The 49,319-nt window shown below is 61.0% G+C and carries 41 protein-coding genes and 6 pseudogenes; 30 read left to right on the top strand and 17 right to left on the bottom strand.

Going from position 1 to position 49,319, the window contains the following annotated elements:
• From ACX3P1_RS22970 to ACX3P1_RS22960, 3 genes are all read right to left on the bottom strand, one after another.
• A partial coding sequence (locus ACX3P1_RS22970; RefSeq protein WP_459081904.1) for an ABC transporter permease occupies positions 1-989 on the bottom strand: 989 nt, incomplete at its 3' end.
• A 349-nt stretch (positions 990-1,338) separates the two neighbouring features.
• Positions 1,339-3,324 carry an oxidoreductase gene (locus ACX3P1_RS22965; RefSeq protein ID WP_459081903.1) on the bottom strand — a complete coding sequence of 662 codons (1,986 nt, stop codon included), beginning with the start codon at positions 3,322-3,324 and terminating at the stop codon, positions 1,339-1,341.
• Between the two features lie 22 nt (positions 3,325-3,346).
• Positions 3,347-3,976: a TetR/AcrR family transcriptional regulator gene (locus tag ACX3P1_RS22960; RefSeq protein ID WP_459081902.1), complete on the bottom strand. Its 630-nt coding sequence runs from the start codon at positions 3,974-3,976 to the stop codon at positions 3,347-3,349.
• A gap of 145 nt (positions 3,977-4,121) precedes the next feature.
• On the opposite strand from ACX3P1_RS22960, the gene ACX3P1_RS22955 reads away from it, so the two are divergent.
• The 3 genes from ACX3P1_RS22955 (at position 4,122) to dddP (ending at position 9,397) form a co-directional block, all read left to right on the top strand.
• Positions 4,122-6,158 carry an oxidoreductase gene (locus ACX3P1_RS22955; protein ID WP_459081901.1) on the top strand — a complete coding sequence of 679 codons (2,037 nt, stop codon included), beginning with the start codon at positions 4,122-4,124 and terminating at the stop codon, positions 6,156-6,158.
• A gap of 89 nt (positions 6,159-6,247) precedes the next feature.
• Complete coding sequence (locus tag ACX3P1_RS22950; RefSeq protein WP_459081900.1) at positions 6,248-7,897, top strand: ABC transporter substrate-binding protein; 1,650 nt, start codon at positions 6,248-6,250, stop codon at positions 7,895-7,897.
• Positions 7,898-8,059: 162 nt separating this feature from the next.
• Positions 8,060-9,397, top strand: a complete 1,338-nt coding sequence (gene dddP / locus ACX3P1_RS22945) for a dimethylsulfonioproprionate lyase DddP (RefSeq protein ID WP_459081899.1) — start codon at positions 8,060-8,062, stop codon at positions 9,395-9,397.
• 24 nt (positions 9,398-9,421) lie between these two features.
• On the opposite strand, the gene ACX3P1_RS22940 is transcribed toward dddP, so the two are convergent.
• Positions 9,422-10,300, bottom strand: coding sequence for a LysR substrate-binding domain-containing protein (locus tag ACX3P1_RS22940; RefSeq protein ID WP_459081898.1), 879 nt, complete (start codon positions 10,298-10,300; stop codon positions 9,422-9,424).
• 152 nt (positions 10,301-10,452) lie between these two features.
• On the opposite strand from ACX3P1_RS22940, the gene ACX3P1_RS22935 reads away from it, so the two are divergent.
• Positions 10,453-11,679, top strand: a complete 1,227-nt coding sequence (locus tag ACX3P1_RS22935; RefSeq protein ID WP_459081897.1) for an aromatic ring-hydroxylating oxygenase subunit alpha — start codon at positions 10,453-10,455, stop codon at positions 11,677-11,679.
• A 6-nt stretch (positions 11,680-11,685) separates the two neighbouring features.
• Complete coding sequence (locus tag ACX3P1_RS22930; RefSeq protein ID WP_459081896.1) at positions 11,686-12,756, top strand: FAD-binding oxidoreductase; 1,071 nt, start codon at positions 11,686-11,688, stop codon at positions 12,754-12,756.
• Between the two features lie 397 nt (positions 12,757-13,153).
• Here the strand turns inward: ACX3P1_RS22930 and ACX3P1_RS22925 are convergent, their stop codons facing one another.
• Positions 13,154-14,059: a LysR substrate-binding domain-containing protein gene (locus ACX3P1_RS22925; protein ID WP_459081895.1), complete on the bottom strand. Its 906-nt coding sequence runs from the start codon at positions 14,057-14,059 to the stop codon at positions 13,154-13,156.
• A gap of 131 nt (positions 14,060-14,190) precedes the next feature.
• Between ACX3P1_RS22925 and ACX3P1_RS22920 the strand changes: the two genes are divergently transcribed.
• The 14 genes from ACX3P1_RS22920 to ACX3P1_RS22855 all read left to right on the top strand — a co-directional run bounded on the left by ACX3P1_RS22920 (position 14,191) and on the right by ACX3P1_RS22855 (position 27,851).
• Entirely contained in the window at positions 14,191-15,546 is a 1,356-nt protein-coding gene (locus ACX3P1_RS22920) for an NAD(P)/FAD-dependent oxidoreductase (protein WP_459081894.1), read from the top strand.
• Between the two features lie 22 nt (positions 15,547-15,568).
• Positions 15,569-16,444: a dihydrodipicolinate synthase family protein gene (locus ACX3P1_RS22915; RefSeq protein WP_459081893.1), complete on the top strand. Its 876-nt coding sequence runs from the start codon at positions 15,569-15,571 to the stop codon at positions 16,442-16,444.
• A gap of 89 nt (positions 16,445-16,533) precedes the next feature.
• Positions 16,534-17,247: an SDR family oxidoreductase gene (locus tag ACX3P1_RS22910; protein WP_459081892.1), complete on the top strand. Its 714-nt coding sequence runs from the start codon at positions 16,534-16,536 to the stop codon at positions 17,245-17,247.
• A 226-nt stretch (positions 17,248-17,473) separates the two neighbouring features.
• Entirely contained in the window at positions 17,474-18,187 is a 714-nt protein-coding gene (locus ACX3P1_RS22905; protein WP_459081891.1) for a GntR family transcriptional regulator, read from the top strand.
• On the top strand, positions 18,184-19,095 hold the full coding sequence (locus ACX3P1_RS22900) for a dihydrodipicolinate synthase family protein (RefSeq protein ID WP_459081890.1): 912 nt from the start codon (positions 18,184-18,186) through the stop codon (positions 19,093-19,095). The genes ACX3P1_RS22905 and ACX3P1_RS22900 overlap by 4 nt, the downstream gene beginning before the upstream one ends.
• Positions 19,088-20,605, top strand: coding sequence for an aldehyde dehydrogenase (locus ACX3P1_RS22895; protein ID WP_459081889.1), 1,518 nt, complete (start codon positions 19,088-19,090; stop codon positions 20,603-20,605). Before ACX3P1_RS22900 ends, ACX3P1_RS22895 begins: the two co-directional genes overlap by 8 nt.
• Complete coding sequence (locus tag ACX3P1_RS22890) at positions 20,602-21,948, top strand: NAD(P)/FAD-dependent oxidoreductase (protein ID WP_459081888.1); 1,347 nt, start codon at positions 20,602-20,604, stop codon at positions 21,946-21,948. The genes ACX3P1_RS22895 and ACX3P1_RS22890 overlap by 4 nt, the downstream gene beginning before the upstream one ends.
• 75 nt (positions 21,949-22,023) lie before the next feature.
• Positions 22,024-22,875: a glycine betaine ABC transporter substrate-binding protein gene (locus ACX3P1_RS22885; RefSeq protein ID WP_459081887.1), complete on the top strand. Its 852-nt coding sequence runs from the start codon at positions 22,024-22,026 to the stop codon at positions 22,873-22,875.
• A 91-nt stretch (positions 22,876-22,966) separates the two neighbouring features.
• On the top strand, positions 22,967-24,073 hold the full coding sequence (locus ACX3P1_RS22880) for a quaternary amine ABC transporter ATP-binding protein (RefSeq protein WP_459081906.1): 1,107 nt from the start codon (positions 22,967-22,969) through the stop codon (positions 24,071-24,073).
• A 12-nt stretch (positions 24,074-24,085) separates the two neighbouring features.
• Positions 24,086-24,934: an ABC transporter permease gene (locus ACX3P1_RS22875; protein WP_459081886.1), complete on the top strand. Its 849-nt coding sequence runs from the start codon at positions 24,086-24,088 to the stop codon at positions 24,932-24,934.
• Positions 24,931-25,782, top strand: coding sequence for an ABC transporter permease (locus ACX3P1_RS22870; RefSeq protein WP_459081885.1), 852 nt, complete (start codon positions 24,931-24,933; stop codon positions 25,780-25,782). The genes ACX3P1_RS22875 and ACX3P1_RS22870 overlap by 4 nt, the downstream gene beginning before the upstream one ends.
• Before the next feature lie 24 nt (positions 25,783-25,806).
• Positions 25,807-26,805 (top strand): 4-hydroxyproline epimerase, encoded by a 999-nt coding sequence (locus ACX3P1_RS22865; protein ID WP_459081884.1) that lies wholly within the window; start codon positions 25,807-25,809, stop codon positions 26,803-26,805.
• Between the two features lie 13 nt (positions 26,806-26,818).
• On the top strand, positions 26,819-27,604 hold the full coding sequence (locus ACX3P1_RS22860; protein ID WP_459081883.1) for a pyrroline-5-carboxylate reductase family protein: 786 nt from the start codon (positions 26,819-26,821) through the stop codon (positions 27,602-27,604).
• A 64-nt stretch (positions 27,605-27,668) separates the two neighbouring features.
• Positions 27,669-27,851 carry a GNAT family N-acetyltransferase gene (locus ACX3P1_RS22855; protein WP_459081882.1) on the top strand — a complete coding sequence of 61 codons (183 nt, stop codon included), beginning with the start codon at positions 27,669-27,671 and terminating at the stop codon, positions 27,849-27,851.
• Between the two features lie 220 nt (positions 27,852-28,071).
• Here the strand turns inward: ACX3P1_RS22855 and ACX3P1_RS22850 are convergent, their stop codons facing one another.
• The 6 genes and pseudogenes from ACX3P1_RS22850 to ACX3P1_RS22825 form a co-directional block, all read right to left on the bottom strand.
• Positions 28,072-30,507 (bottom strand): membrane-bound PQQ-dependent dehydrogenase, glucose/quinate/shikimate family, encoded by a 2,436-nt coding sequence (locus ACX3P1_RS22850; RefSeq protein WP_459081881.1) that lies wholly within the window; start codon positions 30,505-30,507, stop codon positions 28,072-28,074.
• Positions 30,508-30,520: 13 nt separating this feature from the next.
• Positions 30,521-30,835 carry a DoxX family protein gene (locus ACX3P1_RS22845; RefSeq protein ID WP_459081880.1) on the bottom strand — a complete coding sequence of 105 codons (315 nt, stop codon included), beginning with the start codon at positions 30,833-30,835 and terminating at the stop codon, positions 30,521-30,523.
• Between the two features lie 112 nt (positions 30,836-30,947).
• Positions 30,948-31,585: pseudogene (locus tag ACX3P1_RS22840) on the bottom strand (pirin family protein); the annotation flags it as partial.
• Positions 31,586-31,831: 246 nt separating this feature from the next.
• Complete coding sequence (locus ACX3P1_RS22835; protein ID WP_459081879.1) at positions 31,832-32,629, bottom strand: isochorismatase family protein; 798 nt, start codon at positions 32,627-32,629, stop codon at positions 31,832-31,834.
• 82 nt (positions 32,630-32,711) lie between these two features.
• Positions 32,712-33,323, bottom strand: a complete 612-nt coding sequence (locus ACX3P1_RS22830) for an alpha/beta hydrolase (RefSeq protein ID WP_459081878.1) — start codon at positions 33,321-33,323, stop codon at positions 32,712-32,714.
• 53 nt (positions 33,324-33,376) lie between these two features.
• Complete coding sequence (locus ACX3P1_RS22825) at positions 33,377-34,309, bottom strand: ring-cleaving dioxygenase (protein WP_459081877.1); 933 nt, start codon at positions 34,307-34,309, stop codon at positions 33,377-33,379.
• 112 nt (positions 34,310-34,421) lie between these two features.
• Here ACX3P1_RS22825 and ACX3P1_RS22820 point away from each other — a divergent pair, with 112 nt between their 5' ends.
• From ACX3P1_RS22820 to ACX3P1_RS22790, 7 genes and pseudogenes are all read left to right on the top strand, one after another.
• The gene (locus ACX3P1_RS22820; protein ID WP_459081876.1) at positions 34,422-35,321 is read left to right on the top strand and encodes a LysR family transcriptional regulator; all 900 of its coding nucleotides are present in this window, start codon (positions 34,422-34,424) and stop codon (positions 35,319-35,321) included.
• Between the two features lie 61 nt (positions 35,322-35,382).
• Positions 35,383-35,643: pseudogene (locus ACX3P1_RS22815) on the top strand (maleylacetate reductase); the annotation flags it as partial.
• A gap of 145 nt (positions 35,644-35,788) precedes the next feature.
• Positions 35,789-37,348 carry a VOC family protein gene (locus ACX3P1_RS22810; protein WP_459081874.1) on the top strand — a complete coding sequence of 520 codons (1,560 nt, stop codon included), beginning with the start codon at positions 35,789-35,791 and terminating at the stop codon, positions 37,346-37,348.
• On the top strand, positions 37,341-37,667 hold the full coding sequence (locus ACX3P1_RS22805; protein ID WP_459081873.1) for a GNAT family N-acetyltransferase: 327 nt from the start codon (positions 37,341-37,343) through the stop codon (positions 37,665-37,667). Before ACX3P1_RS22810 ends, ACX3P1_RS22805 begins: the two co-directional genes overlap by 8 nt.
• A 196-nt stretch (positions 37,668-37,863) precedes the next feature.
• Positions 37,864-39,519, top strand: coding sequence for an acetolactate synthase large subunit (locus ACX3P1_RS22800; protein WP_459081872.1), 1,656 nt, complete (start codon positions 37,864-37,866; stop codon positions 39,517-39,519).
• Between the two features lie 13 nt (positions 39,520-39,532).
• Positions 39,533-39,700: pseudogene (locus ACX3P1_RS22795) on the top strand (aldehyde dehydrogenase family protein); the annotation flags it as partial.
• A gap of 14 nt (positions 39,701-39,714) precedes the next feature.
• A pseudogene (locus ACX3P1_RS22790) lies at positions 39,715-39,987 on the top strand (transposase); the annotation flags it as partial.
• Between the two features lie 256 nt (positions 39,988-40,243).
• On the opposite strand, the gene ACX3P1_RS22785 reads toward ACX3P1_RS22790, so the two are convergent.
• The 3 genes from ACX3P1_RS22785 to ACX3P1_RS22775 form a co-directional block, all read right to left on the bottom strand.
• Entirely contained in the window at positions 40,244-41,092 is an 849-nt protein-coding gene (locus ACX3P1_RS22785) for a beta-keto acid cleavage family enzyme (RefSeq protein ID WP_459081871.1), read from the bottom strand.
• On the bottom strand, positions 41,089-42,081 hold the full coding sequence (locus tag ACX3P1_RS22780; RefSeq protein WP_459081870.1) for a DUF5996 family protein: 993 nt from the start codon (positions 42,079-42,081) through the stop codon (positions 41,089-41,091). Before ACX3P1_RS22780 ends, ACX3P1_RS22785 begins: the two co-directional genes overlap by 4 nt.
• A gap of 165 nt (positions 42,082-42,246) precedes the next feature.
• On the bottom strand, positions 42,247-43,593 hold the full coding sequence (locus ACX3P1_RS22775) for a PQQ-dependent sugar dehydrogenase (protein ID WP_459081869.1): 1,347 nt from the start codon (positions 43,591-43,593) through the stop codon (positions 42,247-42,249).
• 173 nt (positions 43,594-43,766) lie between these two features.
• On the opposite strand from ACX3P1_RS22775, the gene ACX3P1_RS22770 reads away from it, so the two are divergent.
• On the top strand, positions 43,767-44,342 hold the full coding sequence (locus tag ACX3P1_RS22770) for an NADPH-dependent FMN reductase (RefSeq protein ID WP_459081905.1): 576 nt from the start codon (positions 43,767-43,769) through the stop codon (positions 44,340-44,342).
• On the opposite strand, the gene ACX3P1_RS22765 is transcribed toward ACX3P1_RS22770, so the two are convergent.
• Positions 44,332-45,399 (bottom strand): maleylacetate reductase, encoded by a 1,068-nt coding sequence (locus ACX3P1_RS22765; RefSeq protein WP_459081868.1) that lies wholly within the window; start codon positions 45,397-45,399, stop codon positions 44,332-44,334. The two genes, ACX3P1_RS22770 and ACX3P1_RS22765, sit on opposite strands and share 11 nt — an antisense overlap.
• A 137-nt stretch (positions 45,400-45,536) precedes the next feature.
• Here ACX3P1_RS22765 and ACX3P1_RS22760 point away from each other — a divergent pair, with 137 nt between their 5' ends.
• The gene (locus tag ACX3P1_RS22760) at positions 45,537-45,731 is read left to right on the top strand and encodes a hypothetical protein (RefSeq protein WP_459081867.1); all 195 of its coding nucleotides are present in this window, start codon (positions 45,537-45,539) and stop codon (positions 45,729-45,731) included.
• 256 nt (positions 45,732-45,987) lie between these two features.
• Here ACX3P1_RS22760 and ACX3P1_RS22755 read toward each other — a convergent pair whose 3' ends face one another.
• Both ACX3P1_RS22755 and ACX3P1_RS22750 read right to left on the bottom strand, forming a co-directional pair.
• Positions 45,988-46,293, bottom strand: a complete 306-nt coding sequence (locus ACX3P1_RS22755; protein WP_459081866.1) for a helix-turn-helix domain-containing protein — start codon at positions 46,291-46,293, stop codon at positions 45,988-45,990.
• A gap of 29 nt (positions 46,294-46,322) precedes the next feature.
• Positions 46,323-47,060: pseudogene (locus ACX3P1_RS22750) on the bottom strand (endonuclease/exonuclease/phosphatase family protein); the annotation flags it as partial.
• A gap of 83 nt (positions 47,061-47,143) precedes the next feature.
• On the opposite strand from ACX3P1_RS22750, the gene ACX3P1_RS22745 reads away from it, so the two are divergent.
• Positions 47,144-48,652 (top strand): xanthine dehydrogenase family protein molybdopterin-binding subunit, encoded by a 1,509-nt coding sequence (locus tag ACX3P1_RS22745; protein ID WP_459081865.1) that lies wholly within the window; start codon positions 47,144-47,146, stop codon positions 48,650-48,652.
• Between the two features lie 138 nt (positions 48,653-48,790).
• Positions 48,791-49,000 (top strand): annotated as a pseudogene (locus tag ACX3P1_RS22740) (helix-turn-helix domain-containing protein); the annotation flags it as partial.
• Positions 49,001-49,319 lie beyond the last annotated feature (319 nt).

Genomic DNA, 49,319 nt, shown 5'->3' with positions numbered 1-49,319 from the left:
GAAATGAGCTGCGTGATCAAGACGATGAACACAGAGACCAGCGAACAGCCGAGCAGAAGCTCGATGTCGTTATTGCCGGCCGCCTCGACTAGAATGTAGCCGAACCCCTGGTAGCGGAACATGACCTCGACGATGACGACGCCGGTGAGCAGCCAGGGAAATTGCAGCATGATGACGGTGAAAGGCGCAATCAGCGCGTTGCGCAGCGCGTGCTTCATGACCACGCTTCTGAAACTCAGGCCTTTGAGCCGCGCGGTGCGGATATATTGCTGCGTCATCACCTCGACCATCGAAGCGCGCGTCATGCGCGCGATGTAGCCGATGCCGTAGATCGCCAGCGTTATCACCGGCAGCGTGAAATTGTAGAAGGTGATGCCGTCGAAGGTGGCACTGGCGGCAGAGCCGTTGAACCAGCCGAGCCACGTCGCGAAGATAACGGTGAAGATGACGCCGGAGACATATTCGGGCGTCGCCGTCGAGGCGATGGAGGCCACCGACAGCACCCGGTCGGTTCGCGAGCCCTCGCGCATTCCAGCCAGGATGCCGATCAACAGCGACACCGGCACCATCACCAGCAGCACGAAGAACATCAGGATGCCGGTCGCCTCGAGCGCCGGAAACAGCTTGGCGGAAACCGTGGTCCTGAACTTGGTCGAACAGCCGAAATCTCCTTGCAGCACGCCCGACAGCTTGGGCGTGAGCGATTCGTCGCAATAATTGAAACGCGGCTGCGCCTCACCCGTCTCGCTCCTGCCGGGCTGTTTCGGCCACACGCCCATCCACTGCGCATATTGCTTCAGGAACGGCTCGCGGTAGCCATTGCGAACCAGCCAACTGTCGACCTCTACCTGCGTGGCGCGACTGTTGGTCTGCGCCAGGGCAAGCTTCTTGAGGTTGGGTTCCAGATTGACGAGATAGAAGACGACAAGCGTCAGACAGATCATGGTGAAAACCATGGTCGCCATCCGCCGGGTTAGGAAAGCAGCCATGAATGCTCCCGCCGGCTAGTGGTATCGAGTATAATCCGGGCGGACTGCAAATGTGAATTCATGTGATCTCGATCACCTTCTGGAATAGCGTTTTTTGTCTGACATTCTGTTGCCCACCACATTTGGACAATGCCTGCTGGGACATTGTCCGAACTATATTGTTCCGCTTTGACAAGCGCGACGATAACTCTCTTGCGTCCCGCGCCGGTCTCGCCCCTGTGTCGATGCCCTTTGTTGTGGTCACGGCGCTGGTGCTCGGCTCGATCGCTTGCTTCGGCGATGCCCCGAAACCGTTTTGCGCGGTTCTATCGGACGAGAAGTAATAGCATCACCAATCTTTCAACCTCCGTCAAATCTCCAATCCTGCTTTCCTGCCTTCAAAAAAGGCGTAGGGCGCTTGGCGCGGGGCCGCACAATCGCCGATCAGGCGTGTCTCCAGTCCCCGTTCCGCAAGCCCCGGCGACAGCCAGTCGGCGGCAAAATTCGTGGTTGCCGTCACCAGCGCGTCGGCCTCGACGAAGCGGCGCTCAGCGGTGTTGTGGTCGAGAAGGACAGCACCGTTTCCGCGCCATTCGGCGATGCTGGACTCCACGATCCATTCCACACCGAGCTTGCGCAGCGCCTGGCGCATGGGAACGTCGGCGGCGGTTCTTTGCAGTTCCTTGCCCACGAACGGGTCCGGGGTGACGATCGTCACCTGGTGGCCCTCCTCGGCCAGCTTCCAGGCCGTGCCGCAACCGCGCCAGCCACCGCCTTCATCGAGGAGGAGAACGTGCGTACCGGGCCTCGCCTGCCGAGCCATGACGGCTTCGATCGTGAAGACATTGCCCTTCTCGATGCCCGGCATGGTTTCGAGCGTCGGCAGCGCCTTCTGGAAGCCGGTCTCGGGGGAGTAGGAGCCTGTCGCGACGACGACGACATTGGCTTCGGAAGGGTCGATGTCCTTGGCCTCGACGTAAGAATTGAGGCGAACCTCTACGCCAAGCTTTTCGAGCTGGCGTTCATACCAGGCCATGAGATCGAGGATTTGCGCGCGTCGCGGCTGCATACCCGCCAGCAGGAAATTGCCGCCGAGACGGCTCGATGCTTCGGCAAGCACAACCTTGTGGCCACGTTCCGCCGCGACCCGAGCGGCCTCCAGCCCGGCCGGCCCGGCACCCACGACAAACACCCTTTTTTTCACGGCAGCAGGGGTGAACCGATCGCCCCCCCACTCGAACTCGCGCCCGGCGGATGGATTGATGAGACAGCTGATCCAGTAATCGCGCGAGCGGCGGCCCCAGCACATCTGGTTGCACGAGATGCAGCCCCTTATGTCTTCCGCACGGCCTTCGTTGGCCTTTCTGGCAAGGTGCGGATCGGCGATCTGGCCGCGCACGATCGAGACCAGATCGGCCGAACCCTCGCCAAGCACCGTTTCCCCGTTCTCGGGTGTCCGGATATGGCTTTCGGCGGTGATAAGCGCGTTCTTGACAACGCCTTTCAGGACGGCGGCGAGATCGACGCCGAGTTTTTCCGGATAGAGGAAAGTCGGCATCAACTTGTAGAAATCGAGATAGCCGCCGGACCCGCAGGTCACATAATCCATGAGCCCCAGTTCGTCGTGCAGACCGATGATCTCGGCGAGTTCGTCGCGCTGAAGGGCCACCTTCACGTCCGGCTCGTCGCTGACGGCGAGCCCGATGATGAAGTCGGGTCCGCAAACCTCTCGTATGCGGGTCAGGATTTCCCGCGACATGCGGGTGCGGTTTTCAAGCGAGCCACCCCATTGGTCGTCGCGCCGATTGCACCATGGGGTCCAGAACTGATCAACCATGCCGAGATAGGCAGCCCACACCTCGACGCCGTCGAAGCCGGCCTCGCGGCAGCGCCGCGCGGCTTGTACGAAGCCATCGATCGTTTCCCATATTTCCGCATCCGTCATCGCATGCGAGCCGTCGCTGTCGTGATAACTGGGCAGGCCGGAGGGCGACCAGTGCGGATGGTAGGAATTGTCTGAATCGCCATGCGCTCCAATATGATAGAGCTGCTGAAGCGCGACAGCGCCGTTCCCCTTGATCGCTTCCGTCACGCGGCGAAAATGGGGGATCACGCTGTCGTCGCCGGGTCGAAAATTCCCGCGCGTCAGGACGGCCGCCGGGTGCACAGGCATCGGCTCGACGACGATCATCGCCGCCCCGCCAATGGCGCGTTCCGCATAGTAGGCAACATGCCGCTCAGTCGGCACGCCATTTTCCGCCATATTGGCGGTGTGGGCGCCGAAGACGATGCGGTTGCGCAATGTGTGGCCACGAAGCGTGATTGGAGAAAAGAGGTGGGGAAAGTGTGTCGACATCTCGATTTCCCATAAGGTCGTGTTACTGCGGCTTGTATCCGTGCCGGGCAAAGAAGCGGTCCAGCTCGCTCTTTTGCGGCATCTGACCTGTATAGATTGCGATGTATTCGGGGATGCGCTTCATGCGAGCGGCGATATCTTCGGCGGACTGCATGGAGATATAGCCGATTTGCACCAGGTAGGTCGTCCGGGCGTGGACGTCGGCGACGCTTTCCGTGTAGCCAAAGCGCACGAACATGCGGGTCAGGGCCTCGAGGCGCATCTGATCGGCTTCGCGAACCTCGACCAGGACTTCCGACGCCTGCAATGCCCAACTGCGGACGGCAAACTCAAATTGGGAATCGAATAGGTCCTTGTTCAGCCAGCAGTCAAACACGTTGAGCATCGCCTCCGCCAGGCTTTCAGCATAGGCTTGCGTCTGCCGGATCAGGTTACCCGTGTTCTTGTCGCGCCACCGCGCGACCAGAGCCGACAGCAGTTCCTCCCTGTCCTTGAAGAACCAGTAAAAGCTTGTCCGGGAAATGCCCAGCCGCTTGGCCAGAGGCTGAATCTTTACGGCCTCGACTCCGTGTTCCAGCAACGCATCGGAGGCGGCCTGGAGCCACACCTCTGGAGAACCGCGCCAGCCGCTATCGCTCAATATCTGCTCCACGTTTATTCTCCTAGCGAGCCGGATAGCCAAAAACAAGAAAAATGTTCATCAGCGTCAATTACAATGACGCTGATGTTTTCACAATTGACATGAGTGAACATCTTGACCTAGCTTGACCGGTACATATTCCAGACGGAGTCCGGCAGTGTCCAACGACCCTCTCCTTCAGCCTTATCAACTCAAGCATCTCAAGCTTCGAAACCGCATCATAGTGACTTCCCATGAGCCGGCCTACCCGGAAGATGGGATGCCAAAGGGACGCTACAGGGCCTATACTGTCGAACGGGCCAAGGGTGGCGTTGCGCTGACGATGACTGCAGGATCGGCGGCGGTGTCGCGCGACAGCCCGCCTGTTTTCAACAACCTCCTCGCCTACAAGGACGAGATCGTTCCCTGGATCCGGGAAATGACAGACGCGGTCCACGAGGAGGGCGCCGCGATCATGATCCAGCTGACCCATCTTGGCCGGCGCACGCGCTGGGACAAGGGCGACTGGCTTCCGGTCGTCGCCCCCTCCCACCACCGGGAGGCCGCGCACCGCGCCTTCCCGAAAAAGATCGAAGGCTGGGACATCGAGCGCATCATCAAGGATTTTGCGGACGCGGCCGAGCGCATGAAGGCCGGCGGCATGGACGGCCTCGAGGTCGAGGCCTACGGCCACCTCATCGACCAGTTCGTCTCGCCGCTGACCAACGAACTCGACGGCCCCTATGGCGGGCCGCTGGAAAACCGCATGCGCTTCTGCCTGGACGTGTTTGCGGCCATGCGCAAGCGCGTCGGCAACGACTTTATCCTGGGCGTGCGCTACACGGCGGACGAGCGCCTTGCGGGGGGCACCGGCAAGGCCGACGGCATCGAAATCTCGAAGCTCCTCAAGGATAGCGGGCTGATCGACTATCTGAACGTCATCCGCGGGCATATCGATACGGACCCTGGCCTGACCGACGTCATTCCGATCCAGGGCATGGCGAGCGCGCCGCATCTCGATTTCGCGGGCGAAATCCGCGCCGCCACCAATTTTCCGACCTTTCACGCCGCGAAAATCCAGGACGTCGCCACGGCCCGGCACGCGATCGCGGCGGGCAAGGTCGACATGGTCGGCATGACCCGCGCCCACATGACGGACCCGCACATCGTGCGCAAGATCATGGAAAAACGCGAGGACGATATCCGCCCCTGCGTCGGCGCCAACTATTGTCTCGACCGCATCTATCAGGGTGGCATGGCGTTTTGCATCCACAACGCCGCTACGGGGCGCGAAGAGACAATGCCGCACGTTGTGGCGAAGGCGAAAGAACGCAAGAAGGTCGTCGTCGTCGGGGCGGGGCCTGCCGGCCTGGAGGCGGCACGCGTCCTGGGCGAGCGCGGGCATGAGGTAGTCGTCTTCGAGGCGGCGAACAAGCCCGGCGGCCAGATACGCCTCACCGCCCAGAGCGAGCGCCGCCGCGAGATGATCGGCATCATCGATTGGCGCATGAACCAGTGCGGCAAGCTCGGCGTCAGCTTCCGCTTCGACACCTGGGCCGACGCCGACATGCTTGCCGCCGAGGACCCGGCCGTCGTGATCGTCGCGACCGGCGGCCTGCCACATACCGAGGTTTTGTCGAAGGGCAACGAACTGGTCGTCGCCTCCTGGGACATCCTATCCGGCGACGTTAAGCCGGGCACCAACGTGCTTATCTTCGACGACGCGGGCGACAATGCCGGCCTGCAGGCGGCCGAAGTCCTGGCCAACGCCGGCGCCAAGGTCGAGATCATGACGCCGGACCGTTCATTTGCGCCTGAAGTCATGGCGATGAACCTCGTCCCTTACATGCGCGCCCTCCAGAAGCTCGACGTGACCTTCACCGTGACCTGGCGTCTGGAGTGGGCGGAAAGGAGCCGCAACCAGATTATCGCCCATATCGGCAGCGACTATGGTGGCGTGGCCAGGGAACGTCTGGTCGACCAGATCGTCGTCAACCACGGCACCATTCCGCTGGACGACCTCTATTTCGAGCTGAAACCCCAGTCGCGTAACCATGGGGAGATATCGCACGATCAACTGATCGCCGGCGAGCCGCAGTCGGTCGTTCGCAATCCGGAAGGGAAATTCCAGTTGTTCCGGATCGGCGACGCCGTATCCGCCCGCAATACGCATGCCGCCATCTACGATGCGCTGCGGCTGGCAAAGGATATCTGACCACCCGACTTCGCACTTCAAATCGTACCGCTCCATTGGCGGGACAACAACCGGCTTCATCTGGCAGGACCATAAAAAGGGAGGAAGAAATGGGATTTTACAAAAGCAACGGCGACCGCGTTCCGCCGGTCATCGAGGAGATGGCCGAAGAAACCCGATGCGGGCGCATGGACCGACGCGAGTTTCTGGCGTTGGCGAGCGCACTCGGCGCTTCGACCGCGTTTGCCTACGGCATGATCGGCCTTGCCGCACCGACGCCGGCTCTCGCACAGGAGGCCAAGAAAGGCGGAACGTTGCGGGTAGCCATGCCGGTCAAGGCGCAGAAGGACCCGCGCACCTACGACTGGGTCGAACTGGCGAACATCTCGCGCACATGGCTGGAACCCCTTGTGCGTTACACCCGCGAGTTCACGTTCGAGCCGGTGCTGCTTGAAAGCTGGGAGGTCAATGACGACGTTACCGAATATGTCCTGCATGTGCGCAAGGGCGTGACCTGGAACAATGGCGATGCCTTCAACGCCGACGATGTCGCCTATAATATCGGCCGCTGGTGCGAGAAGGCGGTCGCGGGCAATTCCATGGCCGCCCGTGTCACCTCGCTGACAGACGAGGCGACGGGGAAGGCAAGGGACGGCGCCATCACCAAGGTGGACGACCATACGGTCAAGCTCAAGCTGAGCGAGCCGGACATTTCGCTCATCGCCAATTTCACCGATTATCCAGGGCTGGTCGTGCATCGCAGCTTCGACGCCGAAGGCGCCGATCCGGTGGCCAAGCCGATCGGCACCGGGCCGTTCGAACTCGTCTCCTATGACGTCGGCACGAAAGCCGTCGTCAAGCGGCGTGAGAACGGAAAATGGTGGGGTGGCGAGACGCCGCTCGACGGCGTCGAGTTCATCGACTACGGCACGGATTTTTCGGCCACGGTCAATGCTTTCGAATCCCATGAAATCGACATGAACCTCGAAACGCCGCCGGACTTCATCGATCTCCTCGGCGGGACGGATCTTGTGAGTTCAGAGGTCGCGACCGCGACCACGCTGGTTGCCCGTACCAACGTCACCCACAAGCCCTACGACGATCAGAAGGTGCGCAATGCGCTGCAGATGGCCGTCGACAACGATGTCGTGCTCCAACTCGGTTACAGCGGTCGCGGAACGGTCGGCGAAAACCACCATGTCAGCCCGATCCACCCTGAGTATTATCCGCTTCCGAAGAAGACGCGCAACGCGGAGGGCGCCAAGAAACTCATGACCGAAGCCGGGCAAGCCGATTTCGAGCACGAACTGATCACCGTCGACGACGACTGGCAGAAGAATACGGGCGATGCGCTGGCAGCCCAGCTCCGAGAGGCGGGGATCAAGGTCAAGCGCACGGTCCTGCCAGGCTCGTCCTTCTGGAACGACTGGACGAAGTTCCCCTACTCGATGACGATCTGGTACATGCGTCCGCTTGGCGTCCAGGTCTTGACACTGGCCTACATGACAGGCGGTGCCTGGAACGAAACCGGCTATTCGAACCCGGATTTCGACACCAAGCTGAAAGAGGCGCTGTCTCTTAACGACGTCGAGAAGCGACGCGAGATCATGAAGGACCTGGAACAGATCCTGCAGGATTCGGGCGTCATCATCCAGCCGTTCTGGCAAAAGGTCTTCAGTCACATGAGCAAGAACGTAAGGAACTATGGAGTGCACCCCACATTCCAGATGGACCTTCAGACCGTCTGGCTCGACGCCTGATACTTACCGGGTGAAACGCCTGCCGGTGTCCAGCGTCCGCGTTGGAAGCCGGCAGGCAACCTTGCTGCCGTAGCCGTTTACGGCCGGGCTTTCTCCGGCCGCCGAACCTCCGTTCCTCACGTCAATCGTCGCACCATCCAATCTCATGCCCAAGGGGTCGGAATGTCCACGTTCTCGATCACGAACAAGAAGATAGACCCCGCGCGACGCAGGCCCGGCTTCGCGCCGAAGCCGGATGGGAGCCCCGACGACAATGATCGGATCGAGATCGGCCCGACCGATCTGGCCTTCTCGGAATGGGCGGCGCTGGGCCTGACCCCGCCAAATCTGGAGCGGATGCGAAAGACTCGGCTTGACCGCATCGTCCAGCAATTGCGCCAACGCGACTGTGCCGGCGTGTTGTGCTTCGATCCGCTCAACATTCGCTACGCGACCGACTCTTCGAACATGCATGTCTGGATCATGCACAATCCGTCGCGAGCCGTATTCGTAGCGGCAGACGGCCATGTTGTTCTCTGGGACTTCGACCGTTGTGGCCATTTGTCGGCGCACCTGCCGCTTATCCATGAAATCCGAGACGGCGGCGCAGGTTTCTACTACTTCGTTGCCGGCGATCAGGAAGAGGCCATCGCGAAAGAATTCGCCGGCCAGATCGACGAGTTGCTGCGCAAGCACGGCGGTGGCAACCGCCGTCTCGCCGTCGACAAGATCGAAGTCCCCGGCTTGCGGGCGCTGGATGAAAGTGGGATCGAGGTCTGTAACGGCATGCAGCTTATGGAGCATGCCCGGGGGATAAAAGGGGTCGACGAGATCAACGCGATGCGCTGCTCGCTGGCTACCTGTGAGATCGCGGTTGCAAAAATGCGCGAGCGCTTGCGGCCCGGCATTGCTGAAACAGAGTTATGGTCTGTGCTGCACGCTGAAAACATCGCGCGCGGTGGCGAGTGGATCGAGACGCGGATTCTCAATTCCGGCCCGCGGACCAATCCCTGGATGCAGGAGGCCGGACCGCGCAAGATCGGCGCCGGAGAATTGGTGGCATTTGATACCGACCTGATAGGCCCCTATGGCATGTGCGCGGATTTCTCGCGCACCTGGTATTGTGGCGATGGCAGGCCCTCCGACGAACAGCGACGGCTCCATGCCGTCGCCTATGAGCATGTGATGACGAACATGGCCCTGCTCAGGCCGGGCGTCTCGTTTACGGAACTTTCGCAGCGCGGCCACAAGCTTCCAGCGGAATTCGTCGAACAACGCTACGGTGTCATGATGCACGGTATCGGGCTGTGTGATGAATATCCGGCCATCCTCTATCCCGAAGATTTTATACCTGGAGCGTTCGACTACGTGCTGGAACCGGGCATGACCTTATGCGTGGAAGCCTATGTCGGCGCGGTTGGCGGACGCGAAGGCGTCAAACTGGAGGAACAGGTGCTGATCACCGACAGCGGCTACGAAAATCTCTCCAACTGTCCTTTCGACCAGGCCTTGATGGCCTGAGCTTCTCCGGCGGGTGCTTCCCCCTCAAGAACTTTGGTCGAGCCAGTCTGCGAAAAGGCGCGCTTTCACAGAAGCCCGCGGATTGATCTTGAGATAGAACGGCACCGGCGAAGGAATGGCGTCAGGCACGAGCCTCCTTAGCCGCCCCGCTTGCAGGAGGCTTTGAATGAGCCCCTCCCATCCCAATACGGCCCCAACATCGTCTTGCGCCGCCTGGAGCGCGATCATGTAGTTGTTGACATGAAAGCCGCGGCCTTTGGGGGCAGGCTGCGAAAGCGCGGCGAACCAGTCGGTCCAGGTCGTCCAATCGGTTTCCTCGATGCTCGAATGGATCAAGGGCGCCCGCAGCAGGTCTTCCAGTCGGGTGATGCGGTGCTCAGCCGCGAAACTGTCCGTTCCCACCGCGACGATGCGGTCCTGAAAGAGCTCCCTGTATTCGATGCCGTCGTCTCGCGGATTGCCGTAGCGGATGTTCAGATCGCAGCGACCGACGCCGACCGGCACGTCGCTGACAATCTGGGAGACGGTGACGGAAGGATGGAGCTTCCAGAAAGCCGAGATCTTGGGTGTGAGCCACAGCGCGCTGACGGCGGTGGTGGTGCCGATGGTTAGGTCGACCGCTTCCGGCTGCCCGCGCAACTGGGCGACGGCTTCGGAAATCGTCTCGAAGCCCCGTTGGATGGCAAGGAACAGGAAGGCCCCTTTTTCCGTCAGTTCGACGCCACGAAACCGGCGCACGAACAGGCTGCACGCGAGGTCTGTCTCCAGCGCCTTGATCTGATGGCTGATCGCGGCGGGCGTTACGTTCATCTCCTGCGCGGCCTTCTTGAAGCTCAAATTGCGGGCGGCAGCCTCGAAGCTGATCAGCGCGGTCATGGAAGAGAAGTCATAGGGCCGGCGCATGTGGCCTCCTTCGGGGAGCTTATGGTCCCTTTGCCTGAGATTAATTGATCTAACTCAAGATGAAATTTAATGCCATTGTCAAAAGGATTGTGGGCGCTAGTGATGTTAAATCATCTGAACCATAGGTCTCGGAAGCTAGGAGGTCACCACCCATGATCAACATTCAGGAACTGCTCAATCGCCGCATTCCGGGCCATGCCCTCGAGCAACCTTTCTACGTGTCGCCAGACGTGCTCCAGCTTGACCTCGAGCAGATCTTCTACAAGGAATGGCTCTACGCTATCCCGGCTTGCCAGTTGACGAAGTCCGGCAGCTACGTCGCCATGCGCATCGGCGCCTACGAGATCATCCTCGTCAGGGGACGCGACGGGGAGATCAGGGCATTCCACAATACCTGCCGCCATCGCGGCTCCATGATCTGCAAGGCCCGTGAGGGCCAGGTGGCCAAGCTTGTCTGCCCTTATCACCAATGGACCTACGATCTGGACGGAAAGCTGATGTGGGCCAACAACATGGGCGCGGATTTCGATCCGACCAGTCACGGCCTCAAGCCGGTACACCTGCGAAATCTGAGCGGCCTGCTCTATGTCTGCGTGGCCCAGGAGCCACCTGAATTCGAGCCCTTCGCTCGGGATGCGGCTCCCTATCTCGACGTGCATGACCTGTCAGACGCCAAGGTGGCCTATACCTCGACAGTCGTGGAAAAGGGCAACTGGAAGCTGGTCTGGGAGAATAACCGCGAGTGCTACCATTGCAGCGCCAATCATCCGGCGCTCTGCCGGTCGTTTCCGCTGGACCCCGAGATCGCTGGCGTATCGGCCGATGGAACGATTTCCGCCAAGCTGCAGGGGCATTTCGACCGCTGCGCCGCTGCCGGCGCCCCGGCGCAATTCCTGGTTGGCGGCGACGGGCAATTCCGGCTGGCGCGCATGCCGCTGGAGGAGACGGCCGTCAGCTTTACGATGAATGGCAAGGCGGCGGTCGACAAGCCGCTTGGCCGTGTCCAACCGCCGGACGCCGGCTCCTTGCTCGTCTTCCACTATCCGAGCACATGGAACCACTTCTTGCCCGACCATTCGCTGACATTTCGTGTCATGCCGGTCGGCCCGACCGAAACCGAAGTCACCACCACCTGGCTGGTGCACAAGGATGCGGTCGAGGGTGTGGACTATGACCTCAAGCGCCTCACCGAAGTGTGGACCGCAACGAATGACGAGGACCGCGAAGTGGTCGAAGCGAACCAGAATGGCATCCGCTCTCCAGCTTACGCTCCCGGCCCCTATGCGCCCGAATGGGAGAGCGGCGTAATCCAGTTCGTCGACTGGTACGCCACCTGGATGGAACAGGCCGCCGAACCGCACCGCATAGCGGCGGAATAGCCGTCCATGGTCTCTTCTGTCGCGAGACCCAGGCTGGTGCTGTGGACGGACGCGGAGGAACTGGAGTGCGTCGACGTCTTGCCGGAGGCGCCCAACGTCGTCACCTTTTCCTTCCGCAGCCCGTCCGGCGCCCTGTTCGGCTTCGATCCCGGCCAGTTCCTGACACTGGAGCTACAGCTTCCGGACGGGCCGACCCATCGCACCTTTACGATATCGTCCTCCCCCTCGCGGCCGACTTCGCTGACGATCACGGTGAAGGCGCAGCCGGATTCGATCGGTACGCGCTGGATGTTCGACAATCTGCGGCCCGGCATGCAGTTGAAGGCGATCGGGCCGGCCGGCCGGTTCTCGATCGTTCACCATCCCGCAGATAAGTACCTGTTCATATCAGCCGGGTCGGGCATCACGCCGATGATGTCCATGACTACCTTTCTCTATGACTCCGGGCTGAATCCGGACATCGTCTTCGTCAATTGCGCCAGGCGGCCGTCGGAGATCGTCTTCCGGCAAAGTCTGGAACATATGACGACGCGGGTCACCGGCATCGACCTGAAATGGGTAGTGGAGGAGACTGATCCCTACCGGCCTTGGACGGGTTATAGGGGCATATTCAACCAGTTGATGCTCGGGCTCATGGCCCAGGATTATCTGGAAAGAGAGGTCTTCTGCTGCGGGCCAGAACCGTTCATGCAAGCCGTGAGGGGCGCTCTCTCGGGCCTTGGCTACGATATGGAACGCTACCATCAGGAAAGCTTCCAGGCGGAGCCACATGAAGCGGAGGCGGTTCCCGAAGACGTAGAGCCACAGGATCACAAGACCGCGGAAATACGCTTCGCGGTGTCGGATGTGGTGACGAAATGCAATGAGACCGATACGATTCTTGAAACTGCCCGGGCATCCGGCGTCCCGATATCTTCGGGCTGCAGCATGGGTATTTGCGGTACGTGCAAGGTGCGCAAACTCGACGGCCAGGTGCACATGGTGCACAACGGAGGCATCACCGACGAGGATGTTGCCGAAGGATACATCCTCGCCTGCTGCTCCAAACCGCTCGGAACCGTGACTTTAGAGCTTTAGAATCGTTGACAGGATCCGTAAATTCCACGCCTTTAGGTAGCTAGGACAGGGGGGCCGGCGTAGTTTGTGTAGATGGAAGTGTAGAAGCATGGCAGCCACACTGTGTGGAATTGCAAGCACCATCTCATTTGGGTGGCGAAACACCCCTTGATGTCTTGACAGCGGCAGCGCCGGTGGCTGAACGTAGTGCGACAGCTCCGGACTTCAACCTGAAGCATCCTTTCCTACGTGCGCGCCGACAAGCTTGAGGCGTTCGCTGGCTGCCGGGAAGCTGATCATTTACGCTGGCTGCCGGCGACGTTTCCGCCGCTGCGGTAAACTTAGCGCCGAGATCAACAAGATAAGGTGAGAAGCACCGTAACGCAGGAAAAACGAGGTAACAGGCCCCGCTCTGCTATCAACGCAAATCCATCGTCTGCGATAGGAACCAGTCAACCAATACAATCAGATTCTCATTTTTGATGCCGCGATCATTAGCTATCAGAAAGAAAGCGCTTCCTGTTGTCACCTCAATATCCAGCGGCTTGACCAGCAGTTTGTTGCGCAACAGTAGTTGCGCAGAGAAATTCCAGCCAAGTGCGATCCCTTCACCGGCCAAGGCGCCCTGCATGACCAACTGATAATCGTTGAGCACCATGTTCGGTGCGCCTTGAACCGAATTGCCACCTGCCGCAGCGAGCCACTCGCCCCAACTGATGCGCTTGCGAAATGCATCGACAGAATGTAGCAACTGGTGCGCCGAAAGGTCAGCCGGCGTCTGTAGCACGGGGTTTCCGGCAAGGTATGCGGGCGAGCACACCGGAAATACGACTTCGTTGCAAACGTACCAGCTGTTCGCTCGCTCAAAACCGCGCTCCCGGATCCAGATCGTCATGTCGACCTGCGAGTCCGGCTCGACATCCCGGTCGGTGGTGACGACCTTGATCCTGAGCCTGGGGTGGTCGTGCTGCAGGTGATAAAGTTGCGGCATCAGCCAATGGGCGGCAACCGATGTCGAGGCCGCGATGGTGAGATATTGCGTGCCGGTCGATGAGATGGACTTCAGACTGTCTTCCATCTTGAAGAAGCTTGCATGGACACTGTCATATAGCAGCCGGCCCGCCTCGGTCAGCTTGACGCCCCTGTTGTCTCTAACGAAAAGCGCCACCCCACAATGCTTTTCCAGCGCCTTGATCGAGTGCGACACACTCGGCTGCGTGACGTTCAGTTCGCCAGCCGCATTCTTGAAGTTCAGGTGCCTCGCAGCGGCTTCGAATACGAATAGCGAATGCGGGGAGGGCAGGAAGGATCGCAGGTTTGACATGAATTACATTGATATCAAGCGACTTCTTTCTCGTCTACAGGCAGGGCCTTCCGCGTGCTTAGCTATCGAATGAGTTGAGCGGGCTTCGATCGTCGAGGCGACGCGTCTTCCCTGAATCGAATGAGTTGAACGTGGCTTGGAACAGACCGAACTCGCTTCCGGAACGTATCGCGGTGCCGCCGCCGCATCGCGAGCCTACGCTCTCTGGCTGGTATCTCGCTTCAGGCACCGAACTGCCGCTGGTGCCGCAACGCGGCGAGACGATTTGCGATTGCCTCGTCATCGGCGCGGGCTGGATGGGGCTTCACGCTGCGCGGCGGTATGCTGAATTACAACCCGATGCATCGGTTGTCCTGGTCGATGCGGGCCGCATCGGCAACAATGCCTCGGGCCGATGCATGGGCTTTGCCATCGATCTTGCTCACAATCCGCGCAAGCAGGATTTCGTGGAAGACATTCAGGGAAATCGGGATGAACTTCTCACCAACCTGGACGGCAACGCCTACCTGAAATCCGCCGTCGAGGATCTGGGCGTGGAATGCGATTGGGACCCGCAGGGCAAATACCACAGCGCTGCAACGGATCACGGTGTCGCCGACCTGGTTCGCTTCTCGGAGGCGCTGGATCGCATGGGGCAGCGGTATCGCTGGGTGGAGCGCGAGGAAATCCAGGAAATAACCGGAAGCAGACATTACATCAGGGCGCTGCACCACCCCGGCACCATTTTGATCCAGCCTGCGAAGTATCTGAAAAATGCCGCCCGGCTGCTCCCTGGGAATGTGAGTGTTCATGAGAATACGCCGGTGGTGAGCGCCCGGTATGGCAAGCCGGTTCACGTTTTTGAAACGCAAACGGGTCTGATCCAGGCACGCAAGGTTATCATTTGCACTGCGGGCTACCTGACGAAGTTCGGTTTCTACGCAGGCAGCGCCATTCCAGTCTACACCTTTGCCAGCATGACCCGCCCGCTGACGGACACAGAACAGGCCAGGGCCGGGAGCCACGACGCTTACGGGCTTATTCCGGCGAACAGTTTCGGAACCACGGTCCGACGCACGTCCGACAACCGGCTCGTCCTCAGGAATGTCTACTCCTATGCAAGCGACTTCAAGACGACGCTGCATGACGTGGAGCGCGCCAGGAAGCAGCAGCAGCTCGCCTTCGATAGGCGCTGGCCCGAACTTTCGTCGATGGGCTTCGTCGCCAGTTGGGGTGGGTTGCTCACTCTGGCGCAGAACGGCGGGATGGTCTTCGGTCAGTTGGCGCAAGACGTCTTCGGCGCCGCTTTTTGCAACGGCACCGGAGTTTCAAGGGGCACCGCTTTCGGGAAGGCGGTCGCTGAACTGGCAACGGGCCTGACGTCGCCGGTTGGCGAAATCCTCAAACGGCGCGCTGCGCCGACGAGGGCATATCCGAAGATCATAACGTCTGCTGGAGTTCGCTTCGTGACCGGATGGCGGTTCAGGCAAGCGGGCAGAGAAGTCTAGAGCTCAGGAAGGGACAGGTAGAATGGCCGATTTGAAAGGCATCAACCTTGCGATGCAGACTCCGTTCGACAGCGACGGTTCGGTGAACTTCGCGGTTTTCGAAGAACTGATAGACAAATACGTAGATGCCGGTGTCCATGGCCTGGTGTTCGGCTCGGGTACCGGGCAGCACCCCTATCTCACGGAAAACGAGTGTAACCGCCTCTACGAGATCGGTGCAAAGCTCGTGAACGGTCGCTGCAACGTCGTTTGCCAGACGTCCGCCCTGAACGTCGATGAAGTCATCCGGCGATCGCGCCATGCCGAATCGGTCGGGGCCGACGCACTCATGATCCTTCCGCCGTATCTCGAGGGACCGGACGACGACGACGGCCTTCTCTCCTTCTACAAAGACATTGACGCTGAGGTCGGGATCGACATCATTGGGTACAACATTCCGCAGGCCACCGGCATCTCTGTCTCCATCGGGCTGCTGGGACGGTTAAACCAGCTCAAGAATTTCAATTACATCAAGGATAGCGCCGGGGACCTCACTATCCACCAGGAATATCTGCGGACGTCGGCTTCGGTCCTCAATGGATGTGACACCACAACGGTTTATGCCCTGATGGCGGGTGCGAACGGCGTCATCTGGGGAGGCGCGAATTATATGCCGCGCGAGGCGGTGGCGTTGTACGAGTTTGTGGCCACGAAGCAATATGCGCAGGCCCTGGAACTGTGGCAGCGGATGTTGCCTTCGCTCCTCTTCATCTGGACGACCCGTTACATCCCGTCGGTCATCAGGGCGTCCCAACTTCGTGGCTTTGGCACCGGCAATGTCCGCAAGCCACTGGCCAAACTGACCGAAGGTCAGGACCGGGCGCTTCAGCGCGCGCTTGAACCGCTGCTGCTTGCCTGACCGAGCTGTATCACATCTGAAGGGCGTGGCCTGACCGGATTTCGATCACTGCGATCGCGACACCGAAGCCTTTGAATGGGAGAACCAAATTGAACGGTCGACATTCTCAACCGGTTGGATTGATCACTGGCGGAGGCCGCGGGATGGGCGCCGCCATTGCACGAGAGCTTCATAGCCGCGGCTATCGCCTTGTCCTCATGTCGCCTTCCACAAGCGCCGAGAAACTGGCGGAAGCGTTGGGAGGCAAGGGCCTGCGCGGATCGACCGACAACCTTGCCGACCTTGAAGCGCTCGTGGACACGGCCCGTTCCGCCTACGGTCGTATCGATGCAGTCGTCAACCATACGGCCCATCCGCCGACCGGTTCGATCCTCGACTTGGAGGATGCCGTTTGGGAGGGAGGAAATCAGTCGATCCTTCTTTCCGTGCACCGCATGGCTCGTCTGGTGACGCCGGTCATGCTCGACCAGAAACGGGGAGCCTTCCTCAACATCACGACGCTGGCGACCTTTGAACCGGATGCGAACTATCCGATCTCCTGCGCGTATCGCGCCGCCGTCGCGGCTTACACGAAGATGTACTCAGATAAGTATGGGCCGCACGGCATACGCATGAACGCCCTGCTGCCCGGCTATATTGACAGCATGGATCATTCGCCCGACGTGGTACCGGCGATACCGTTGCGACGCATAGGTTCGGTAACGGAAATAGCGAAGACGGCTGCATTCCTGCTTTCGGAAGACGCCGGTTACATAACCGGGCAGAACTTGCGGGTAGATGGCGGGCTCACAAGGCACATGTGAGAGGGTCTGCCTGTATGGCGTGTTCAAAATCCCGGTTGGCAGGATGGACTACTTTCATCACTTTGCGCCGTCGTACTTCTGCATGAGTGGCGTACGTCGGTATCCGCCCCCGGAAACCTCGAACGTATTTCTGTGACGCCGTTAATTGTGTACTTTTGGAATACAATTTTCTTGACTCGCCCCTCAGGTGGCGCAATGGTGCGGCAACTGAGCCTTGAGGTTTGCAATGAAGATCCGCAAAAACAGTCTCTATGACGACCTGAAACGCCAGATCCTGACGATGGAACTCGATCCGGACGCCGATCTGGACGAAGTCAGCCTGAGCTTACGCTATGGCATCTCCCGCACGCCTGTTCGCGAAATCTTCCGCCGTCTGGCGGGAGAAGGATACGTCGACATCCGGGAGAATCGTGGTGCCCGGGTCGTTCCGATGAACCACTCGACTTTGCGCAACTTCTTCCAGGTTGCGCCGATGATCTATGCCGCTATCGGGCGGCTTGCGGTGCAGAACTTCAAGTCAAGGCAGCTTACCGACCTCAAGGACACGCAGGAACGCTTTCGCGCCGCGAACATCGCCAGCGACGTGCTCGTCATGGTCCTGGAGAACAACCGGTTCCACGAAATCATGGGCGAGATGTCGGGCAACGTTTATCTTCGCGCAAGCCTCAGCCGGCTGCTCATCGACCACGCCCGCATCGGCCACACCTTCTTCCATCCGAGCAACGAGGACATGAACAAACGCCTGAAGCTGTCGGTTGACCATCATGATTCCTTCATCGCCGCCATAGCCGCCCAGGATGAAGATGCCGTTGTCGATCTTGTGTTCGATCATTGGGAGCTATCCCGGGAAAACATGGAGATGTTCATCGCGCCGGCGCCATTGAAGGCAGACGCCCTTGTCGATGGTTCGCAGTTCGCCTCAACGGAGAAACCATCTTGAAATTCGAAGGCATCTACACGCCGGCGATCACGCCGCTCCAGCCCGATGGGCAGATCGATAGAGAAGCGTTCGCGGCAGTTCTTGAGTCGCTGATTGAAGCGAAAGTCCATGGCATCGTCGTCGGCGGTTCCACCGGCGAGTATTATGCCCATACCGCGCAGGAGCGGTTCGACCTGGCTTCCTATGCCAAGGAGGTCATCGGGACGCGGCTGCCGCTCATTCTCGGCACCGGGGCAACGCGCACGGAAGATGCCATCGAGTATGCCAAGGCGGCGAAGGCGATCCACGCGGATGCCATCCTGGTTACATCGCCGCCTTACGCCTTGCCTACCGAACGCGAGAACGCCGTTCATGCGCTGAGCATCGATCGCGCCGCCAACCTTCCGGTCATGCTTTACAATTATCCAGGGCGGATGGGCGTATCGATGGGCAGGGAATACCTCGCCCGGGTTGGCAAATCGAAAAACGTCGTTGCGATCAAGGAAAGCGCCGGGGAGATGGCCCGCGTCCATATGCTGGCGCGAGATTTTCCGCATATCGCTCTGTCCTGCGGGTGGGATGACCAGGCTCTGGAGTTTTTTGCCTGGGGCGCACGTAGCTGGGTTTGCGCCGGTTCGAACTTCATTCCGCGCGAACACGTGGCGCTCTACGAGGCCTGCGTCATCGAAAAGAACTTCGACAAGGGTCGCCGGATCATGTCGGCCATGTTGCCGCTGATGGACTTCCTCGAAGGCGGAAAATTCGTTCAGTCGATCAAGTTCGGCTGCGAACTGGCCGGGTTGAAAGCGGGTTCGGCCCGCGCGCCGCTGCGGGGGCTGAATGCCGACGAGAAACGCAGCCTGCAAACGATCGTCACGAATCTGAAGCGGACTGTCGCGCAGATCACCGCGGGAGCCAACAATGCATGATGTTCTGACTGCCGCTGAATATGCGGCGATTGCCGAAACGATGCCCTTTCCGTCGAACGCGTTCATCGACGGCGCGTTCCGGCCGTCGGCTTCCGGAAAGACCTTCAAGACCTCCAATCCGGCTACCGGCAAGGTACTGACGGAAGTCGCCGCCTGCGACGCTGCCGACGTCGACTATGCCGTCGAGAAGGCCAAGCAGGCCTTTGACGACGGTCGCTGGCGCTTGCAAGCACCCGGCGAGCGCAAGGCGGTTCTTTTGAAACTTGCCACGCTGCTCGAACGCAATCGCTACGAACTCGCCGTCCTCGAAAGTCTCGATAGTGGCAAACCGGTTGGCGAATGCCAGTCGGTCGACCTTCCCGATGCCATCCATACTATCCGTTGGCACGCCGAACTGATCGACAAGATCTACGACAACACCGCTCCTGTCGGAGCGGATGCGCTGACGATGGTGGTCCGTGAGGCGATCGGAGTCGTCGGGCTGGTGCTGCCGTGGAACTTCCCGCTCTTGATGCTGGCATGGAAGATCGGGCCGGCGCTGGCGGCCGGTTGCTCGGTCGTTGTGAAGCCGGCGCAGGAAACGTCGCTGACGACCTTGCGTGTTGCCGAATTGGCCCATGAAGCCGGCGTTCCGGCTGGTGTCTTCAACGTTGTGACGGGAAGCGGCAAGGACGCCGGCGAGCCGATCGGCATGCATATGGACGTGTCGATGGTTAGCTTCACCGGCTCTACGGCGACCGGCAGGCGCTTCCTGCGCTACGCTGCCGATTCCAATCTGAAGCGCATCGTTCTCGAGTGCGGCGGCAAGAACCCCGCCGTCGTGTTGAACGACGTCGAGGACCTTGACCTCGTTGCCGAGCAGATCGTCAACGGCGCCTTCTGGAACATGGGCGAGAACTGCTCGGCGACGTCGCGGCTGATCGTCCATGTCGATGTCAAGGACGAGTTGATGAAGCGCATCGGCGCCTACATGCGCGAATGGAAGATGGGCGACCCGCTCGATCCTGGCAACCGCGTCGGCTCTCTGGTCAGCAAGGCGCATTTCGAGAAGGTCAAATCCTATCTCGATCAGGTCAAAGCCGAGAAACTGACCGTTGCTTTCGGCGGTGGAACGGAAAAAGCCATCTTCGTCGAGCCGACGGTGATTGACGGTGTCGGTCGCGACAGCCGTCTTTTCCAGGAAGAGATATTCGGCCCGGTGCTTTCCGTCACCACGTTCAACAGCATTGCCGAGGCGACCGCGCTGGCCAACGACACCGTGTATGGGCTGACCGCGTCCGTCTATACCTCCAGCCTCAAGAACGCGATCCGACTTTCGCGCGAGATTCGCGCTGGCGTCGTCACGGTGAACTGCTTTGGCGAGGGCGACGCGACGACCCCCTTCGGCGGCTACAAGGAATCCGGTTTCGGCGGCCGCGACAAGTCGATCTGGGCCCATGACCAATACACCGAGCTCAAGACGATCTGGATCGACGTTTCGGATCGGTCGGTCGACGAGACGGTGAGATGATCGACCACGTCATCAAGCGTTTGCCGGTCGATACCGGAACCTCGGGCTGGCTTGCGATAAGCGACCGCACAATGCCCGTAAGGACGCTCGATAACGATGTTCATGCCGACTGGCTCATCGTTGGTGCAGGCTTCGCCGGCCTCTCGGCGGCCCGCCGGCTGGCCCAGCTACGGCCCGGCGACAAGATTGTGGTGGTCGATGCCCGGGAGTTAGCGCAAGGGCCGGCAGGACGCAATTCCGGCTTCATGATCGATGTGCCCCACAACCTCACATCGGGCGAATATTCTGTTGCCGACGAGGCTTCGACCAAGCTCGAGATCGAGCAGAACCGCCTCGCCATCTCCTTTGCGGCGCACGCCGCGGCCGAATACGGCATGTCTGGCGAGACGTTCGATCCTGCCGGCAAAATCAATGCGGCGGCGACTGAGCGCGGAATAAAGCTCAACGCCGATTACACCGCCTCGCTGAAGCGGATAGGGGAGGAGAGCAGATTGCTCGATGCCGCCGAAATGCGCGAAATCACTGGATCGACCTACTATCTGGGTGGCCTCTACACGCCGGGAGCGGTCATGATCCAGCCGGCGGATTACATCCGTGGCCTCGCGCGCGGGCTTCACTCCAAGATCGACCTTTTCGAGAATTCACCGGTCGTGGAACTGCGGCGGGACGGCAACAACTGGACGGCGCGCTCGCATCGCGGATCGGTGACGGCACCCAAAGTGATCCTCGGAGTAAACGGCCATATTCAGGAGTTCGGTCACTTTCTCGGTCGGCTGATGCATGTTTTCACCTACGCTTCGATGACGGCATTTTTCTCCCAGCTAGAGTTCGGCGCGCGGCCGGCCGGAAGGGAGCGATGGGGGCTGCTTCCGGCTGACCCGATGGGCGCTACGGTCAGGAAGATCACCACCGGCGGTCGATCCCGGATCGTAATCAGAACCCGTTATACCTACGATCCGAGCATCAAAGTCTCGCAGAAACGGGTCACCCAGATCGCAGCCGAGCAACGGCATTCTTTCAATGCGCGCTTCCCCGATCTTGCGAAACTGCCTTTCGAATTTAGTTGGGCTGGGCGTCTGTGCCTTAGCTGGAACCATGTGCCGGCCTTCGGCGAGGTTGAGGAAAACCTTTACTCCGCGTGCTGCGAGAACGGGCTGGGCACGGTCAAGAGCACCCTTGCAGGAATGATGGCTGCCGATCTGGCGACCGATACCGATTCCGGGCAGCTGGAAAAATATGTGGACCAGCCGGAACCGAAAAAATTGCCGCCCGAGCCGCTTGCGTGGCTTGGCGCCAATGCGGTGATCCGCTGGCACGAATTGCGGGCGGGTCGCGAAGGATAGCCTTTCGCCTCGCAATGACGAAGGTAGCTGAGTGCGGTCTTCGAAGAAAGTGGGAACTGAACGGAGGAGTATGAAATGAAAGTCTTATGGAAAGCGTTATGCGCCGTCGCGATGATCGGACTGGCCATGTTGCCGGCCCATGCCGAAGACAAGACCATCAGCATGGGCACTATGTCGTGGGAAGATCTTACGCCGATTACCGGCATCACGAAGAAAGTTCTGGAAGACGCCGGCTATACCGTCAAGGTCACCGAGTTTTCGGAGTGGGGCATTGCCTACGCCGCCCTCACCAAAGGTGACGTCCAGATCCTAGCCTCGCAGACCGACTACGTCGCTCAGGACTATTGGGACAAGAACAAGAATAAACTTGAGAAACTCTCGCCGGTGTCACACGGGCTTTTCCAGGCATTGGCTGTGCCGAAATACGTCGACATCGACTCGATGGATCAGCTCAATGAAAACGCCGACAAGTTCGGTGGGAAGATCGTGGGTATCGAGCCGGGGTCAGGTCTTATGCGTGACACTGCCAACGCCGTAAAGGCGTACGACCTCAAGCTGCAACTGGTCGAAGGCAGCAGCGCTGCCATGACAGCTGCCTTGAAGGCGGCAATCGACCGCAAGGATTGGGTCGTCGTCACTCTCTGGACTCCGTCGTGGATGGCTCAGAAATTCGACGTCAAGTTCCTGCAGGATCCCAAGGGCGTCTTTCCCCCGGCTCAGAGCTACTATTGGATTGGTCACAAGGGCTTTGCTGCCGAGCATCCACACGCGCGTGAGGTGATCGCAAGTGTGTTTGTACCGCTTGAGGTCAACACCGCAATCAACGGCGAGGTAAAGGATGGCAAGACCATGGATCAGGCTGTCAAGGATTGGACGGATAATAACGCCGATCTGCTGAAGCGCTGGGAAAATATCAAGAGCGAATAGTAGCGTCAAACGGCCGCCTGGCTTCTCAGCTGGGCGGCTCTCCGCAATTGTGGTCGGTTGCGATCTACAACGAACCAATCCAGAGGGCGAAATGAACTCCTCGACGATCGAAACCAACGAGGTGCTGGTCGACTGTCAGTCGGTCTGGAAGGTCTTCGGTAAGGACTCCGTTGCCGCCATCAAGGCAGTAACGGAAGGCGGCCTCACGAAAACGCAGGTACTGAGCGATTATAATTGTGTGGTGGGTGTCTCCGGCGCCAGCTTTCAATTACGCCGGGGTGAGGTCTTCTGCGTCATGGGCCTGTCTGGCAGCGGCAAGTCGACCTTGATCCGGCTGCTCAATCGTCTCATCACGCCCAGCCTGGGCAAAGTGCTCGTCAAGGGCAAAGATCTGGCGACACTGAGCGCAGCCGAACTGCGCGTGATGCGCGCGCGTCACATCGGCATGGTTTTCCAGAGCGTGGCTCTGCTGCCGCAGCGCTCGGTTCTCGAAAATGCCGCCTTTGGCCTTGAAGTCCAGGGCATAGCGAAAGCTGAACGAAACAAGACGGCTCGGCAATCGCTTGAAATGGTGGGTTTGGGAGAGTGGATCAATCATTATCCCTCCCAGCTTTCCGGTGGCATGCAACAGCGTGTCGGGTTAGCGCGCGCTTTGGCCGCCGATCCGGAAATCATTCTCATGGATGAGCCTTTCAGCGCGCTCGACCCGTTGATCCGAAGGCAGCTTCAGGACGAATTCCGGCAATTGAACAAGAAACTCGGGAAGTCCTCGGTCTTCATCACCCACGACCTCGACGAGGCCATCCGCATCGGTGACCGCATCGCGATCATGAAGGACGGCATCATCATCCAGGTCGGGACCGCCGAGGAGATCGTGGCGAACCCGGCCGACGCCTATGTGGCCGAGTTCGTGGCCGGCATCTCGCGGCTGCATCTCGTCAGGGCGCACTCGGTGATGGGCTCTGTGGCGGATTTCAAACGCGAGCAGCCGAACGAGGATCTCGGTCTGCTGCCCAAAACGACGCCGCAGGCTGACATCGATGAACTGATTGGCCTGACCATAGAATCGGACCGGGGCGGGATTGCGGTGGTGGAAAACGGTTCCGTCATCGGCATCGTCACGACACGGGGTCTGTTGCGCGGGGTCAAAGGTACGCCATCGAGCGAGCGCGCTACCGCCAGCCTGCCAACCAGTTGAGGCAATTTCGTCATGGATACTTCAGCCTTGACTGATACCTTCGATGCATGGACCGACGCAGCCCTGGAATGGCTGGACGACAATGGCGGGTTTATATTCGATTTCCTGCGGACGGTGCTCGGAGGCTTTTACGATGGCGTGCTGTGGGCGCTTAACGTATCCCCGTTTTATATCGTCGCGTTGATTTTCGCTGTTTTGGGTTGGCGCCTGATAAATTTCTGGTCTGGTGCGCTGATCGGCGCAGCCTTGATCTTCTGCGCCATGATGGGCCTTTGGCCAGAAACCACGAGCACCTTGGCCCTTGTGGTGACCGCGACAGTCCTGGCGCTGGCGATCGCGCTGCCCATGGGCGTTGTTGCCGGTTTCAGCCCGACGCTCAACCGTCTGCTTGGGCCGGTCATGGATCTGATCCAGACAATGCCGCCCTACATTTACCTGCTGCCCGCCATCGCCTTGTTCGGCTTTGGGCCTGCAACGGCAATGGTCGCCACTGTCGTCGTGGCGCTGCCGCCGGCACTGCGGCTGACCGCCCTCGGCATCCGCCTGACCCCCACCGAGTTCATCGAACTGGGCCAAGCCACCGGCATGAACGCCTGGCAGATGTTCTATAAGATCCGCCTGCCTTTCGCGATGCCGAGCATCATGGCCGGCATCAATCAGAGCCTGATGATGGCCTTCGGCATGGTTGTGATCGCCGGTATCGTCGGGTCGGGTGGGCTTGGCCAGACGATCTATGAAGCCATCCGCACGCTCGATATCGCCAAGGCGATCGACGGCGCCATCGCTATCGTCATCCTGACGATGGTCCTGGATCGCCTGTCGCAAAGCGGAGTTAATACCGGGCAGGGAGAACACGCATGAATCTCTCCGATATCCACTTGTCCCCTGGCGTCCTCTTGGCGCCGGCGATCGATTGGCTCAACATCAATCTGCACCCGATGTTCGCGGCAATCAGCGCCGTCATCGAAACGATCCTCGGCGGCGTTGAAACGGCGCTGCTGTCGATGCCTTTCTATGTGTTGATCGCCGTTGTAGCGGGGCTCGCCTTTGCGTTCATCGGCCTGCGGGCGGCAATCCTGGCTGTCTGCACGCTGAGCTTCTGCCTGTTGGCAGGGCTTTGGGAAGACTCGATGAAAACCATTGCGCTGGTGTCGGTCGCGGTCATCGTATCGGTGCTGATCGCATTTCCGCTCGGCATCCTCGCCAGCCGCGTGAAAGGCTTCGAAACCGCCGTCCGGCCTGTGCTCGACATCATGCAGACCGTGCCGCCGTGGGTTTATCTCATCCCCGCCGTGATGCTTTTTAGTCTGGGGCGCGTGCCTGCTATTATGGCTACGATCGTCTATGGCATTCCGCCGATGCTTCGGCTGACGACGCTTGCGTTCAACCAGGTCCCCAAAGACCTGCTCGAACTTGGTCAGGCCATCGGCGCGCCTCCACGCTCGATCCTGATGAAGATCGAAATCCCCGCCGCCATGCCAACGCTGCTGGTCGGTCTAAACCAATGCATCCTGCTGTCGCTGGCGATGGTGGTGCTGGCAGGGCTCGTCGGGGCCGGTGGCCTGGGTGGTGAAGTCACGCGCGGTCTGACCCGCATGGAAATGGGGCTGGGCCTTCGGGCGGGGCTCGCGATCGTCGCGGTGGCGCTGCTTCTCGACGGGCTCTCTCGCGGCGCGTTGCAGCGCGCCAACAGGCCAACAAATAAATAGCAAGGCTGGCGGAGGGCTTCACACATGCGGCGCAGTTTCTTTTGTATCGATGCCCATACCTGCGGCAACCCTGTTCGCGTCGTTGCCGGTGGCGGTCCTTTGCTGCCTAACCTTCCGATTGCCGAGCGCCGCGAGATTTTTGTTCGCGACCACGACTGGATTCGCAAGGCGCTGATGTTTGAGCCGCGCGGGCACGACATCATGTCCGGTGCGATCATTTACCCGGCCTCGCGGAAGGACTGCGACTTTGCGGTATTGTTCATCGAGGTCAGCGGCTGCCTGCCGATGTGCGGAGCAGGGACCATTGGGGTGGTGACGGTCGCTATCGAAGAGGGCCTGGTAACCCCTCGGGTAGCCGGTAAACTCTCAATCGAAACACCGGCGGGGCGCGTCGATATCGACTACGACAAGCCGGGCGACTTCGTCGAGAGCGTGCGCATGTTCAACGTCCCGAGCTACCTGCATAGCGCGGATGTTAGCGTGGATGTTCCAGGTATCGGCACGCTGGTGGTCGACATCGCCTATGGCGGCAACTACTACGCGGTGGTCGAGCCGCAGCCGAATTGGGCGGGGTTGGACGGTTGCTCGGTCGACGACATCGTCAGCGTGAGCCGACGGCTCAGGACAGCGCTGACCGACATCTGCAACCCCGTTCATCCCGACGATGCCCGCATCCGTGGCGTCCATCATGCCCTTTGGTGCGACAAGCCGACCAGCGCGGCGGCCGATGGCCGCTCGGCGGTGTTTTATGGCGACAAGGCGATCGACCGGTCGCCCGGCGGCACCGGCACCTCGGCCCGGCTTGCGCAGTTGCATGGCAAGGGCAGGCTCAAGGTCGGCGATGCCTATCGCGCCGAAAGCCTGATCGGAACGATCTTCGAGGGCCGCGTCGAAGCCGCTGTCACTATCGGCCCCCACGAGGGTATTCTGCCAAGTGTCGGCGGCTGGGCTCGCATTATCGGGCATAACACCATCTTCGTGGACGACCGCGATCCGCTGGCGCACGGATTTCAGCTAACTTAATTGGAGTAGCACAATGATCGTTGAACGGGTGGGCATCATCGGCGGTGCGGGTTGGCTGGGTTCGGCTATTGCCGGGTCTCTGGTGTCATCAGGAGCGGTAGATCCCACGCGGTTAATTTGCTCCTATCGCTCGACCAAACCCAGCAATTCAACCGGCTGGCAATGGACGCAGGACAATGCCGAACTCGTCGCGACGTCTGACATCATTATCGTTTCGGTGCAGCCGGCCGATTGGCCTTCTCTTTCCATCAAAGCCGCTGATAAACTGGTGATTTCCGTGATGGCGGGAATAAGGATAGCCGACCTGCAACAGCGTACCGGCGCGAAGCGCCTGGCGCGCGCGCTGCCGAACGCAGCCGCAAAGGCCGGGGCTTCTTACACCCCGATCTTCATGAAATCTGAGATAGCTGACGACGACGCGACGGTACGCAACCTTTTCGAAGCCTGTGGTATCGTCGATCTGGTGGTCGAGGAGGATCAGATCGATTACTTCACGGGAATGTCAGGTTCCGGTCCCGCTTTCCCATCATTGCTTGTTGAAGCAATGATGGGGGACGCCATTGATCGTGGAATTCCTTCGGAGATCGCGCGGCGGGCCGCTTTGCAAACTTTGATCGGCGCTGCGCGGACCTTTGAGTTGCATGAAACCAATCCGGTCGAAACCGTAAAGGCGTTTGTCGACTACAAGGGCACGACGGCTGCCGCGATAAACAAAATGAGGGAGCTTGGATTTGCCTCAGCCGTGCGGGCCGGACTGGAAGCAGCCTACCTGAAAGCCCAAGCTCTTTCGCGAAACTAGTGTCATGATCACCAAAGAGGATGACCCGCGCCACGGTCGCTACGTCGCCGTATCGATGGCATAGATGCCGAGGGCGAAATTTCCTTTACGTCATCGCGGCCCAGGCATCATCAGTGCCGATCATACCGGCGTGCCGGACGCCATGGCCGGGCACGGCGTGGCCAAGGCGCTGCTGGAACTCATGGTCGATGACGCACGACAAACCGGCCTCCGCATCATCCCCCTCTGCCCATTCGTGCGCAAGTAATCTGCGCGTCACCCCGAATGGGCGGACGTGTTTACGACCGATCAGGGTGACACAGATCGCCAAGATTAGCAGCCCGATGATCGGAGACTAAGAAGGACTGACGTTACTGGCAGCATGCAAGTGAAGGCGTTGGTAGACCGTGCGGTATCGGAACTCGGTTCCCTTTGTCGCCTTCAATAATGCTGGCTCAAACCGCAAGTGGGCAGCGTGAAGATAGAAACTACCGGGCCGGGAGAGAATAGGCGACGATGTAATCGCCGCGATCGGGAGACTGGCGCGCTCCGCCCGCAGAGATCACCACATATTGCTTGCCGGTTTTCGGAGATTTGTAGGTCATCGGTCCGCCCTGGCTGCCGACGGGCAACCGGCCTTTCCAGACCTCCTTGCCGGTGGCGGTGTCCCAGGCGCGCAGATAGTAGTCCTGACTTCCGGCGAAGAACAGCAGACCGCCCTGCGTTGCAAGCGAGCCGCCCAGCGTCGGAAGACCGACGGGGAGGGGAAGCCCCATTTTAAGGCCCAGCGGCCCGGTATCCTCAACCGATCCGACCGGCACCTGCCAGGCGATCTTCTGCGTTTTCAGATCGATCGCCGTCATGGTTCCAAATGGCGGTTCCTGACATGGAACGCCCAGGGGTGACATGAAGCGATCCTTGATGACGGAGAAAGGTGTTCCGCCAAGCGGCACTTCGCCCATGCCTGCGTTCGGTGCTTCGCCACCTGAGGAAAGAGCGCCACTTTCCTGTTGCGGCACCATCTGAATCCAAAGACCCAGCCGCATATCGTTGACGAAGATCAGGTCATTGTTGGGGTCGGCGGAAATGCCGCCCCAGTTCATGCCGCCGAGCGAACCGGGAAAGGACAGCGATACGTCAACGTCGGGGACAGTGAAAAGTCCGTCATAGCGCATACCTTTGAACCAGATGCGGCAGATGAGCTGATCAAACGGGGTGGCGCCCCACATATCGGCTTCACGCAGCGTCTGCGCGCCGATCTGCGGCATACCGACGGAAAAGGGCTGTGTCGGCGAATAAGGCTCGTTTGGAATCGTACCGGGCCGTACGGGGCGCTCCTCGACCGCCGTCAGCGGTTCACCGGTTCTGCGGTCAAGTACGAAAATCTGCCCGGCCTTGGTGCCGACCACCAACGCGGGCACCCGCGATCCATCCGCCTTGGGGAAATCGATCAGGGTAGGCGCCATCGGCACGTCGAAATCCCACAGGTCGTTATGGACAGTCTGATAGACCCATTTGCGCACGCCCGTCGTCGCATCGACAGCCAGAACCGAGGCTCCATAGGTGAGATCGAGCTTGGTGCGGTTCGCTCCCCACAGATCGACGGAAGGGCTTCCGACCGGCATGAATACGGTATTCATCGCGGGGTCATAGGACATACCGGCCCAGACGTTCGGTGTGGATCGTTTGAAAGTTTCGCCCGGCTGGAGCGGCGCATTGGGATCATCGCTGCCCGGATCAAAATGCCAGCGCATCTGGCCGATAACGACGTCGAAGCCGCGCACCACGCCGCCGGGCATGTCCACTTTCACGTTGTCGGCGACACGTCCGCCGACAACGACCGTGGTGCCGGCCACAGTGGGGGCCGATGTCATCGTATAGTAGGCAATATTACCAAGATCGCCCATATTCTCGGTCAGATTGACGATGCCGTCGCGTCCGAAGCCGGTACACAATTTGCCGGTGTCGGCATTCAGGGCGACCAGCCGCGCATCAATGGTGTTCATGAGAACGCGGCGCTCGCAAGTGTCGCCCGCCGGAAGCGCGACCGGCGTTACCGGTGTTGCGCCGGGCTCCTCGGGTTGTTGCAGCGGCGCATTGATGTCGAAATAGGCCATGCCCCGGCAGCGCTCCCAGATGCCGCCGACATTGGCGTTGAAATCGGTGCGCCAGATCTGCTCGCCGGTGTCGACATCAAGGGCGATGACATTGTTTTTCGGCGTGCAGACAAAGAGCTTGTCTCCGATCTGCATGGGCGTGAGCTGGTCTTCGGCGCCAGAGCCGGTGGACTGCGGAATATCGCCGGTGCGGAATGTCCAGGCGACCTGCAGCTGATCGACATTATCGGCATTGATCTGGTCGAGCGCGGCAAAGCGGGTGCTTTCGGCGTCATTGCCGTAATTTGCCCAGTTCTTCTGTTCTTTCTGAGGGTCGACCGGAACCCGCTGCGCGACCGCTTTTTCAGCGGCGACTTCCGGGTGGATCTGGAACATGGAGACAAAGCCTGCAACAGCAGCGAGGCCGAGCACGGCTCCGGCTGCAAGTCCCGTTCTGGCGATTGTCCGGCCGTTCTCATTGCGGCTCAGGAGAGGGATGGTGAATGCCACGGCGGAGGCCCCGACCGTCAGGGCCATGAGGCGGGAGACCAGCCCCCAATAGTCGAAGCCGACTTCCCAAAGCGACCAGAGGATTGTGCCAAGAAAAACCAGGCCAAAGAGCCATACGCCGGACATGCGCCCGCGGCCGATCTGGATGGCGGCGGCCAGAAGGACAAGGCCGGTGACCAGGAAATACCAGCTTCCGCCGCGCGAGATGAGCATACCGCCGCCGACAACGAAGAACAGCCCGGCGGCGAGCAGGATCAGCGCCAGAAGCGCCAGCCAGATGCGGGCGGCTACAGGTAAGGAGTACGACGTGGGGGCCATGATCGTTGTACTTTCATGATTCAAAAACGCGGCAGGGCTTAAGCAGAACTAGTCTGCTATCCCGATAGCTGTAAACAAGTCCCGATGGCTTCACGAGCACGACCGCGCCATCGCCAGCCAAGAATACCGCCAGAAGGGCCGCTGCCCAGAATGCCGGGTACTCCCAACCGCCATCAGCATTGCTGAACAGCCAGCCCTTTTTGCCGTGGACGGTGACGATGGTTCCCACAATCAACGGCACAAGCAACACGGCTGCCCATCGCGGATAGATGCCAAGAATGAGACAAGCCGCGCCGACCAGTTCGGCCGCGATCGTGACGTAAGCCATCCAGCCCGGCAGACCAAGGGACTGAAAGAAGGAAATCGTGCCTGCGATACGTTCTTGATCGTATCGGCGACAAGTGGACGGTGCTGATCGTCTGTCTCTTGGTCAGGGGACCAATGCCGCGATCCTCATGGTTGTCGGGCAGCGGTATCTTCGCGCCGGGTTGCAGGACGGCGTCGGCGTAGAACATTTCGGAGAAGGTTTTGACCGGCGCGCGCTGACCCCACGCACTGCCGAGTATGAGCCGAACCTCCTTGCCCTCGCCTGTGATGAGGGGAAGGGCTTCCTTGTCCTGATGCTCGAAAGTCGCTGTCATGTCTTCATGAGCCTCGGGCAGGGCCACCCAAGTCTGGATGCCGAACAGCGACTGGTTCAGCCGGGCGCGGGTCTGCGCGCTGGTCCTTTCCGAGTGGGTCACGCCGTTTCCGGCGACCATCCAGTTGACCTCACCCGGATAAATCATCTGGTTGGTGCCGAGGCTGTCGCGATGCTGGAACTCGCCCTGATAGAGATAGGTGACGGTTGCAAGCCCGATATGGGGGTGGGGACGCACGTCGATGCCGCCCTCGTCGATGAATTCGGCCGGTCCCATCTGGTCGAAGAAGGACCGACCATCTGGCGCTTGGGCGCTGGCAAGGCGCGCCGCACCTCGAACCCGCCGAGGTCGCGCGATCGCGGCACGATCAGCGTCTCGATTTCATCGATATTGCCTGCTTCCGGGCATTTGGGGTCGATGTCGGGCATCCAGCTCATCAGTTTCTCCTTGGACCTGGTAAGTTAATCTGCAAGCGGCTAGCAGCTTTGATTCCTGCCGGCCACCACCCTCCTTGTATCCAAGCGACGATTGCAGGCCAGTATCGGGGGCAGCACGGGTTCGCGCGTTGGCTTCCCGTCGAGATCTGCGACATCAGCGCATTTATGGATAAGTCTGCGGGAAAATATAATTTGATAATTTGGGCGCTGCACGCGGTTGTGAAACCGCGTGCAGCAAGTCGTACTTTACTTCTTCGCGGCTTCCTGAGCGCGCGCGTAGCTTTCGGCCACGGCGTGGTACTCAGGAACCAGTTCGCTGTACAGCGAACCCCAGGTCGCGGCATCGTCGCGGTTCCAGGTGCGATGGGTTTCGCTGAGGATGGTGTTGGTCGTCACCGGTTGAATACCGGCGTTCGCCATGCGCAGCATGGCTGCGTCAGACGCCATCTTGCTCACGTCGCCCGAGGCATCCATCACCGCGAACACCTTGTAGCCGTCAGCCTGTGCCTGAAGCGCCGGGAACGCGACGCATACGCTGGTCCAGACACCAGCTATGATCAGCGTCTTGCGGCCGGTGGCCTCAACGGCCTTGACGAAGTCTTCATTATCCCAGGAGCTGACCTCGCCTTTGCGCCCGACATAGATGGCGTTCGGAGCGGCTGCGGGCAGCTCTGCCATGATCGGGCCGTTCGGACCATCAGGCTCGGAAGCCGTGTAGATGATCGGAATACCGGCCTGCTCTGCTATCTTGGCAAGGGCCACCGTATTGGCGCGCAGGGTAGCAACGTCAATGTCATTGACAGTCTGGAACAGGCCTGTCTGGTGATCAAGCAGCAGAAGGACAGCGTCATTCGGGTCAAGCAGTGCGTCGAAAGCCGCCTGGGTCGGCTGGCGCGAAAGGCCCTGGATTGTTGGCGTCTGAGACGCTTCCTGTGCCTGGGCGAGGCCGACACTGGCGACTGGCTGCATGAGCAGCGCAGCGGCAGTTGCCAAGGTCATAAGTCCCTTGGCCAATCGTTTAGAGATGTTCATCGGATTCTCCATCTATTACTTGGTAGACTTCGGTTTTGTCCGCCCAAAGGCGCTTTCAGGCGCGTTGCGTCTGCGCCCTTATCCACAAACGGGGCTACCGGTCCCGTCTGAGGAAAGTGGTGATGACGTCAATTTCCTGCGGTCGCACTTCATGGCCGCCGTCGTGCAATTGCAGGTCGGCCTTGGCGCCTTGACCTTCGAGATACGCCGCCAGCGTCTCGGTCAGGGGAAGGGGGCAGATCGGATCATGCCGGCCGGCGGTGATCAGGATGCGCCGACCGTTCATGCCCGGATTGGCCGTGGGTTCCCACGGGATCAGCGGATGCATCAGCACGACCCGGTCGAAGAGATCCGGCACTTTGAAGATCACGGAAGCGAGAATGTTCGCACCGTTCGAATAGCCGAGCCCGTAAACGGGCGCGTCTTCAGCCGCCTCGCGATGCGCCCGGATGAAGCCCGCCATCTTTTCCGTGCGGGCTTCGAGATCCGCCATGTCGTAAACCCCTTCTGCCTTCCTGCGGAAGAAGCGGTTGGCGCCGAATTCGGAGACGTCGCCGCGCGGCGAGACGATCCCGGCATCGGGCAGGACCTGTTCGATCAGGCCGGTGAACTGGTGCTCATCGCCGCCCGTCCCGTGAAAGGTGAAGACGATCGGCGCGCCGGCGGCGGGCTGTTTGGCAAAGTGATGATAGGTGTCGCGGGACATGGCGTTCTCCTTGGACATTCCCCGCCGGCCGGACCGGCGGGGAGACAGTGGGATCAATCGACGATGGGCGGGAGGATTTCCTCGATCCGGCTGCGCAGATGCTCATGCTGGGCGGGAATCTTTAGCGCCTGACCCAGATGGGCGCTGTCTTCGTCGCGGTCGAAGCCGGGCTCGTTGGTCGCCACCTCGAACAGGACGCCACCGGGGGTGCGGAAGTAGATGGCCCAGAAATAGTCGCGGTCGATGACCGGCGTGACATGGTAGCCGGTATCCATCAGCGCCTTGCGCACCTCAAGCTGCGCGGCGCGGTCATCGACGGCGAAGGCGACGTGGTGAACCGAACCGGCCCCCTGGCGGGCGACCGGTGCGCCGGGCAGCACTTCGAGATCGATGAAGTCGGCGCCATTGCCGTTCCTGACCGCATAACGGGTCAGCCCGCCACTGGTGTCGACTTCTTCATAGCCCATGAACTTGAGCAGCTCGCCCGTCGCGCCACCGTCACGAAGCCGCATGGTGACGCCATGGAAACCGTGGACGCCGTCATCGACCGCGACCGGGCCGCCGGCGAAGGGCAGGCGTTTGTCGCCATCGACCTCGACCAGCGCGAAGCCATCGCCGTCGGGACCGGCAAAGCGCAGGCGCTTCTCGCCAAATGCTTCGTTCGCCTCAAGGCCGCTCAGGCTCTGTGCGGTGAAACGGTCCTTCCAGTAGCCGAGCGTACCTTTAGGCACCGAAAGCAGGGTTTCGGAAACCTCGCCCGCTCCGCGATTGCCCTTGATAATATTCGGGAAGGGGAAATAGGTCATCACCGTGCCGGCCGAGCCGGTCTCGTCACCGTAATAGAGGTGATAGACGTCCGGCGCGTCGAAATTGACGGTCTTCTTGACCCGGCGCAGGCCGAGCGTTCCGGTGAAGAAATCGTTGTTCTGCTGCGCATCCGCCGCCATCGACGTGACGTGGTGCAGGCCCTTGATCTGGGTGAGCATGGTAGTGTCCTCGCTCTCGGTTGTCTTGATGACTGAAGATAGGATGAACCGGTCTCGACCAGAACCGTGATAATCTTGCATTGATTGTTGCGTTTGGTGTAATAATGCCGCGATGGGTGAACTTGAATCTCTTCGCGTATTCCTGGCCGTGGCCGAGCAGGGCAGCTTTGCCGGCGCGGCGCGCCAACTCGCCATGACGCCTGCTTCCGTTACCCGCACGATCGCCGCTCTCGAGAGGCGGCTCGGTGTGCAGTTGCTGGTCAGAACAACGCGGCAGGTGTCGCTGACCTCGGCGGGAGCCGTCTACGCGGCGCGGGTGGCGCCGCTGTCGGACGGTCTGGCGCGTGCGGCGGAGGACACTCGCGAGGAACAGGGCATCACCTCCGGCACCATAAGGATCAGTGCGCCAATCTCGCTCGGGATGAAGGTGCTGCCTCCGGTGCTGTCGCAATTCGTCACGCTCCACCCACAGACCCATGTGTCGCTGGCGCTCACCGACAGATTCGTCGACATCGTCGAGGATGAATACGATCTCGCCATCCGCATCTCCGGTCCGCCAGACGACAAATCGACCATCTGGCGCAAGATATGCGAAGTGCAGCGTGTGCTTATCGCGTCTCCGGCCTATCTGACCGCCCGCGACACCCCCACCTCTCCCGATGATCTCGCCGATCATGCCTGCCTCAGCTACCGCTTCGACGCGCGCGAGGAGCAGTGGGAACTGACAAGGGGACCGAGCCGCCGCGTACACAAGGCGAGCGGCGCTTTCAGCGCCAACAATGGCGATCTGCTTGCCCGCCTTGCCGTCAACGGCGAGGGCATCGCGCTTCTGCCCCGCTTCATCATCGATGACGATCTCGCGGCCGGCCGTCTCGTGGAAGTGCTGCCCGAATGGAGCGCGCCGCAGATCTGGCTCACGCTCTACTATCCGCCCTATGAGCGGCTGCCGCTGAAGGTCGCGACCTTCTCCGACTTTTTCGAAGCCTATATCACCGATCTCAGTTCGTTCTGAGCCGCAAGAGGTGCAGCGACCATCCTTCGAGCCCGATTTCACCTATTCCTCTCCATCCGTGCGCGACCGCAATCCGGTTTCGACGCTGTTCGCCATCGAGGGATTGCGCGCCTTCCGCGATGGTCTGCCGATAATCCGGGAGAGCCCGCGGGACCTGACGGCGCGCGGCGAGACGCTTTACGGCGCATGGCCGTGCGGTACGGTGCTTGGGCAGGTCGGTATGGCGCTGCATCACAAGCTTTGCCATGTGCTCGGCGGCTCCTTTGGCCTGCCTCATGCCGAGACCCACGTCGTAATGCTGCCCTATCCGGCGGCGGCGAATTGATCGAGAGTGGGATTATGGATATGCCCACCTTACTCTTCATCGCACGGGTGAGAGCACTTGCGAGACCTCAGTGCCGCCAGCGCGGGAGCGACCTGACGGCTGTCCGGTTGCCGACGACGCGCATCATCCCCGGAGTTGCTGTTTGAACAGTACAGCCGCCAGCGGCATCCATCATGTCACACTCATCACGCGCCATGTGCAGGCCAATGTCGATTTCTATGTCGGCTTCCTCGGCCTGCGCCTGGTCAAGCGCACCGGCGGCTATGAGGACGCCTTGCAGTTGCACCTGTTCTACGGGGATCGCCTCGGTTCCCCCGGCTCGCTGATCACCTTCCTCGTCTGGGAGGACGGAGCAGCGGGACGGGTCGGCACGGGCCAGGTCGCGGAGATCGCCCTTGCGGTGCCGCCCGACAGCCTCGGCGAGTGGATGACGCGCGCCCTGCGTGCTGGCGTGCCGTTCGAGGGGCCGTCGCGCGAGTTCGGCGAACCGGTGCTGCGACTGAAGGACCCCGACGGGTTCATCGTCAAGCTGGTGGGCGCGGATATTGCCGCCGCGCAGCCCTGGGGCGAGGTGGCGGTGGCCCCGCGCCGCCTGCGCGCGGTGACGATCCTGACCGAGACGCCGGAGGAGACGGCGGCATTTGTCGCCCGGTTCGGCTACCGGCCGGGACCGCGTATGGAAAACACCACGCGCATGGTCTGCGCCGCCGACGCCATCGATATCCGAGATGTCTCCGGCTATGTGCCGGGCATTCCGGGCACCGGCACCGCCGATCATGTCGCCTTCCGCGCCGCGGATGTTGCCGCCGTCACCGCCGAGGAGCAGGCCCTGTCGCGCCTCAATTCGTCGGCGACCACTGTGCACGACCGCAAATATTTCACCTCGCTCTATGTGCGCGAGCCGGGAGGAACGCTGTTCGAACTCGCTACCGATGGGCCGGGCTTTACGGTCGACGAAGATGCTGGGCATCTGGGCGAGACGCTGCTGGTGCCGCCGCATGATAAGGCCAGGGAGCAGGACATCGCGGTGATGCTGCCGCAATTCTCGATGCCTGGCGAGCCGCGCATGGCGCCGCGCGACCTGCCCTTCGTGCACCGCTTCCATGTGCCGGGCAATCCTGACGACAGCACGATCGTGCTGCTTCACGGCAGCGGCGGCAACGAAGCCGACCTGATGCCGCTGGCCCGGCGTATCGCCCCGCGCGCCACGCTGCTTGGCGTGCGCGGGCGCAGTCACGAGGAAGGGAACGCCCGCTGGTTTCGCCGGCTGACCGCGACCCGCTTCGACCAGCCCGACATAAAAGCCGAGGCCGAGGCCTTCGCGGCCTTCGTGGAGGGCGCGGTCGCCGCCTATCGGCTAGACGCCACGCGCATTACATTCATTGGTCATTCGAACGGCGCGAATTTCGCCGCCGCCGTCATGGTGCTTTATCCGCAAACCATCCGCCGGGCGGTGCTGCTGCGGGCCACACCGGTGCTGGAGGAACTGCCGCCGACCGGGCTGGAAGGGACGTGGGTGCTGATGCTGGCGGGTGCGCGCGACCCATTCGGCAAGGGTGCACCGGTGCTGGCCGACTGGCTCAGGACCGCCGGCGCGGCGCTGGAATGGCGCAGCGTTGATGCCGGCCATGAAATCGTGGCGGATGACGAGGTACTGGCGCGGCAATGGTTCATGCAGGAGAGCGGAGAAGCAGATGGCTGAAATCAGGATTACCCGGGAAGACCGTGACGCGCGCGCGGGGCGCTACGTGGCTCGCATCGACAGCATCGAGGGCGAAGCCGAGATCACCTTCACCAAACGGGGACCCGAACTCATCAGCGCCGACCATACCAGCGCCCCGGAGACGATGCGGGGCACCGGTGCTGCTGCCGCCCTCGTCTCGTTCATGGTGGAGGATGCCCGCAAGAATGGCTTCCGGATCGTGCCGGTCTGTCCCTATGTCCGGGCACAATACCGCAAGCATCCTGACTGGCAGGACGTGATGACGCTCAGGCCCGACGAGGTGGCAGCTGGCGCCTGATCGATCGACCGCTGCCGCGAAAACAGAAAGCGGAGGTGTTATTACTGAACTAATCACGAAATGTGCCAGTCTGCCCTCGGGAGCGAGTGCACGATGCCATTCTCACAACGCAGCATAGCCGATGTGAGGCAATTGGGCTTGCCCGCGGATGGTAACCACCAATACCGTCGAAGTCACCACTGGAAGGAGTGTGATCATGCCTAAGGGGTCAGAGCTGTTTGTCGCCGCGCTCGAAAACGAGGGTGTCGACCGTATCTTCGGTGTGCCTGGCGAGGAAAATCTCGACATGATCGAGGCGCTGCGGACCTCGCGCATCGAACTGATCCTGACGCGACACGAGCAGGCGGCGGCTTTCATGGCAGCGACCCATGGCCGGCTTACGGGAAGGCCCGGCGTCTGCCTCGCAACGCTTGGCCCAGGCGCTCTCAATTTTTCGACCGGCGCGGCCTATGCCCATCTTGGCGCAATGCCGATGATTCTCATCACCGGCCAGAAGCCCGTGATGAGCGCCAAGCAGGCCCGCTTCCAGATCGTTGATATCGTCGCATCTATGAAGCCGCTCACAAAGATGACGCGCCAGATCGTCAGCGCGGCGGCCATCCCGGCGACGGTTCGGGAGGCCTTCAGAGTTGCGATGGAAGAGCGTCCGGGGCCGGTCCATCTCGAACTTCCAGAGGACGTCGCGGCCGAGAAGGTCGAGAACATCTCCATTATTCCGGTCCACCTGTTTGAGCGCCCCGTTGCCCATCCTTCCTCGCTTGATTTGGCGGCCGAGACGATTCTCGGCGCCACGCGGCCCCTCGTGATGATCGGGGCGGCGGGAAACCGGCCTTCTCTGGTCGACGCGCTGTCCACTTTCGTCATGCGCACTGGCCTGCCCTTTTTCAACACGCAGATGGGAAAAGGCGCCGTGACCGGCGGCTCCAATCTCTACATGGGCACCGCCGCGCTCTCCGAAGGCGACTATGTCCATGAGGCCGTCGAGCGCGCTGACCTGATCGTCGCTATCGGCCATGATACGATCGAGAAGCCGCCCTTCCTGATGCAGAGCGCTGGCGGCCCGAGGGTCGTCCATATCAGTTATCAATCAGCCACGGTCGAACAGGTTTACCACCCGAATATTGAAGTGATTGGCGATATTGGCGCTTCGGTCAAAGCGCTTGGCGAACTGCTCGAGGGCTGCCTGCCCCCCGACAAGGAGATGCTCGAGCTTCGCAAAAGGATCCTCGCCCGCCTCAACGACCGCGCCGAGGAAGACCGCTTTCCGATCACACCTCAGCGCATCATCCACGATGTCCGCAAGGTCATGCCGGAAGATGGCGTCGTCTGCCTCGACAATGGCATGTATAAGATCTGGTTCGCCCGCAACTACCGCACCCATGTCGCCAACACGTTACTTCTCGACAACGCGCTCGCCACGATGGGAGCAGGTTTGCCGTCGGCGATGATGGCGGCGATGATCTATCCCCATCGCCGTGTCATGGCGGTCTGCGGCGATGGTGGTTTCATGATGAACTCGCAGGAAATGGAAACGGCGGTGCGGCTGGGGCTGAACCTCGTCGTGGTTATCTTGAATGACAGCGCCTATGGCATGATCCGCTGGAAACAGGCGGTCGATGGTTTTCAGGATTTCGGCATGAGTTTTGGTAACCCCGACTTCGTGCGTTATGCCGAGGCCTACGGCGCGAAAGGTTCACGGGTAAGCGCGGTTGAAGACCTCGCGCCGACGCTTGAGGCCGCGTTCGCCGGCGGCGGCGTTCATCTGGTCGATGTGCCGATAGACTATTCCGAGAATATCCGCGTACTCGTCGATGAGTTGCGCAACCGTACGCCCGATGTGGATTGTAAGTAAAAGGAACTTGACAATGCTAGAGGTCGTGCAGGCTTTCGATCGCGTTCCGATTGCTGAGATCGAGACCGATGATGCCGCAGCGCTGGAACGCAAGCTGCAGGCTGCCGAACGTGCATTCAAAGACCGCGATGGTTGGCTCAAGCCTCATCAACGCGTTGCAATTCTCCGCAAACTGGCCGCGGGATTACGCCGAGGGCCAACTCCAGCGGCGGCAAGGAGCGGCTTGGCAGAATATCGAAGCGAGGCAACAAGCAGTTACGAACACTGCTGATCGTCGGCGCGACATCGATCCTTAAGCAGGCACGTCGTGGCATGAAGCTGTCCGCCTGGGTCGTCTCCTTAATCGTGCGGCGGCCCTACTAGGTCGCGGCCGTAGCGCTGGCCAACAAGATGGCGCGCACAATCTGGGCGCTTCTCGTCAAGGGGGGGGTACCTACCGGGCGCCGGTTATCATGGCGACGGCATTAGGATAAACGGAATTCCGGCGTCTCGGCGCCGGGATGTAGCGGCAAGGTGCCAAAAGCGTGATGAACCCGAGGACGATAACCTCGATACCGCTCAGTCGAGCGCGTCAAAGTGATCAGGCGATCCGGATCGCGGATATCATCGTGGCCAGCGGTCAAATGACCGCGCCAACAGGCCGGACATATGACTGCACCGTCCGACGGAGATTTGCGCAGAGAATACCTTGCCAACCGGGCCGTTCCACATATGAGGAAAGAACCTAACTAAAAGCGACAGCGCCCGTCCGCCTCAGTCCAAGCATCATCCGCGCTTCCTCCCAAGTCGCCACCGGGCGCGTGTGGCGCTCGCACAGCTCCGTTGCACGGCGCACAAGGGCGGCGTTGGAGGGAGCAAGCGTATTTCGGTCGAGCCTCACGTTGTCCTCTAGTCCCGTGCGCACATGTCCGCCTGTAGCGATGCACCACTCGTTGAGTTCGATCTGGCGCCACCCGATACCTGCACCGCACCATAGCGCGCTGGGCAGGAGGCGCCGTGTCGTTCGGACATAGAAATCGAAGACCTCACGATCGGCAGGCATTGCATTCTTCACGCCCATGACGAACTGAACGTAGGGCGCATCCATGATCTTGCCGTCCCGGACCATCTCGGCTGCTTTGAACAGGTGGCTGAGATCGAACACCTCGATCTCCGGCTTGACATCATGGATCATCATCTGCCCCGCGAGCCAGTCAACGAGCTCAGGAGGATTCTCATACACCCGCGTGGGAAAGTTGTTCGATCCTACGGCGAGCGAGGCCATGTCCGGCCGCAGGGGCAGCATGCCCCCACGTTCGCTTCCCGTACCGGATCGGCCGCCCGTGGAAAACTGGATGATCATGCCGGGACAATGCTTCCGGATGTCTTCCTGCAGGCGCCCGAACCTTGCCGGGTCCGAGCTGGGCTGGCCTTCATCATCGCGGACGTGGCAGTGTACGATCGAAGCGCCGATCTCGAAGGCCTCCTGCGTGCTCTCGACCTGTTCCGCCACGGAAATGGGAACGGCTGGGTTGTCTGACTTCTGCGGAAGAGACCCGGTGATGGCAACGCAGATGATGCATGGTGTTGTCACGCCAGTTCTCCCGTCCTCCCGACGGCAGGCGGTGCTGCCTTCACCTGTCTGGGAATCCCCGGCCTGCCCGGCTCGCATTCCAGCGAACTCCGGGGCCAGCCGCCTGCGTCCGCGGCAGCGCCATATGTCGATTCAAGGAATCGCATCAGCGTACGCTCCGGATCAGCGCTCCGCCGCACGGCCTCGTAGGGGAGGAGGAACTCGCCGAGCGTCGTGTCGAACCGAGCCTCCTGGGGCTCCACGTTCCGCTCGCTGAAGCCGACTGGCGCAGGATAGGCGTAGGAATAGAACATCGCCTCGTCGACTCCGGAGCCGCCCGGCCAGAATCCTGCCGACGACACTTCGTGGCTGTAAGCTTCCTGCGAGACGGTGTCAGGAAGACCCGGCACGCCTCCGGGATGCAAGGGTGCGTCTCGCCCGGAAAAGCGCGTGACCGCCAGGTCGAGCGATCCCCAAAAGAGATGCACTGGCGAGACCTTGCCGAGGAAGCTCGTGCGGAATCCCTCGAACACGCGTGCGATACGTACAAGGGCCTGATGGAAGCGCTGCACCGCTTCCATGGCGTAGGGCCTCCCCACTTCGTCCTGCGCGAACGGAACCGGGTTGGCGGTCTCGTTGGGAGAGCCGTGCATCAATGGCTGTCCACCGACGGACCTGATTACATGGGAGGTCCGGTCGAAGAATTCCGCAACGCTCATCGACCCCAGCGGGAAGGTCGCCCTTGCGCCTCCCTCCGCCTCGGCCACCAGGACGTGGTCACAGAAATCCAGGCTGATGGTGATGAGGCCTCCCGCGTCGGGAACCGGACCAGTAGTCAGCCCGCGTGGCGTGACATAGAGCGTCGCGTGCCACGAGTGGTTGACCCAGGGTGTGTGGGCGAGACGGTATTTGCCGAGGATCTGGGACCACAGGTGCAGTGCCGTGCAGGTCTCGCGCCATTCGGCATAGGGGATCGAGGGCCATGGCACCGCGGGAAGGCTTCCTGCCAAACCGATCTCCTTGTTCGTGGTGCCCGGAGCATCTCTATTGGGCCACGTCTCTCGGCTACCTTGCCGACAGCCTCGATTGTCGAGGGCTCCTACCTGCACCCCATCTGACCAGAGCAGGGCTTCTCAGTCCAGCCCTGGTCAGAGACTCGATTCGTCAGGAGCGGATTATGGCTTTCCTGCCGTGACACGGAAGATCGTGCCGTTGGTGTCGTCGCTCACGAGCAGGGAACCGTCCTGTGCGACAGCCAGCCCGGTCGGGCGACCCCAGACCTTGGCGTTGTCGAGCACAAAGCCAGTCATGAAGTCTTCGTAGACACCAGTCGGCTTTCCGTTTTCGAACAGGGCGCGGACGACCTTGTAGCCGGTGCGCAGTTCACGGTTCCAGGACCCGCGCATCGTCGCAAAGGCGTCGCCGCGATATTCCTCGGGAAATTGATTTCCCTCATAGAAGGCGATCTGCATCGTCGACGAATGCGGCTGGAGCAGCACGTCGGGAACAAGGACCTTGTCCTTGAGATCGGGACGCTCGCTGGAATGCGCAGGGTCCTCGTTGCCGCCCGTATAGTACCAGGGCCACCCGTAGAACCCGCCCTCCTGCACGCTGGTCAGGTAGTCTGGCACCAAGTTCGGGCCGATGTGGTCGCGCTCGTTACCGGTGCACCAAAGCGTGTTCGTTCCGGGCTGGATGGTCATGCCCGAGCAATTCCGCAGCCCTGTTGCGAAATTGCGGATGCTCTGGCCTTCCGGATCGAAGACGCGAACCACCGCCCGGTTCTCTTCATCGTCCCAGGCAGCGCCAAGGCCGTGCGTCTCTTCATGAGCTTTGATTTGCTCCTCACTCATCTTCGGCATCGCGCCAGCGACGTTCGAAGCGGATCCAATCGACACATAAAGACGCTGCCCGTCGGGTGAAACCGCAAGGTCGCGGGTCCAGTGCCGAACGGTCGGGATGTCCGCGATGATGGTTTCGGCCGCGCCGCCAGCCTTGCGATCGCCGGGCTTGTACGGATAGCGCACGACCTTGTCAGCCGAAGCTACATAGACGTACGTCGGCTCGGCGGGCGGGAAAAAGGCGATGCCGAACGGTCGGTCAAGCCCCTCCGAGAATGTCTCTGGTTCGGTTTTTCCCGATGCGTCGGCGGCAAAGACCAGCACCCGTCCGCTTCCCGTTTCAGCCACGAAGATGTCGCCGTTGGGAGCGGTCCGGAGGACGCGTGGCTGGTTCAGGCCGCTGGCGAACACCTCGACTTTGAACCCCTCAGGAACTTTTGGCATCGCTCCGTCGGGCGCGGGGACCACGGTGGCCATGTTTTCGAAATCCGGGGCCTCAGGATCATTGTCGGTAAGGCTGGGCGGCGGCAGGTCGGCGGGCGTTATGTGGCGACGCACACCGGGAGAGTCAGGTTCCCAGGTTCCGAAGGCGGCCTCTCCCGTCAGGACCTCCTGCGCCTGCAGGGGTGTCCAGGCCGCGATGGCCAGCGGGAGAGCAAGCAGCATCGGCAATCTGCGCATTGGTCATTCCTCCCAAAAACGCTGCCGGGTTGCCCGGACAGCAACTAAATAGAACTCGCAACGTCCGCAGAAGTTCCGGGCACCCACCTTTAGCTTCCCTTTGGAAGAGTCCTTGGTGACACAGCCCTTTCCGTTCTCTAACTGGAGGGACGCGCAGAAGCGAAAGGATGGCCATGCAACTGATCGGAATATCCGGAAGCCTGAGGCAAGGCTCCTACAACTCGGCGCTGCTGAGGGCAGCGCCCGGCTTGATGCCGGACGGCACAAAGCTAGACATCCGGTCGATTGCCGAAATTCCGCTCTACAACGGCGACGTCGAGGCTGCCGAAGGCATCCCGCCCGCCGTGGCTGAACTCAAGGACGCGATCGCGGCGGCCGACGGGCTGCTCATCGTAACGCCCGAATACAACAACTCCATCCCGGGAGTGCTCAAGAACGCGGTGGACTGGCTCACCCGCCCGGGCTCGGACATCAAGCGGGTCTGGGGCGGGAAACCCGTGGCGATCATCGGCGCGTCGCCCGGGAGGTTCGGAACGATCCTGAGCCAGAACGCATGGTTGCCCGTGATGCGTACGCTCGGAGCGGATTTGTGGACCAGAGGCCGTCTGATGGTCGCACAGGCAGGCGGCCTCTTCAGCGACGATGGCGAGCTGACGGACGAGCAGACCCGGACAAGGCTGCAGCGGTTCCTGGAAGATTTTGCGGCTCATTGCGAGCAGGGCGCGCGAGGGGCGACCGTCATGAGGTGAGGGGCGATTTTCCGCTCCACGCTCGTTCCAGCAAGTGCCTGAGACCATGCGCCTCGAGCGGGCGCGGGTTCCAGTAAGGATTAGCCAGCGCTTCCTCGACGGCGGGTCCGATCCCGTCCTCGGGCATGCCGAGATCGCGGAGCGTCATCACCCCGCCAAGGGACCGGGTCAGATTGAAAAGGCCATGCGGGGCATCCGATACGCGAAGTGCCCGGGCGACGCGCTCCATGGCATCCGGTGCCGCAGGCGCGTTGTAAGCGGCTGTATGCGGCAGAAGAGCCGCATGCGTTTCCGCATGGGGCAAGTCGAACATACCGCCCAGGACATGGGCGAGCTTGTGGTGCAGCGCCATCGTGGTCGCCCCGAGCACGCCGCCGCAAAGAAAGGCGCCGTATAGGGCATCCGCCCTGCCTTCCGCGTCAGCGAGGTCAACGATAATCCTCGGGAGCGCGCTCGCCAGCTTGGCAATGCCCTCTTCAGCCATGAGCGACAGGACGGGGTTGCCGTCTGTCGCATAGAGCGCCTCGACCGCGTGCGCGATCGCATTCATGCCCGAAGTGACGGAGGTCTTCGCCGGGAGCGTCAGCGTCAGGTCGATGTCGTAGATCACCGTCTCCGGCAGGACCTTCGGAGTACGCTGGGTGGTCTTGCGTCCTTCGAGCGTTTCGCCAAGCACCGGAGTCATCTCGGACCCGGCATAGGTCGTCGGCAGCACGATCTGCGGCAGGTCTGTGCGGAGGGCGAGCGCCTTGGACAGGCCGATCGCGGAACCCCCTCCAATGGCGACAAGGATATCCGCGCCAGACTCCCGCACCATAGCCAGGGAGCGCTCCGTCGCGTCGACGGGCGTGTGCATGACGGCTTCGGGACATACGCCCGCGCTGAGGGAGCCGAGATGCACGGCGATGTCTGCGGCGAGGCGTTCCCCCCGTCCTGGCGTGCTGAGTACGATGGCTCGGCGGCCCCCAAGTCGCTCGACCTCTTCCCTGAGCTGATGCCTGGCTCCCCTTCCGAACACGACTCGGGTAGGGAGCGGCTCGTAGATGAACATTTGCATAGGAGCTCCTTTCCGACCATTCCCGGACAGCGGCATAAGGTAGAACGCTCTACGGGAGCCCGATTATTGCATCATATAGCGCGCCGTCCGTTGACTCCCACCGACCCGCCATAGCCCTCGGCGGCGTCGCTGGGCTGATGGATTACTTCAACCAGGAGCTGGTGGATACGGCGCCGCACCTCGGAGCGAAAAGCATCGCCGAGCTCGGCGCTGACACGTCATTGTGGACACGTTCGGCAAAAGCGAAATCCTACATCGCCATGGTACTTCGAAACCTTTCTTACCGAATGTTGGAAGGATGGGAACCGTTGCGGACGACATCTGTTTCATGACGTCAAACAGCGAGGACGGAAGGCCACCTACGCTAAGAGAGAGGTGTGACATCCGGTGGCAAGCACCACGCCACCTACGCCGGGCGACGGTCGCCATGTCGCCACCAGCAGCACCGTCAGATGGCAGCGCGGGCATTGAACACTGCACGCGCTTTGGCGTGAAGGGGTCATGCGCTTACGCGTCGGCGCTTGCTTGTCTTGTCGCAGTCATATTGCCGCTGGGGCGCTTGAACGGGCCAAGCTCCACCAAACCCGGTCATGGAACGTCATCTGGTCGAACAATGCCGCCTTCGCCTTCGAGAATGGCGAGGCGCCTGGTCGATGAGCTGTTGAACTTCAGGTGAACTCCCGCGCCGCTGCCATCCTCGCTTTCGGGAATGAACACGGCGCCAACCGATTCGAGGGCCTCCCGGATGCGGGAAATGGTTTCCGCGTCCGGCTTTGCCAGCTTTCGCTCGAACTGTTCGACAACTGAAACCTCGGTACCGGCAAGTCTGGCGAGCGTGTCGCGTGATATTTCGACAAGGGCGCGCGCCGCCCGGCATTGAGCACTGGTAATCATTCTTCTCGTCCTGTCCCTGCGATCACCGCCTAAGCGGCAGCTAACCTGTCCGGTTTCGAAGCTTGATCCGAGCCCGTGGCCGAGAGATCAATCACGGCCTTGAGCGGCAGATGATCGGACGCGACCCGTGCCAGCGGCGTATCATGCAAGTTCACGCTCGAAATGAGATTGTGTGGAGAACCGAGAACGCGATCAAGAGCCAAAATAGGAAACCGTGCCGGGAAACTCGGTATCGGCGCGTGCAGGGGACCAAAAGCTGGTGCGAGCCCTTGCAAAGCCGATTTGTGACCGAGCCGCCATTCGTTGAAATCGCCCATCAGCAGAACCGGACGTCCATCCTCGGGCTCGGCAACGGACAGCAATGCGGCGATCTGGAGCACCCTGCAACGGCGCAGCAAGCCCAGATGCGCCGCGATGATCCGCAAAGGCCCGGTCGGCAGGTCCAGATCGACCACCAGCGCGCCGCGCGGTTCGAGACCCGGCAGATCGAGCTGATGGGCGGCCGTGACGCTGCCTTGCCGGTACAGGATGACGTTTCCGTGCCAGCCATGGCCGCCTTGCGAAAACTCCAGAGGAACCGGGACAAGGCCGCATTCACGCTTGAGTATATCGAGGTCGAGAAGACCGGCTCGATCGCCGAAACGCCGGTCCGCTTCCTGCAAGGCAATGACGTCGGGCTTGATCTCGTTGATCACCCTTACCGTTCGATGTGGGTCGAAGCAGCGATCCCTGCCAACGCCTTTGTGGATGTTGTACGAGGCGATAAGGGCAGATCGGCTCGGACACGCTCAAGCGCTACGATTCGCACGGCAAGACCAACGGCACCCAGACCTACACGATTGATCTGAAAATGGACGGGCTGGTGACGGCCGTCATGATCCATCCGCCGAAATTCGGCGCCGAGGTTGCGAGCTTCGACGCCGCCAAGGCCAAGGCGCTGGACGGCATCGTCGATGTGATCCAGACGCCACGCGGCATCGCCGTGGTCGGCACCAATATGTGGACCGCGCTCAAGGGGCGCGATCTTGTGGAGGTGAAGTGGAACGAGGCCAAGGCCGAAAAGCGCGGCACCGCCGAGATCATGGTGGAATACAACAAGACCGCCGCTGGCCCGGCTGCAGCCACCGCGCGCAATGACGGCGACGCGGCAGGTGCTCTGGCAAATGCCGCCAAGGTCGTGGAGGGGCGCTACGAGTTTCCCTATCTCGCCCATGCCTCGATCGAACCGCTCAACGCGGTTGCCCGCGTCAATGAGGACGGCACCATCGATGTCTGGGGCGGACACCAGATGCCGGATATCTATCAGGCCGCCGCCGCGCAGGTCGGCGGCACGACGCCGGACAAGGTGAGGCTGCATGTGATGAAGACTGGCGGCAGCTTTGGCCGCCGCGCGGTCTCGGATGCCGATCTGATCGTCGAGGCGGTCGCTACGGCGCGCGCACTCGGCCCCGGCAAACCGGTGAAGGTGCAGTGGACCCGCGAAAACGACATGCGCGGTGGGCGCTACCGCCCAGCCTATGTCCATGCCATCAAGGCGGGTCTCGACAAGGACGGCAAGATCATCGCTCTTCACGACCACATCGTCGGCCAGTCCATAATGGGCGGCTCGCCGATGGCGGCAATGATCAAGGACGGCATCGACCCGACTTCCGTGGAGGGCGCAGCCAACCTGCCCTACGCGATCCCAAACCTGAAGATCGACCTGACGACGACCGACGTGAAGATTCCCGTGCTGTGGTGGCGTTCGGTCGGCTCGACCCACACCGCCTATGTCATGGAAACCTTCATCGACGAGCTTGCCGCCGCGGCAAATCGCGATCCGGTCGAGTTCCGCCTGTCGATGCTGGACGAGCACCCCCGCCATGCCGCCGTTTTGAAGCTGGCGGCCGAAAAAGCCGATTGGAACACGCCTTTGCCGGAAGGCCGCTTCCGTGGTGTCGCGCTGCATGAAAGCTTCTCAACCTTCGTCGCCGAGGTGGTCGAGATCACCTACAAGGGTGGCAGCGACTTCACGGTTGATCGCGTGGTCTGTGCAGTTGATTGCGGTATCGCGATCAATCCTGACCAGATCCGCGCCCAGATGGAAGGCGGCATCGGCTTCGGGCTGGGAGCGATCCTGCAGGAAGAGCTCACACTCACGGGAGGCGTGGTGGATCAGGAGAACTATGACACCTACACGCCGCTGAGGATAGACCAGATGCCGAGCATCGAGGTGCATATCGTGGCGTCCGACGAGCCGCCGACAGGCGTCGGCGAGCCGGGCGTGCCGCCGATCGGTCCGGCGGTTGGCAATGCCCTGCGTGCCGCTACGGGCAAGACCATCCGCAAGCTGCCACTGGTCAAGAATCTGTCGGCGTAAGCAGGACTTGGAACACGGCCGCGATGACGATCGCGGCCGTTATGACTTCCGGTTGGAGGCCGATCCATCTCGGTAGACTGGGACGTTTGGCTTTGCCCTGTGCGCAGCTTCTCCCGCCCATATTTTCTGCGAGGAACAGCAACCACCCAAAGGGCCCTTGCCGAGGCGTTCAGCAGCCGCTTTCCAAAAGTCACGCTCGATACCGACCGGTTGATCGATGATGGCGACATCATCACAGCGGGCGGGTTGATGTCCTGGACCGACCTCGGGCTGAGGCTGGTCGATCGTTTCCTGGGTCCAACCGTGATGCTGGAAGCGGCACAAATCCTTCTGATTGATCCGCCCGGCCCCTGGACCATCACCATCTCTTTGGTTGCGAAAGTTGTGATGGCAATGGAGTGGACGATTTCGATCGAGGGACAAACGAATTCAGCGATATCTGTTCGCAGAGAGGCACGGATCGACAAAAGCGATAAGCGTCTGCGCAACAGAGACTTGGAAGACCCCCAGGTCATACTAGCGTCTTCACCCGCGCTGGTGCCTGACTGGCAGAGCCCGTGTGCGTTGAATGCCCGAGTACCTTTTCCATGGCGTCGGGGCGGTCATGCATGGCGAGCTTGTCCATAATGGTGGCGCTGGCGTCGTTGAGGCCGACAACCTCGACCTC

Source organism: Mesorhizobium sp. A623 (assembly GCF_054489405.1).
The sequence above is the reverse complement of the archived record's forward strand: the minus strand, read 5'-3'. Positions and strand labels throughout refer to the sequence as shown.

Excerpts from the sequence above, each read along its gene's own strand:
- ACX3P1_RS22805 (WP_459081873.1), top strand. The coding sequence starts at position 37,341 with ATGGCTGAAATCAGGATTACCCGGGAAGACCGTGACGCGCGCGCGGGG.
- ACX3P1_RS22940 (WP_459081898.1), bottom strand. The coding sequence starts at position 10,300 with ATGCGCCGGCCCTATGACTTCTCTTCCATGACCGCGCTGATCAGCTTC.
- ACX3P1_RS22825 (WP_459081877.1), bottom strand. The coding sequence starts at position 34,309 with ATGCTCACCCAGATCAAGGGCCTGCACCACGTCACGTCGATGGCGGCG.
- ACX3P1_RS22965 (WP_459081903.1), bottom strand. The coding sequence starts at position 3,324 with ATGTCGACACACTTTCCCCACCTCTTTTCTCCAATCACGCTTCGTGGC.
- ACX3P1_RS22860 (WP_459081883.1), top strand. The coding sequence starts at position 26,819 with ATGATCGTTGAACGGGTGGGCATCATCGGCGGTGCGGGTTGGCTGGGT.
- ACX3P1_RS22835 (WP_459081879.1), bottom strand. The coding sequence starts at position 32,629 with ATGGAGAATCCGATGAACATCTCTAAACGATTGGCCAAGGGACTTATG.
- ACX3P1_RS22930 (WP_459081896.1), top strand. The coding sequence starts at position 11,686 with ATGGTCTCTTCTGTCGCGAGACCCAGGCTGGTGCTGTGGACGGACGCG.
- ACX3P1_RS22755 (WP_459081866.1), bottom strand. The coding sequence starts at position 46,293 with ATGATTACCAGTGCTCAATGCCGGGCGGCGCGCGCCCTTGTCGAAATA.
- ACX3P1_RS22870 (WP_459081885.1), top strand. The coding sequence starts at position 24,931 with ATGAATCTCTCCGATATCCACTTGTCCCCTGGCGTCCTCTTGGCGCCG.
- ACX3P1_RS22935 (WP_459081897.1), top strand. The coding sequence starts at position 10,453 with ATGATCAACATTCAGGAACTGCTCAATCGCCGCATTCCGGGCCATGCC.
- dddP (WP_459081899.1), top strand. The coding sequence starts at position 8,060 with ATGTCCACGTTCTCGATCACGAACAAGAAGATAGACCCCGCGCGACGC.
- ACX3P1_RS22765 (WP_459081868.1), bottom strand. The coding sequence starts at position 45,399 with ATGCAAATGTTCATCTACGAGCCGCTCCCTACCCGAGTCGTGTTCGGA.
- ACX3P1_RS22760 (WP_459081867.1), top strand. The coding sequence starts at position 45,537 with ATGGATTACTTCAACCAGGAGCTGGTGGATACGGCGCCGCACCTCGGA.
- ACX3P1_RS22865 (WP_459081884.1), top strand. The coding sequence starts at position 25,807 with ATGCGGCGCAGTTTCTTTTGTATCGATGCCCATACCTGCGGCAACCCT.
- ACX3P1_RS22845 (WP_459081880.1), bottom strand. The coding sequence starts at position 30,835 with ATGGCTTACGTCACGATCGCGGCCGAACTGGTCGGCGCGGCTTGTCTC.
- ACX3P1_RS22770 (WP_459081905.1), top strand. The coding sequence starts at position 43,767 with ATGCAACTGATCGGAATATCCGGAAGCCTGAGGCAAGGCTCCTACAAC.
- ACX3P1_RS22925 (WP_459081895.1), bottom strand. The coding sequence starts at position 14,059 with ATGTCAAACCTGCGATCCTTCCTGCCCTCCCCGCATTCGCTATTCGTA.
- ACX3P1_RS22950 (WP_459081900.1), top strand. The coding sequence starts at position 6,248 with ATGGGATTTTACAAAAGCAACGGCGACCGCGTTCCGCCGGTCATCGAG.
- ACX3P1_RS22885 (WP_459081887.1), top strand. The coding sequence starts at position 22,024 with ATGAAAGTCTTATGGAAAGCGTTATGCGCCGTCGCGATGATCGGACTG.
- ACX3P1_RS22875 (WP_459081886.1), top strand. The coding sequence starts at position 24,086 with ATGGATACTTCAGCCTTGACTGATACCTTCGATGCATGGACCGACGCA.
- ACX3P1_RS22850 (WP_459081881.1), bottom strand. The coding sequence starts at position 30,507 with ATGGCCCCCACGTCGTACTCCTTACCTGTAGCCGCCCGCATCTGGCTG.
- ACX3P1_RS22880 (WP_459081906.1), top strand. The coding sequence starts at position 22,967 with ATGAACTCCTCGACGATCGAAACCAACGAGGTGCTGGTCGACTGTCAG.
- ACX3P1_RS22820 (WP_459081876.1), top strand. The coding sequence starts at position 34,422 with ATGGGTGAACTTGAATCTCTTCGCGTATTCCTGGCCGTGGCCGAGCAG.
- ACX3P1_RS22775 (WP_459081869.1), bottom strand. The coding sequence starts at position 43,593 with ATGCGCAGATTGCCGATGCTGCTTGCTCTCCCGCTGGCCATCGCGGCC.
- ACX3P1_RS22830 (WP_459081878.1), bottom strand. The coding sequence starts at position 33,323 with ATGTCCCGCGACACCTATCATCACTTTGCCAAACAGCCCGCCGCCGGC.
- ACX3P1_RS22800 (WP_459081872.1), top strand. The coding sequence starts at position 37,864 with ATGCCTAAGGGGTCAGAGCTGTTTGTCGCCGCGCTCGAAAACGAGGGT.
- ACX3P1_RS22905 (WP_459081891.1), top strand. The coding sequence starts at position 17,474 with ATGAAGATCCGCAAAAACAGTCTCTATGACGACCTGAAACGCCAGATC.
- ACX3P1_RS22855 (WP_459081882.1), top strand. The coding sequence starts at position 27,669 with ATGCCGAGGGCGAAATTTCCTTTACGTCATCGCGGCCCAGGCATCATC.
- ACX3P1_RS22915 (WP_459081893.1), top strand. The coding sequence starts at position 15,569 with ATGGCCGATTTGAAAGGCATCAACCTTGCGATGCAGACTCCGTTCGAC.
- ACX3P1_RS22890 (WP_459081888.1), top strand. The coding sequence starts at position 20,602 with ATGATCGACCACGTCATCAAGCGTTTGCCGGTCGATACCGGAACCTCG.
- ACX3P1_RS22745 (WP_459081865.1), top strand. The coding sequence starts at position 47,144 with ATGGACGGGCTGGTGACGGCCGTCATGATCCATCCGCCGAAATTCGGC.
- ACX3P1_RS22895 (WP_459081889.1), top strand. The coding sequence starts at position 19,088 with ATGCATGATGTTCTGACTGCCGCTGAATATGCGGCGATTGCCGAAACG.